The sequence below is a fragment of the Bradyrhizobium sp. SUTN9-2 genome (assembly GCF_003122645.1).
Lineage (GTDB): Bacteria > Pseudomonadota > Alphaproteobacteria > Rhizobiales > Xanthobacteraceae > Bradyrhizobium > Bradyrhizobium yuanmingense.
In genome coordinates, this window is record NZ_LAXE01000001.1 from 5,072,873 (window position 1) to 5,128,448 (window position 55,576).

General features: G+C 65.1%; 58 protein-coding genes and 1 pseudogene. 29 read left to right on the plus strand and 30 right to left on the minus strand.

What is annotated here, in order from left to right; translation table 11 throughout:
- Positions 1–347: pseudogene (locus XF30_RS39475) on the plus strand (ribonuclease D); the annotation flags it as partial.
- A 125-nt stretch (positions 348–472) separates the two neighbouring features.
- Here the strand turns inward: XF30_RS39475 and XF30_RS23535 are convergent.
- The 5 genes from XF30_RS23535 to XF30_RS23550 form a co-directional block, all read right to left on the minus strand.
- Entirely contained in the window at positions 473–1,855 is a 1,383-nt protein-coding gene (locus XF30_RS23535; protein ID WP_109143982.1) for an aspartate aminotransferase family protein, read from the minus strand.
- A gap of 196 nt (positions 1,856–2,051) precedes the next feature.
- Positions 2,052–2,222 carry a hypothetical protein gene (locus tag XF30_RS38635; RefSeq protein ID WP_167361657.1) on the minus strand — a complete coding sequence of 57 codons (171 nt, stop codon included), beginning with the start codon at positions 2,220–2,222 and terminating at the stop codon, positions 2,052–2,054.
- 30 nt (positions 2,223–2,252) lie between these two features.
- Positions 2,253–2,816, minus strand: coding sequence for an isochorismatase family protein (locus XF30_RS23540; RefSeq protein WP_109143983.1), 564 nt, complete (start codon positions 2,814–2,816; stop codon positions 2,253–2,255).
- Positions 2,817–2,841: 25 nt separating this feature from the next.
- Positions 2,842–3,462 (minus strand): GNAT family N-acetyltransferase, encoded by a 621-nt coding sequence (locus XF30_RS23545; protein ID WP_036000546.1) that lies wholly within the window; start codon positions 3,460–3,462, stop codon positions 2,842–2,844.
- Positions 3,449–4,066 carry a hypothetical protein gene (locus XF30_RS23550; RefSeq protein ID WP_192893231.1) on the minus strand — a complete coding sequence of 206 codons (618 nt, stop codon included), beginning with the start codon at positions 4,064–4,066 and terminating at the stop codon, positions 3,449–3,451. Before XF30_RS23550 ends, XF30_RS23545 begins: the two co-directional genes overlap by 14 nt.
- Before the next feature lie 68 nt (positions 4,067–4,134).
- On the opposite strand from XF30_RS23550, the gene XF30_RS23555 reads away from it, so the two are divergent.
- Complete coding sequence (locus XF30_RS23555) at positions 4,135–5,175, plus strand: LysR family transcriptional regulator (protein WP_036000552.1); 1,041 nt, start codon at positions 4,135–4,137, stop codon at positions 5,173–5,175.
- A 17-nt stretch (positions 5,176–5,192) separates the two neighbouring features.
- On the opposite strand, the gene XF30_RS23560 is transcribed toward XF30_RS23555, so the two are convergent.
- Positions 5,193–6,359 (minus strand): autotransporter outer membrane beta-barrel domain-containing protein, encoded by a 1,167-nt coding sequence (locus XF30_RS23560; protein WP_109143985.1) that lies wholly within the window; start codon positions 6,357–6,359, stop codon positions 5,193–5,195.
- Positions 6,360–6,738: 379 nt separating this feature from the next.
- Here XF30_RS23560 and XF30_RS23570 point away from each other — a divergent pair, with 379 nt between their 5' ends.
- Positions 6,739–6,945 (plus strand): cold-shock protein, encoded by a 207-nt coding sequence (locus XF30_RS23570; protein WP_027576280.1) that lies wholly within the window; start codon positions 6,739–6,741, stop codon positions 6,943–6,945.
- Between the two features lie 299 nt (positions 6,946–7,244).
- Here the strand turns inward: XF30_RS23570 and purN are convergent, their stop codons facing one another.
- Both purN and purM read right to left on the minus strand, forming a co-directional pair.
- A complete protein-coding gene (gene purN, locus XF30_RS23575; protein WP_192893437.1) occupies positions 7,245–7,898 on the minus strand; it encodes a phosphoribosylglycinamide formyltransferase in 654 nt (217 codons plus the stop codon).
- Positions 7,899–7,912: 14 nt separating this feature from the next.
- On the minus strand, positions 7,913–8,986 hold the full coding sequence (gene purM, locus XF30_RS23580) for a phosphoribosylformylglycinamidine cyclo-ligase (RefSeq protein ID WP_109143986.1): 1,074 nt from the start codon (positions 8,984–8,986) through the stop codon (positions 7,913–7,915).
- Positions 8,987–9,142: 156 nt separating this feature from the next.
- On the opposite strand from purM, the gene XF30_RS23585 reads away from it, so the two are divergent.
- The 4 genes from XF30_RS23585 to ppx all read left to right on the plus strand — a co-directional run bounded on the left by XF30_RS23585 (position 9,143) and on the right by ppx (position 14,309).
- Complete coding sequence (locus tag XF30_RS23585; RefSeq protein ID WP_025035876.1) at positions 9,143–9,685, plus strand: CDP-alcohol phosphatidyltransferase family protein; 543 nt, start codon at positions 9,143–9,145, stop codon at positions 9,683–9,685.
- Between the two features lie 92 nt (positions 9,686–9,777).
- Entirely contained in the window at positions 9,778–10,455 is a 678-nt protein-coding gene (locus XF30_RS23590) for a P-loop NTPase family protein (protein ID WP_109145831.1), read from the plus strand.
- A gap of 146 nt (positions 10,456–10,601) precedes the next feature.
- Entirely contained in the window at positions 10,602–12,791 is a 2,190-nt protein-coding gene (locus XF30_RS23595; protein ID WP_036000566.1) for an RNA degradosome polyphosphate kinase, read from the plus strand.
- A gap of 15 nt (positions 12,792–12,806) precedes the next feature.
- Positions 12,807–14,309, plus strand: coding sequence for an exopolyphosphatase (ppx, locus tag XF30_RS23600; protein WP_109143987.1), 1,503 nt, complete (start codon positions 12,807–12,809; stop codon positions 14,307–14,309).
- A gap of 4 nt (positions 14,310–14,313) precedes the next feature.
- Here the strand turns inward: ppx and XF30_RS23605 are convergent, their stop codons facing one another.
- The 4 genes from XF30_RS23605 to ndk all read right to left on the minus strand — a co-directional run bounded on the left by XF30_RS23605 (position 14,314) and on the right by ndk (position 19,562).
- Entirely contained in the window at positions 14,314–15,438 is a 1,125-nt protein-coding gene (locus XF30_RS23605) for a PepSY-associated TM helix domain-containing protein (protein WP_109143988.1), read from the minus strand.
- Positions 15,439–15,555: 117 nt separating this feature from the next.
- Positions 15,556–17,892, minus strand: coding sequence for a TonB-dependent receptor (locus XF30_RS23610; RefSeq protein WP_502696137.1), 2,337 nt, complete (start codon positions 17,890–17,892; stop codon positions 15,556–15,558).
- 345 nt (positions 17,893–18,237) lie between these two features.
- A complete protein-coding gene (locus XF30_RS23615) occupies positions 18,238–19,098 on the minus strand; it encodes a TerC family protein (RefSeq protein WP_109143990.1) in 861 nt (286 codons plus the stop codon).
- Positions 19,099–19,139: 41 nt separating this feature from the next.
- Complete coding sequence (gene ndk / locus XF30_RS23620) at positions 19,140–19,562, minus strand: nucleoside-diphosphate kinase (RefSeq protein ID WP_036000620.1); 423 nt, start codon at positions 19,560–19,562, stop codon at positions 19,140–19,142.
- Between the two features lie 305 nt (positions 19,563–19,867).
- On the opposite strand from ndk, the gene XF30_RS23625 reads away from it, so the two are divergent.
- The 3 genes from XF30_RS23625 to XF30_RS23630 all read left to right on the plus strand — a co-directional run bounded on the left by XF30_RS23625 (position 19,868) and on the right by XF30_RS23630 (position 22,430).
- Positions 19,868–20,137, plus strand: coding sequence for a sulfur globule protein precursor (locus XF30_RS23625; RefSeq protein WP_109143991.1), 270 nt, complete (start codon positions 19,868–19,870; stop codon positions 20,135–20,137).
- Positions 20,138–20,350: 213 nt separating this feature from the next.
- Positions 20,351–20,524 (plus strand): hypothetical protein, encoded by a 174-nt coding sequence (locus XF30_RS38640; protein ID WP_167361656.1) that lies wholly within the window; start codon positions 20,351–20,353, stop codon positions 20,522–20,524.
- Between the two features lie 46 nt (positions 20,525–20,570).
- Positions 20,571–22,430: an ABC-F family ATP-binding cassette domain-containing protein gene (locus XF30_RS23630; RefSeq protein ID WP_109143992.1), complete on the plus strand. Its 1,860-nt coding sequence runs from the start codon at positions 20,571–20,573 to the stop codon at positions 22,428–22,430.
- Between the two features lie 135 nt (positions 22,431–22,565).
- Here XF30_RS23630 and XF30_RS23635 read toward each other — a convergent pair whose 3' ends face one another.
- Positions 22,566–23,531 carry a tripartite tricarboxylate transporter substrate-binding protein gene (locus XF30_RS23635; RefSeq protein WP_109143993.1) on the minus strand — a complete coding sequence of 322 codons (966 nt, stop codon included), beginning with the start codon at positions 23,529–23,531 and terminating at the stop codon, positions 22,566–22,568.
- Positions 23,532–23,856: 325 nt separating this feature from the next.
- Between XF30_RS23635 and XF30_RS23640 the strand changes: the two genes are divergently transcribed.
- Entirely contained in the window at positions 23,857–24,834 is a 978-nt protein-coding gene (locus tag XF30_RS23640) for a hypothetical protein (RefSeq protein ID WP_141697615.1), read from the plus strand.
- 116 nt (positions 24,835–24,950) lie between these two features.
- Here the strand turns inward: XF30_RS23640 and XF30_RS23645 are convergent, their stop codons facing one another.
- A complete protein-coding gene (locus XF30_RS23645; RefSeq protein ID WP_109143994.1) occupies positions 24,951–25,421 on the minus strand; it encodes a MarR family winged helix-turn-helix transcriptional regulator in 471 nt (156 codons plus the stop codon).
- A 97-nt stretch (positions 25,422–25,518) separates the two neighbouring features.
- Between XF30_RS23645 and XF30_RS23650 the strand changes: the two genes are divergently transcribed.
- The gene (locus XF30_RS23650; protein ID WP_109143995.1) at positions 25,519–25,887 is read left to right on the plus strand and encodes an antibiotic biosynthesis monooxygenase family protein; all 369 of its coding nucleotides are present in this window, start codon (positions 25,519–25,521) and stop codon (positions 25,885–25,887) included.
- Positions 25,888–25,910: 23 nt separating this feature from the next.
- Positions 25,911–26,384 carry a hypothetical protein gene (locus XF30_RS23655; RefSeq protein WP_109143996.1) on the plus strand — a complete coding sequence of 158 codons (474 nt, stop codon included), beginning with the start codon at positions 25,911–25,913 and terminating at the stop codon, positions 26,382–26,384.
- Between the two features lie 39 nt (positions 26,385–26,423).
- Here XF30_RS23655 and XF30_RS23660 read toward each other — a convergent pair whose 3' ends face one another.
- From XF30_RS23660 to XF30_RS23670, 3 genes are all read right to left on the minus strand, one after another.
- Positions 26,424–26,906: a hypothetical protein gene (locus XF30_RS23660; protein WP_081494469.1), complete on the minus strand. Its 483-nt coding sequence runs from the start codon at positions 26,904–26,906 to the stop codon at positions 26,424–26,426.
- A gap of 158 nt (positions 26,907–27,064) precedes the next feature.
- On the minus strand, positions 27,065–27,517 hold the full coding sequence (locus tag XF30_RS23665) for a DNA polymerase III subunit chi (RefSeq protein ID WP_057028976.1): 453 nt from the start codon (positions 27,515–27,517) through the stop codon (positions 27,065–27,067).
- Between the two features lie 6 nt (positions 27,518–27,523).
- Positions 27,524–29,023, minus strand: a complete 1,500-nt coding sequence (locus XF30_RS23670) for a leucyl aminopeptidase (protein ID WP_057028975.1) — start codon at positions 29,021–29,023, stop codon at positions 27,524–27,526.
- Between the two features lie 338 nt (positions 29,024–29,361).
- On the opposite strand from XF30_RS23670, the gene lptF reads away from it, so the two are divergent.
- From lptF to XF30_RS23715, 9 genes are all read left to right on the plus strand, one after another.
- On the plus strand, positions 29,362–30,528 hold the full coding sequence (lptF, locus tag XF30_RS23675; protein WP_109143997.1) for an LPS export ABC transporter permease LptF: 1,167 nt from the start codon (positions 29,362–29,364) through the stop codon (positions 30,526–30,528).
- Positions 30,525–31,622 (plus strand): LPS export ABC transporter permease LptG, encoded by a 1,098-nt coding sequence (gene lptG, locus XF30_RS23680; RefSeq protein WP_109143998.1) that lies wholly within the window; start codon positions 30,525–30,527, stop codon positions 31,620–31,622. The genes lptF and lptG overlap by 4 nt, the downstream gene beginning before the upstream one ends.
- Positions 31,623–31,672: 50 nt before the next feature.
- Positions 31,673–34,111, plus strand: coding sequence for an LPS-assembly protein LptD (locus XF30_RS23685; protein WP_502696167.1), 2,439 nt, complete (start codon positions 31,673–31,675; stop codon positions 34,109–34,111).
- 61 nt (positions 34,112–34,172) lie between these two features.
- Complete coding sequence (locus tag XF30_RS23690; RefSeq protein ID WP_036000650.1) at positions 34,173–35,108, plus strand: peptidylprolyl isomerase family protein; 936 nt, start codon at positions 34,173–34,175, stop codon at positions 35,106–35,108.
- Positions 35,108–36,175 carry a 4-hydroxythreonine-4-phosphate dehydrogenase PdxA gene (gene pdxA, locus XF30_RS23695; protein WP_082641457.1) on the plus strand — a complete coding sequence of 356 codons (1,068 nt, stop codon included), beginning with the start codon at positions 35,108–35,110 and terminating at the stop codon, positions 36,173–36,175. Before XF30_RS23690 ends, pdxA begins: the two co-directional genes overlap by 1 nt.
- The gene (rsmA, locus tag XF30_RS23700) at positions 36,175–37,029 is read left to right on the plus strand and encodes a 16S rRNA (adenine(1518)-N(6)/adenine(1519)-N(6))-dimethyltransferase RsmA (protein WP_109144000.1); all 855 of its coding nucleotides are present in this window, start codon (positions 36,175–36,177) and stop codon (positions 37,027–37,029) included. Before pdxA ends, rsmA begins: the two co-directional genes overlap by 1 nt.
- A 27-nt stretch (positions 37,030–37,056) precedes the next feature.
- On the plus strand, positions 37,057–38,115 hold the full coding sequence (locus XF30_RS23705) for an alcohol dehydrogenase (RefSeq protein WP_109144001.1): 1,059 nt from the start codon (positions 37,057–37,059) through the stop codon (positions 38,113–38,115).
- A 74-nt stretch (positions 38,116–38,189) separates the two neighbouring features.
- On the plus strand, positions 38,190–38,396 hold the full coding sequence (locus tag XF30_RS23710; protein ID WP_109144002.1) for a hypothetical protein: 207 nt from the start codon (positions 38,190–38,192) through the stop codon (positions 38,394–38,396).
- A gap of 187 nt (positions 38,397–38,583) precedes the next feature.
- Positions 38,584–39,303, plus strand: coding sequence for a Crp/Fnr family transcriptional regulator (locus XF30_RS23715; RefSeq protein WP_109144003.1), 720 nt, complete (start codon positions 38,584–38,586; stop codon positions 39,301–39,303).
- Positions 39,304–39,313: 10 nt separating this feature from the next.
- On the opposite strand, the gene XF30_RS23720 is transcribed toward XF30_RS23715, so the two are convergent.
- Complete coding sequence (locus XF30_RS23720; RefSeq protein ID WP_109144004.1) at positions 39,314–40,051, minus strand: Crp/Fnr family transcriptional regulator; 738 nt, start codon at positions 40,049–40,051, stop codon at positions 39,314–39,316.
- A 155-nt stretch (positions 40,052–40,206) separates the two neighbouring features.
- On the opposite strand from XF30_RS23720, the gene XF30_RS23725 reads away from it, so the two are divergent.
- Together XF30_RS23725 and XF30_RS23730 are read left to right on the plus strand one after the other, a co-directional pair.
- Complete coding sequence (locus XF30_RS23725; RefSeq protein ID WP_109144005.1) at positions 40,207–40,446, plus strand: hypothetical protein; 240 nt, start codon at positions 40,207–40,209, stop codon at positions 40,444–40,446.
- A 17-nt stretch (positions 40,447–40,463) separates the two neighbouring features.
- Positions 40,464–41,165, plus strand: a complete 702-nt coding sequence (locus XF30_RS23730) for a Crp/Fnr family transcriptional regulator (RefSeq protein ID WP_109144006.1) — start codon at positions 40,464–40,466, stop codon at positions 41,163–41,165.
- On the opposite strand, the gene XF30_RS23735 is transcribed toward XF30_RS23730, so the two are convergent.
- The 3 genes from XF30_RS23735 to XF30_RS23745 all read right to left on the minus strand — a co-directional run bounded on the left by XF30_RS23735 (position 41,153) and on the right by XF30_RS23745 (position 42,679).
- Positions 41,153–41,764, minus strand: a complete 612-nt coding sequence (locus XF30_RS23735) for a cupin (protein ID WP_036000681.1) — start codon at positions 41,762–41,764, stop codon at positions 41,153–41,155. The genes XF30_RS23730 and XF30_RS23735 overlap by 13 nt on opposite strands.
- A gap of 115 nt (positions 41,765–41,879) precedes the next feature.
- Positions 41,880–42,365 carry an SRPBCC family protein gene (locus XF30_RS23740; protein WP_036000685.1) on the minus strand — a complete coding sequence of 162 codons (486 nt, stop codon included), beginning with the start codon at positions 42,363–42,365 and terminating at the stop codon, positions 41,880–41,882.
- Positions 42,362–42,679, minus strand: coding sequence for an ArsR/SmtB family transcription factor (locus XF30_RS23745; protein WP_036000689.1), 318 nt, complete (start codon positions 42,677–42,679; stop codon positions 42,362–42,364). Before XF30_RS23745 ends, XF30_RS23740 begins: the two co-directional genes overlap by 4 nt.
- 268 nt (positions 42,680–42,947) lie before the next feature.
- On the opposite strand from XF30_RS23745, the gene XF30_RS23750 reads away from it, so the two are divergent.
- Entirely contained in the window at positions 42,948–44,150 is a 1,203-nt protein-coding gene (locus XF30_RS23750; RefSeq protein WP_192893233.1) for a hypothetical protein, read from the plus strand.
- Here XF30_RS23750 and gmk read toward each other — a convergent pair.
- The 9 genes from gmk to XF30_RS23795 all read right to left on the minus strand — a co-directional run bounded on the left by gmk (position 44,083) and on the right by XF30_RS23795 (position 52,719).
- Positions 44,083–44,742, minus strand: coding sequence for a guanylate kinase (gene gmk, locus XF30_RS23755; RefSeq protein ID WP_036000695.1), 660 nt, complete (start codon positions 44,740–44,742; stop codon positions 44,083–44,085). The genes XF30_RS23750 and gmk overlap by 68 nt on opposite strands.
- A 3-nt stretch (positions 44,743–44,745) precedes the next feature.
- A complete protein-coding gene (locus tag XF30_RS23760) occupies positions 44,746–45,633 on the minus strand; it encodes a YicC/YloC family endoribonuclease (protein ID WP_109144007.1) in 888 nt (295 codons plus the stop codon).
- A 117-nt stretch (positions 45,634–45,750) separates the two neighbouring features.
- The gene (gene mltG, locus XF30_RS23765) at positions 45,751–47,034 is read right to left on the minus strand and encodes an endolytic transglycosylase MltG (protein WP_109144008.1); all 1,284 of its coding nucleotides are present in this window, start codon (positions 47,032–47,034) and stop codon (positions 45,751–45,753) included.
- Between the two features lie 127 nt (positions 47,035–47,161).
- Positions 47,162–48,427 (minus strand): beta-ketoacyl-ACP synthase II, encoded by a 1,266-nt coding sequence (gene fabF, locus XF30_RS23770; RefSeq protein WP_109144009.1) that lies wholly within the window; start codon positions 48,425–48,427, stop codon positions 47,162–47,164.
- A gap of 108 nt (positions 48,428–48,535) precedes the next feature.
- A complete protein-coding gene (locus XF30_RS23775; RefSeq protein WP_008551805.1) occupies positions 48,536–48,775 on the minus strand; it encodes an acyl carrier protein in 240 nt (79 codons plus the stop codon).
- A gap of 312 nt (positions 48,776–49,087) precedes the next feature.
- Positions 49,088–49,825: a 3-oxoacyl-[acyl-carrier-protein] reductase gene (gene fabG, locus XF30_RS23780; RefSeq protein WP_025035827.1), complete on the minus strand. Its 738-nt coding sequence runs from the start codon at positions 49,823–49,825 to the stop codon at positions 49,088–49,090.
- Between the two features lie 12 nt (positions 49,826–49,837).
- Positions 49,838–50,797, minus strand: a complete 960-nt coding sequence (gene fabD / locus XF30_RS23785; RefSeq protein ID WP_109144010.1) for an ACP S-malonyltransferase — start codon at positions 50,795–50,797, stop codon at positions 49,838–49,840.
- Between the two features lie 188 nt (positions 50,798–50,985).
- Positions 50,986–52,011, minus strand: a complete 1,026-nt coding sequence (locus tag XF30_RS23790) for a fatty acid desaturase family protein (RefSeq protein WP_036034039.1) — start codon at positions 52,009–52,011, stop codon at positions 50,986–50,988.
- A gap of 3 nt (positions 52,012–52,014) precedes the next feature.
- Positions 52,015–52,719, minus strand: coding sequence for a TetR/AcrR family transcriptional regulator C-terminal domain-containing protein (locus XF30_RS23795; RefSeq protein WP_036000718.1), 705 nt, complete (start codon positions 52,717–52,719; stop codon positions 52,015–52,017).
- A gap of 349 nt (positions 52,720–53,068) precedes the next feature.
- Here XF30_RS23795 and rpsF point away from each other — a divergent pair, with 349 nt between their 5' ends.
- From rpsF to rplI, 4 genes are all read left to right on the plus strand, one after another.
- Complete coding sequence (gene rpsF / locus XF30_RS23800; RefSeq protein ID WP_025035823.1) at positions 53,069–53,536, plus strand: 30S ribosomal protein S6; 468 nt, start codon at positions 53,069–53,071, stop codon at positions 53,534–53,536.
- A gap of 5 nt (positions 53,537–53,541) precedes the next feature.
- Entirely contained in the window at positions 53,542–53,781 is a 240-nt protein-coding gene (gene rpsR / locus XF30_RS23805; protein ID WP_007592020.1) for a 30S ribosomal protein S18, read from the plus strand.
- A gap of 134 nt (positions 53,782–53,915) precedes the next feature.
- A complete protein-coding gene (locus tag XF30_RS23810; RefSeq protein ID WP_057028958.1) occupies positions 53,916–54,893 on the plus strand; it encodes a DUF2232 domain-containing protein in 978 nt (325 codons plus the stop codon).
- 51 nt (positions 54,894–54,944) lie between these two features.
- The gene (gene rplI / locus XF30_RS23815) at positions 54,945–55,544 is read left to right on the plus strand and encodes a 50S ribosomal protein L9 (protein WP_036000730.1); all 600 of its coding nucleotides are present in this window, start codon (positions 54,945–54,947) and stop codon (positions 55,542–55,544) included.
- Positions 55,545–55,576: the final 32 nt, after the last annotated feature.

The window sequence follows — 55,576 nt, forward strand, 5'->3', positions numbered from 1 at the left end:
AATCCAAATGGGGCGCGGACATCATCGCCGCGGTCGAGCGGGGGCTGGCGCGGGACTTCTCGAAGCTGCCCAAGCTGGAGAAACCGCGCAACAATTCCAACGGCGCCGCCATCGTCGAGCTGTTGAAGGTGCTGTTGCGGATGACCGCCGAGCGCCACGCAGTCGCAAGCAAGGTGATCGCGACCGTCGACGACTTAGAGGAGATCGCGGCGGACGATGAGGCCGACGTGCCCGCCTTGCGCGGTTGGCGCCGCGAGCTGTTCGGCGACGCCGCGCTGAAGCTCAAGCGCGGCGAGCTCGCGCTCGCGATCGAGAAAGGCCGCGTGATCGGGGTGCAGCGGGCGTAGGGCCGCTCCGCTCACTCGATCGTCATTGCGAGGAGCTCTTGCGACGAAGCAATCCAGACTGTCTCCGAGGAGGGATTCTGGATTGCTTCGCTGCGCTCGCAATGACGACGTGAGAGCGACGTGCCTTACGCCGGCGTCAGCTTCGCCACTTCGCTCTTCATGTCGTTCAGCACGCCGGAGATCGCGTCCACCAGTTCGTCGATCTGGGTCTTGGTCGTGATCAGCGGCGGGCAGATCGCGATGGCATCGAGCATGTTGCGCGAGATCACGCCGCGCTCCTGGAGCATGCGGCTGGCGATGCCGCCGACGGCGCCCGGCGTTGCCGCCGCGATCTTGCGCGCCTTGTCGAGCACGAGCTCGAGCGCGGCGATCATGCCGACGCCGCGGACCTCGCCGACCAGCGGGTGGCTGGCGAGTTCACGCAAGCGGCCCTGCATGTAGCCACCGAGCTCGGCCGCGTGTGCGACGAGGCCGCGCTCCTCGATGATCTTGAGGTTCTCCAGCGCAATCGCCGAGCCGACCGGATGGCCGCCCGCGGTGAAGCCGTGGCCGAGCACGCCGATCTTGTTGCTCTCGTCCGCGATCGGCTCGAACATGCGGTCGTTCAGGATGATCGCCGAGAGCGGGAAATAGCTCGATGTGATCTGCTTGGAGACGACGATCGCATCGGGCTTGATGCCGTAGGTCTCGCAGCCGAACATCTTGCCAGTGCGGCCGAAACCGCAGATCACCTCGTCGGCGACCAGGAGAATGTCGTACTTCTTCAGGACCTTCTGGATCTTGTCCCAATAGGTCGCCGGCGGCACCACGACACCGCCCGCCCCCATCACCGGCTCGCCGAAGAACGCCGCGATCGTATCCGGCCCTTCCTTCTGGATCAGGGCGTCGAGCTCCTCGGCCCGGCGCGTGGCGAAGGCTTCCTCGCTCTCGCCGGGGGCGCCGTCCTTGTAGAAGTGCGGCGAGCCCGTATGCAGGATGTTCGGCAGCGGCAGGTCGAACGAGCGATGGTTGTTCGGCAGGCCCGTGAGGCTGGCGGATGCGATGGTGACGCCGTGATAGGCACGCAGGCGGCTGATCACCTTCTTGCGCTGCGGTTGGCCGAGCGCGTTGGAGCGATAGGCGATCAGCTTCAACACGGTGTCGTTCGCTTCCGAGCCGGAATTGGTGAAGAACACCTTGCTCATGGGCACCGGCGCGAGCGCGACCAGTTTCTCGGCGAGGTCGATCGAGGGACCGTGCGATTTGGCGGAGAACGTATGGTAGAACGGCAGCGCCTGCATCTGCTTGTGCGCCGCCTCGACCAGTCGCTTCTCGTTGAAGCCGAGCCCGACGCTCCACAGGCCCGCCATGGCTTCGAAATAGCGCTTGCCCGACGCGTCGAAGACGTAAGGCCCCTCGCCGCGCTCGATCACCAGCGGACCGGCCTGCTGATGCGTGCGCGCATTGGTGTAGGGATGGAGCTGATAGGCCACATCCCGGGCCTCTTGCGAATTGGGCAGCATGGACATTTGCGATGATCCCTAAAAGCGTCACGCCGCCGGCGGGCCGGCGTCATCACTCGATGGCGAGTACTTGTCTCAAGTACTTGGCTATTGCCACGACGCAAAACTTGCAATGCCAATTCGTCGGCGGCAAGCGCTCAGCAGCGATGCACAAAGCCGCACATGACAGGACCGCGGATCGCAGAATCGGGCTGGGCAGCTCTCACGCCGCGCCGTCGTCGTCCACTTCGTCGGTGGCGGAAACGGCTTCCCTCACCTCCATCAGCGCCATCGAGAGCAAGTAGACCGTGGTAGGCAGCCCAAGCCTGCGCGCCTTCTCGGCGGCATGCGACAGATCGCTCGCCAGCTCCTTGAGCTCGTCTCCCCGCGACAATTCTCAACCCCATCGACCGGCCGCGGCCGCCTACACCGCAACGGCGCCGCTGGTTCTGATCAGTTCGGCGCTGGACTGGATTGTAGCAAAATTCGCAATGACATCCACTACCGCATGCCGGTAGGCCGCGGCATCGTCCGTGCCCGGCTGCCGGCAAGCCACCGCGTCGGTGATCACATGGTAGCGATGACTGCGGTGAAACCCCTCGACGGCAGTGGCCAGGATGGTCTCGTCCAGGGAAAAGCCGATCAGGATGCAGCGTGTGGTGCGGATAGCGGACATGTGGCCGCCAAACCGCGACGAGCTGTAGGCGGACGGCAGCGGGTGCTCGAACGTCATCTCGCCCGGTTGTGGCCTGGTCTCCGCGATCCAATCGGTCAGCCTGGATGACGGATTGAACCAGGCCGCCTGCGCGATGCGCTTCAGATGCATCACCGGCCATAGATTGCTGCGCCACAGCGTCAGGAGTTCCAGGCAGCGCGCCGCCGTCGCATCGCCGTCGCGGATAACGTGACGGCGGCCGGGAGTCAGGTACTCGACCTGAAGATCCGCACAGACCAGGATCGGCGGATCATCGTGCATTGAAACCAGCATCGAGTTGCGCGCAGCTGCACCTGTTTCAGCGGTCGGCGAGCGCGAGGTCCCGCAGCGGCGAGGTCACCGCCCGCCCGGCCGAGGCATCGAGCACGCCAGGACGGTCCCAATCGCCCTCGGGACGAATAATCACATAGGGATCGCTATCCAGCGTGATGGCATCCGGGCCCGGCTCGATCTCCAGCAGCATCTCCGTGTAGGAGAAATCCGAGAACGTGATCTTGCGGTTGTGACCGAGCGGCTTGGCGCCGAAATGGGCCCAGAAATCGACCAGCCGGTCCTGCGCCTGGCCGTAGATCTTGCGAAAGCCCTTGCGCTTCACATAATCGACACTGGCCTGCACCAGCTTGAACGAGACGCGCGAGCGCCGATATTGGTGACGCACCGCAAGCCGCTCCACCTTGGCGAAATCGCCGAAGAAGCGCACCCGCAGGCAGCCCGCAGGCTCGTTGCCGACGAAGCCGATGAAATGCGCCGCGACCATGTCGTTGCCGTCGAACTCCTCCTCGAACGGACAATCCTGCTCGGCGAGGTAGACCGCCGAGCGGATGGCGGTCACCAGCATGAGATCGCTTGGGTCGCGCGCGAGGCGGATGGTGATGGCGCGGGAACAGGGCTTGGCGACTGGAATCCTAGTACCGTGCATCTGCAAAGCTCCTTGATTGGATGATCGCTCCCGGCATGCGCATCGGCTGTCGATGCCAGGGCCGCTCGTAGCACCAAAGGTCGGGTTGGAAGCTCGGGACGGGCGCAAAGCCTGTCGCCTTCATGATGTCGCGTCCGGCCACCGTTGACGGCTGCGCATAGCAATCCGCACCGCGAAACCTTATCTGCCGCAGATGAGCCGCGGCCTTACCGAGACCGGCGATGCCGCGGCCCGTCGCCGCGATCGCCCAGATGTAGATGGCAGCGACGTCTTCGTCTGCCGATGCGAGATAACGCGTCTCGGGCGCTGTGAGGCAAATCTCGTCGAGCAGCAGCGCATCATGTCCGCGGTCATTGAGAAACAGGAAGGCCATGCCGCCGACGAGCTTGCCTTTGCGGCTAAATGTCAGGATGCTCTGGGGATCGAAGACGTAATATTTGGCAAGCGCCGCCGTCCCGATCTGCACGCCCGGCACCAGCCGGTGCGCCATCTCCGAAAGCGCTCCAATTTCGGAAAATTGCGCACAGCGGACGTCGACGTCCGGGCTCAGCGGCAAGGCATCGAAATCATGCCTTGCGGCAAACGTGCCCCTTTCCATACTCATGTCGCGCCTCTATCGTTCGAGGCTTTCATGCCCCGCTACGACGAGCTTAGCGGTTGGGGATCAGGAGTATGCAGCAGTTATTGCACCGGGGTGCTGCGATGATGCAGCACCGTGAAGAAGCCCTGGGCGCGTCCTGGGATGATTTGAAGCTGTTTTTAGCGTGCGCAAAATTTAAAAGTTTTCGGAATGCCGCCGAAGAGCTCGGCCTCACCTCCACCACGCTGATGCGCCGCATCGACCGGCTCGAGGAGAGCATTGGGTGCAAGCTGTTCCTGCGCGACCAGAGCGGGCTGACGCTCAGCGACGAAGGCGCTGCGATGATCGCCGACGTCACGCATATGGAGCGTCATGCCTTCAACGTCTTCCGCCGCGCGGCGCGGTCCTCGAACGACACCTCGGGCACCGTTCGCGTCGCGGTGACGGAAGGCCCCGGCAATTTCTGGATCCTGCCGCGGCTGATCGACTTCCAGAAGACGTACCGCAAGATCACGGTCGATCTGCGCTGCGCGATGGAGCAGGCCGACGTCGCGCGGCTCGAATCCGATATCGCGATCCAGCTCGAGCCGCCGACCAATCCCGATCTGATCGTCGCCAAGCTCGGCCGCCTCCACATCTATCCCTTCGTCTCCAAGGAGTATGAAAGCCTCTACGGCGTGCCGGCAACGCTCGCCGAACTGAACAATCACCGCATCATCAAGCAGAGCGCGCCGCAGGTCGACGACGGCGCCTATGCCCGCGTGCTCGGGCTGAAGTCGCTCGAAGGCATCGTCGGGATCAAGACCAATTCGTCGGTGGGCGTGCTCTACGCGGTGGAGCGCGGCGCCGGCATCGGCTTCCTGCCGACGGTATCGATCGCGCTCGGTGCGCCGCTCGTTGCGGTCGATCTCGGCGTCAGCCATCACGCCGATCTCTGGCTCACCTATCACAAGGAGTTCCGCAGCTCCGAGCGGCACAAGATCGTGGTCGACTGGCTGAAGAAGATCTTCGATGCCAGGACCTATCCCTGCTTCCGCGACGAGTTCATCCATCCGAACGCGCTGGTGCCGATGATGACGGCGGCGCGCGAGGGCTTTGGCCTGGCGGGATACGTGGCGACGGCGCCGACTTAACGCAGGCGAGCGTCAGCTCACCATTTGTATTCGAAGCCGAGCGTGCCCTGGTGCGAGGTGAGCTCGTTGCGAAATTTGCCGTCGTAATTGACGTAGAGCCTCGCCACGTTGGTCAGGCTGAGCGAAGCCGAGGCGCCGGCATCCGCGCCGTAACGGCTCTCGCCGATGCCGGGGACGATGACGTTCTGGGCGCCCAGACTGACCTGGATGGATCCGAGGTCCTGGTGGAAATTGTCGACGAACTTGCCGTAGGCCGAGAGGTCCAGGATCTTCTGGTCGATGATGAAATAGCGGCCGACCTCGGCCCCGAGCATGATGCGCGCGCGCGAGAGGGCCGACGAGCCGACGTTGAGCGGATCGAGCCCGCCGGTCTCCTGGAACGCGGCGCTGGTGGCGCGCACATATTCCAGCGCGCCCTTGGGCACGATGCGCATCTCGTCCTTGGTCCAGTAATAGCTGATCTCGGTCAGCGCGCCGTCCACGGCGGCGCGATAGCGCGCGGTCGCAAGGCCAAGGCCGGTATCGCGGCTGGAATGGACCTTGCCGAAGCCGTGCACCACGGCAAAGGCCCAGGTCCACGGGCCCTTGTCGATTGAGCCGCTGAAGCCGAGCTGGGTGAGATCGAGGGTTGCGGATTGCAGCGCCAGCGGCACGTCGATGTCGGTGTGGCTGTGGTCGACGGAGAATCCGATGTTGACGCCGGGTGCGAGCCGCGCGCCAAAGCCGGCAACGCCGCCGAAGGTCTTGCGCTTGTCGCCGACGAAGTCGCCTTGCGCTTCGGTGCGAACCGACAGGCCATAGCCCTCGAACCAGGTGCGGTAGCGCGGATCTTCCGCAGCCACCGAGGCGCCGCCGCCGCCCGGATTGGTGCGGAACGCCCGGCTGACGCCGCTCGAGGCCTGATTGCCGAGCCGCTCCAGAAAGCCTGAGCCGAAATTGAGCATGCTGTTGCCGGCTGACTGATTTTGATTAGTCGAGGTCGGCGACGGAATCGGGGTCGGTGACGGCGTGGGTGTCGGCGTGGGCGTCGGGGTCGGCGTGGGCGTGCTTTGCGCGAAGCCGGGGCTCACGGCCGCCATCGTCACGACCAGGGCAAACGCCATCGCGAGCGCAGCCACGATCCGGCGGACGCAGTCCAACCCGATCGTCTGCCGTGTCCCGGAGAGCGGCGCGGCGCAGCGCATGACGATGAATCCCGAAAGCGAAGTGGCGGCGCGCAAAAATGCAACACGGTCTGCGGCGCTTGCGGCGATTTGGGCCGAACTGCCACGAGGGGTCAACCGGTCGGCTCATGACGGCCGAGCCAATTGCACCGATTGTGGTTCTGCTGCCACAGTTCGCAAATTGCGCTTGAAGGCACCCGGCTTGCCCTTGAAATCCGCGCGCGGCTTGCTAGCCGGCGAATTTCATGTTGCAATAACGTTCACAATCGGAATTGGCCGTTTGCTGTGCGTTTCGCGACATTGCGCCTCAAGACTCGAACAGACTTCCGGGAGCCCGTTTGTGGCGTGGCACGCGAAAAAGCGGCCGCGTCGTTTTTATATCTAGTGGAGGAGACGAGCGATGCCGCAAAAGGGCACCGTCAAATGGTTCAACCCGACAAAGGGCTATGGGTTCATCAAGCCGAATGGCAGCGACAAGGACGTGTTCGTCCACATCTCCGCCGTCGAGCGTGCCGGACTCTCTACCCTCAACGAGAACCAGGTGGTTGAATTCGACCTCGTGGAGAACCGCGGCAAATCATCCGCGGAGAACCTCAAGGTTTCCTGATGTCTCTCGCGGCATGCGAGCGATCATGACGTTGCCCCCGGCTCTGCCGGGGGATTTTGTTTCGAACTGCAGCAAAACAGCGCGTAGCTGGAGAAACGAATATCACCACCAATCGACCAGAGACGACGGCCGACGAACTCCAACGCCCAGCTTCGTCGTGCGACGAGAAGGCACTCACGCCGTTCGATGTTTTCGGCTCGGACCTTCCCGACGAGGCATTCGCGGGTGTGTTCGATCACCCCCGGCAAGTCGGCAGACTGGTCGATCGACTGCTCTACGGCTCTTGAGTCCCGAGCTGTCTAACTCACCACCGGCGATACCAAAAAATTCTCCGACGCTGCGCTTCCCGCCGTCTTGCAGACATCGCCCTCGATGCGGACCTTGCCGGCCGCGAGCAGCCGCAGCGCCTCGGGATAGATGCGGTGCTCGACTTCGAGGATGCGCTCGGACAGCGTCTCCGCGGTATCGTGGTCGCTGACGGGAACCGCGCCCTGCATCACGATCGGGCCGGCATCGGTCTCGGGAATGACGAAGTGCACCGTCGCGCCGGAGAGCTTGACGCCGGCGCGCAGGGCCTGGCCGTGCGGGTCGAGGCCGGGGAACGATGGCAGCAGCGAGGGATGGATGTTGAGCATCCGCCCGTACCAGGCCTTGGTGAACTCGGCCGTGAACAGGCGCATGAAGCCGCCGAGACAAATCAGCTCGATGCCGTGCTTGTCGAGCGCGGCCTGCAGCACCGTCTCGAAGCCGGCGCGGTCCTTGCCGAACGGCTTGCTTTCGATCACCTCGGTGGTCACGCCGCTCGCCCGGGCGCGTTCGAGGCCGGGCGCATCCGCCTTGTTAGAGATGACGAGCGAGATCTCCGCCGGGAAATCCGCGGCGGCGGCTGCCCTGATCAGCGCAGCCATGTTGGAGCCGCGCCCGGAAATCAGGATGGCGACGCGGCGCTTCATCACGGCGCCAGTCATTATAGCGCCATGTCGAGGTGGCCGTTATAGACGACGCGGTGCTCGCCCTCGGCCGGAATCACGGTGCCGAGCTGCGCCACGGTCTCGCCGGCGTCGGTGAAGACTTCGACGACCTTGTCGACCTTGTCGGGCTCGACGATCGCGATCATGCCGATGCCGCAATTGAAGGTGCGCAGCATTTCCAGCTCGGCGATGCCGGCTTGGGCCGCCAGCCATTTGAACACCGGCAGCACCGGCAGGCGTGCCAGGTCGATGCCGACACCGAGATGCTTCGGCAGCACGCGCGGGATGTTGTCGGTGAAGCCGCCGCCGGTGATGTGGGCGAGCCCCTTCACCGCCCCGGTCTCGCGGATCGCGCGCAGGCAGGATTTCACGTACAGCCTGGTCGGCGTCAGCAGCGCGCCGCCGAGTGTCATCACCGGCGCGAACGGCGCCTGCGCCTCGAAGCCGAGGCCCGACTGCTCGACGATCTTGCGGACCAGCGAGAAGCCGTTGGAATGCACGCCGGACGAAGCGAGACCGATCACGGCATCGCCCGAGGCGATGTCCTTGCGCGGCAACAACGTACCGCGCTCGGCGGCGCCGACGGCAAAGCCGCCGAGATCGTAGTCGCCGTCCTTGTAGAGGCCGGGCATTTCGGCAGTCTCCCCGCCGATCAAAGCGCAGCCGGATTCGCGGCATCCCTCCGCAACGCCCGCGACGATGGCGGCCGTGGCCTCCGGATCGAGCTTGCCGCAGGCGAAATAGTCCAGGAAAAACAGCGGCTCGGCGCCCTGGACCACGAGGTCGTTGACGCTCATGGCGACGAGGTCGATGCCGATGCCGCCATGCAGGCCGGTCTCGATCGCGATCTTGACCTTGGTGCCGACACCGTCGGTCGCGGCCACGAGGACCGGATCCTTGAAGCCGGCCGCCTTGAGGTCGAACAGGCCGCCGAAGCCGCCGATCTCGGCATCGGCGCCTGGGCGCGCGGTGGCGCGCACCATCGGCTTGATCAGGTCGACCAGGCGGTTGCCCGCGTCGATATCGACGCCTGAATCGGCGTAAGTGAGGCCGTTTTTGCGGTCGGTCATGCCCGATTTCCAGTGGGTTTGCGGCTGGTTACGTTGAATTCCGGGGACGCGCAATGGCTCGCATGGCGCTCCCCGCTATACTATGTAGACATATCAACCGGTTCAGCCTGCAACGGGCCGGATTTGAGGTCAGAACCGGTGCCGGGAAGCGCTTTCGTGAGTATTCCGAATATCATTACCTTGGGCCGCATCATGCTGGTCCCGATCATCGTCTGGGCCATCGTGTCGAGCCAAATGGAGGTGGCGTTCGCCGTCTTCCTGATCGCCGGCATCAGCGATGCCGTGGACGGCTTTTTGGCCAAGCGCTTCAACATGACGAGCGAGCTCGGCGCCCTGCTCGATCCGCTCGCCGACAAGGCGCTGCTGGTCTCGATCTACATGGCGCTCGGCATCTGGGGCGCGATCCCGCGCTGGATCGTGATCCTGGTGGTCTCGCGCGACATCATGATTGTCGCCGCCGTGATCGTGTCCTGGTTGTTCGACCGGCCGGTCGAGATGAAGCCGTCGAAAGTCTCCAAGCTCAACACGGTGGCACAAGTGGCATTCGCAGCTTTGGTGCTGGCGGCGCTTGCCTTCGGCTTCAAGCCCGCGCCTTATGATATCATCCTGATGGGTCTCGTCACGGTCTTCACGCTCTCCTCCGTGTCGCTCTATCTCGTCGAGTGGCTGCGGCACATGAGCACGATCGAGGCCAAATGAGCGGGGAAGCAGCCCAGCAAAAGGCCAAGTCCCGCACCATCAAGTCGAATCTCTACAAGCGGGCCGGCGCGCCGGCATGGAGCAGAGCAAGCGTGGCAGGCCGCGTTCATCCCCGACAATTGGCGTTTGCGCTTCCGCATGCGGAGAGCCTCAGCCGGGACAACTTCCTCGAAGGCCCCGCCAATGCGGCCGGTCTCGGCCTCATCGACGGCTGGCCGGAATGGCCGAACCGGATCATGTGGCTGACGGGCCCGGAAGGAAGCGGCAAGAGCCATCTCGCCGCGATCTGGGCCGAGGAAGCCGGCGCCCGCTCGACCACCGCCAATGCGCTGACCGCGACGGACGTGCCCGGCGCGCTCGCCACCGGCGCGCTGGTGGTCGAGGATCTCAAGGCTGGGGACTTCGACGAGCGTGCCCTGTTTCACCTGATGAACCTCGCCCGCGAGGACGGCGCCTACGTCCTGTTCACCGGCCGCGAGGCGCCGGCCGCGCTTCCGATCGAGCTTCGCGACCTGCGCTCGCGCCTGCGGGCCGTTCCGGCGGTCACGCTGCTGCCGCCCGACGACCAGCTGTTCCGCGGCCTCATCGTCAAGTTCTGCGCCGACCGCCAGCTCAATGTGGACGAGAGCGTGGTCGGCTACCTCGCGACGCGCCTGGAGCGGTCCTCGGCTGCCGCCCGGCGGGCCGTCGAGCTGCTCGACAGCGAAGCCCTACGGCTCGGCCGTCCCGTCACCCGGGCGCTGGCCGCCGAGCTGCTCCGGGACGCCTGACAGGCTCGCAGGCCTCCCCGAAGTCCGCTTGACGCGGCGCAGGGGCGGAACATCAATGTCATCGAAACGTCATCGCTCTAACACATGCTCCCGCCGATTTTTGCGCTTGAGTCGCAATTGGGGTGAACTGGATGGACCGACTTCTGATGGACTCTGCGCAAGCTGTTGAAACGAAAGAGAAAGCCCCGGAAACCGAGAGCCTTCCGGCGATCGCGTCCAGTCCCGAGCGGTTCATCAATCGCGAGCTGTCCTGGCTGCATTTCAATCGCCGCGTCCTGGAGGAATCAGTCAATCCCAGCCACCCCGTGCTGGAGCGGGTGCGATTCCTGTCGATTTCGGCCAATAACCTCGACGAGTTCTTCATGGTTCGCGTCGCCGGCATCAAGGCCCAAGTCCGCGAGGGCATCGCCGAGCGCAGCCCCGACGGCCTGACGCCGTCCGAACAGCTCGCGCTGATCAACCGCACCGTCTCCCAGCTCGCTTCCGACCAGCAGGCGATCTGGCGCGACCTGCGCGCCACGTTGGCCGAGGTCGGCATCGTGCTGGTCGACGGCAAGGACGTCACAAAGGCGGAACGAACCTGGATCGAGGACTACTTCCTCCACAACGTGTTCCCTCTCCTGACCCCGCTGGCGATCGATCCGGCCCACCCTTTCCCGTTCATTCCGAGCCTCGGCTTCACCATCGCACTGCAGCTCACGCGCGCTGCCGACGGCAAGCAGATGAACGCGCTGATCCGCATGCCCGGCAAGATCGACCGCTTCATCCGCCTGCCGGCGGATGGCACGGTGCGCCTGATCTCGCTGGAGCAGGCCACCGCCCTGTTCATCAACCGCCTGTTCCCCGGCTACAATCTGCACGGCCAAGGCGCCTTCCGGATCATCCGCGACTCCGAGCTCGAAATCGAGGAGGAGGCCGAAGATCTCGTCCGCCTGTTCGAGACCGCACTGAAGCGCCGCCGCCGCGGATCGGTGATCCGGCTCGAGATCGACGCCAAGATGCCGGAGCAGCTGCGCAGCTTCGTGCAGCACGCGCTCTCCGCCGCCGACGACGAGATCTTCCTGGTCGACGGCGTGCAGGCGATGAACGAGCTCTCGCAGCTCACCCGCCTCGACCGGCCCGACCTCGAATTCACCCCTTACGTGCCGCGCCACCCCGAACGCGTGCGCGAGCATGGCGGCGACATCTTCGCCGCGATCCGGCAGAAGGACCTGATCGTCCACCATCCCTACGAGTCGTTCGACGTGGTGGTGCAATTCCTGCAGCAGGCCACGCGCGACCCCGACGTCGTTGCGATCAAGCAGACGCTCTACCGCACCTCCAACAATTCACCGATCGTGCGCGCGCTGGCCGAAGCGGCCGAAGCCGGCAAATCAGTCACCGCGCTGATCGAGCTGAAAGCGCGGTTCGACGAAGAAGCCAACATCCGCTGGGCACGCGATCTCGAACGCGCCGGCGTGCAGGTCGTCTACGGCTTCCTCGAATTGAAGACGCACGCGAAGCTCTCGATGGTGGTGCGCCGCGAGGGCGGCAGCCTGACGACCTACGTCCATACCGGCACCGGCAATTATCACCCGGTCACCGCGCGCATCTACACCGATCTCTCCTACTTCACCTCGGACCCGACGATCGGCCGCGATGCCGCGCGCGTGTTCAATTTCATCACCGGCTATGCCGCGCCGAGCGATCTGGAAAAGATGGCGGTGTCGCCGCTGACCTTGCGCAAGCGCATCATCGAGCACATCCAGGGCGAGACCGCACATGCGCGGCATGGCCGTCCCGGCGCGGTCTGGATGAAGATGAACGCGCTGGTCGATCCTGATATCATCGACGCGCTCTACGAGGCCTCGCAGGCCGGTGTCCAGGTCGAGCTCGTGGTGCGCGGCATCTGCTGCCTTAGGCCCGGCATTCCCGGTCTGTCGGAGAACATCCGCGTCAAGTCGATCATCGGCCGCTTCCTGGAACATGGCCGAATCTACTGCTTCGGCATGGGCCAGGGACTGCCGAGCGCGAAAGCGGCTGTGTATATCTCGTCCGCCGACATGATGCCGCGCAACCTCGACCGCCGCGTCGAGGTGCTGTGTCCGCTGCAAAATCCGACGGTGCATCAGCAGGTTCTCGAACAGATCATGGTCGCGAACCTGAAGGACAATGAGCAGAGCTGGCAGTTGTTGCCGGATGGGTCTTCAACGCGTATGAAGACCGCGAAGGGCGAGGAGCCTTTCAACGTCCACAACTACTTCATGACGAATCCGAGTCTGTCTGGCCGTGGAAAGTCGCTCAAGGAATCCTCGCCGCGTCGTCTCACGCGCCGGAACGAACGTCATCAATCCTGATCGGGGGTTTGCGACGTGAAGCGGCCGCGCAAGCGCGGCTCGAGCGTCGCGGTTATCGACATAGGCTCCAACTCGGTCCGCCTCGTCGTCTACGAGGCGCTGGCGCGCAGCCTGATCCCGATCTTCAACGAGAAGACGCTGTGCGGCCTCGGGCGCGAGGTGCAGAGCACGGGCCTGCTCGCGCCCGACGCCATCGACAAGGCGCTGACCTCGCTGAAACGGTTTCGCGCGCTGTGCCGGGTGATGAAGGTCGGACGCGTGTTCGCGATCGCGACCGCCGCATGCCGCGACGCCTCCAACGGCCCTGATTTCATCGCCAGGGCCGAGCGGATCTGCACGGTGAAGATCGAGATCCTGTCGGGCTCGCGCGAAGCACGACTGTCCGCGCTCGGCGTGATCTCCGGCATCCACCATCCAGACGGCATCGTCGGCGACCTCGGCGGCGGCTCGCTCGAGCTGATCGACGTGCGCAGGAACGCCGTACGCAGCGGCGTGACGCTGCCGCTCGGCGGCCTCGCACTGCAGGACCTCGCCCACAAATCGCTCAAGCGCGCCGACCGCATCGTGCGCGAGGAGATCGACGGGGTCCAGTTACTCACTGCCGGCCGCGGTCGCACCTTCTATGCCGTCGGCGGCACCTGGCGCGCGCTCGCGCGCATCCACATCATCCAGAGCGGCTATCCGCTCCAGGTGATGCACGGCTATTCCATTCCGGCTGCCGAGGCGCTCGACTTCTCGCGCCGCCTGCGGCGCCTCGCCGCCGCCGACATGCTTGCCGACATCGAGATCGTCGCCGATGCGCGGCGCCCTCTCCTCACCTATGCGGCGCTGGTGCTCGAGCACATCATCCGCGTCGCGAAGCCAAAGAACATCGTGTTCTCCACCTTCGGCGTGCGCGAGGGCCTGCTGCACGAGAAGCTGCCCGAGACCGAACGCAACAAGGACGGGCTGATCTGCGCGGCGGAGGAGCTGAACCAGCTGCTGTCGCGTTCGGCCAGGCACGCGCGCGAGCTGATTGCCTGGACCGACCGCTTGGTGCGCGTCGTCAAGCTGCGCGAGACGGAAGTGGACCGCCGCCTCCGCCACACCGCGTGCCTGCTCTCCGACATCGGCTGGCGCGTGCATCCCGATCATCGCGGCGAGCAGACGCTCAGCCTCGTCGTCAACGGCAATTTCGGCGCGATCACCCACACCGAACGCGCCTTCGTCGGCCTGTCGGTGTTCTATCGCTATGCCGGCCTCAGCGAGGAAAACCAGCCGCCGGTCACCATGCAGGAGCTGCTGACGCCGGCCCAGCTCGAACGCGCGCGCCTCCTGGGCGCTGCGTTCCGCGTCGCGCATCTGATCTCGGCCGCACGTCCCGGCGTCCTGCCAGCCACGCATTTCCGCAGCCAGGGCCGCAAATTGATGCTGGTGTTCGAGCACCGGCTCGGCGACCTCGTCGCCGACCGCGTCGGCAGCCGCTTCCGTCAGCTCGCCCGCCTGGTTGGCCGCGCCGGTTCAATCGTCAGGCGCTGACCTCTCAGCCGGGCCTCATCCTCCCGGGCCGTCTCTTGAGCCACATCATCGCGCCGCTGACGAAGAGGACTAGCGGTGCGAAGCCGGCCGCGAACACCAGTAGGCGTCCTGCGAATCCGAACGTCGCGCCATTGTGGAGCCAGAGCTGCTCGGCCAGATAGCGATCCCCCATCGACATGGTGCCCGGCGTGCGGTCGTGCACCACAGCGCCGCTCCACGGATCGAGCCAGATCGCTCCACGCGACCGCACCGCGGGATCAGCTCCATCAGGACGGAATTGCACCCGCCAGGTGTTGCGCGTTGCGGTCGGCGGATTGAGCATGGCGACCGTCGCACCGGGCTTGACCTCTTGCGCGCGTCGCATGATCGCGTCAGGTGAGAGCACCGGCGTCCCTGCCGGAGGCGGCATTTCGACTCGCGGCGAGCGATCAGGCGTCGGCTGCGACACGAGGCCGACGATGGGCCGCACCAGGTCGGGAAAAACGATGCCGACGCCGGTGATCGAGATCAACAAGAGCACGGCCAGCGCCCAAAAGCCTGCCGCACCGTGAAGGTCCAGAACAAATCGAAGCAGCGAGACGTTCTTGCGCACCGAGATCGATCGCCAAAATCGCCCCGGCTTCGGCCACCAAAGGAAGAGACCCGAGACCGCCAAGCCGAGCAGCACGAACCCGGCCACGCCGACCAGTTCCTTGCCCCAGAACTCGTAGAGCAGCAGCGTGAAATGGAGACGGTAAACCTTGAGCGCGAACGCGTTGGCGTAGTCACGCCGCCCGAGCACCTTGCCGTTGGAAGGATCGACCATAGTCGTCCACCGGTTCGGGTAGCTGCCTGGCGTGGTCTCGTGCGAATGGATCACGATCCAGACCGGCCAGGTCCGGTCTGGCGCCAGGATCGTCGCGATCGGCGCGGGATCCGCTGCCGCGGCGGCGTGCATCACCTCCGCTAACGTGACGCTCTGCTCCGGACCGGCGGGCGCATAGAGCGCCGGATTCAGGGCGACATCGATCTCCCGGTAGAAGACGATGAAGCTTCCAGTCAAGCCGATCAGCACCACGACGATGCCGCCGATCAATCCGAACCAACGGTGCACCCACAGCAGCGCGCGCTGCACGCGTCCGGGCATCATCCTGGATCGGGCGGGCGCCGAGCCGCCTCGACGTGGCGCCCTGATTGTTTGGTCCATTCAGAGCACCCGTCGTCTGCGCCTGATCCAGCTCCGCAGCCGGCCCGAGGAGGCCAAAGCTCAGAAGTCGGTCGACATCGACAAGAGCAGGGTTCGGGGCGAGCCTTGCGCTAGCGCAGAGAAGCTCGCGACGCCAGCCCAGTAGTTGGTGTCGAACACATTCTGGACCAGGGCCCGAACCGTCACTGGCCGGTTGTTGATGCGCGTGGTGTAGCGCGCGCCCAGATCGAGCCTCGTCCAGGCCGGAACAACCTGCGTGTTTGCCCCATTCAGATATTGGTGCCCGGTATAGATGGTGTTGGCGACCAATGTCAGCCCCGGTGCGAACGGGGTGTCCCATTCGGCGGACAGATTGGCCTGCACCTCGGGCACTCCGATCGGCGTCTTGCCGAAATTGGCCAGCGTGGTCGTCTTCGTCAGCTCCGCGTCGATCAACGTCACGCCGCCAAGAACGCGAATGCCCCGTTGCACTTCTCCGAACACCGTGAATTCCACGCCGCGATTGCGCTGCTCCTGATCAGCCCGGAAGACGTTGCCGGCACCCGTCTGCCCCGACGGCTTGGTGATCTCGAACAGGCTGATCGTGGTCGCGAGCGTGCCGAAATCGACCTTGACGCCTGCTTCCTTCTGCTTGCTCAGATACGGCGCAAGGACCTCGCCTTGATTCGCCGCCGTCGTCGGTGCGGTATCGCCCTTGCTGAGCCCTTCGATATAGTTGGCGTAGAGCGAAACGTTGCTCCAGGGCTTGACGACCACGCCGACCATCGGTGTGAACGCCGTCTGGTCGTAGGCCGAGCTCACGGCGCCCGTGGTGGTGTTGTAGTTGTTCGACCTGACGCCCTGCTGCCTGACGCCGACCGTCAGCTGAAGCCGCTCCTGGAGAACCGACATGGTGTCGGCCAGCGCAATGCCGGTCAGCTCGGTGTCCGACAGCCGCGGCACGGTCGCGGGAGCCGCAACGAACTGCTGGGGACGGGCGATCGGCGCATAGATGTTGGACAGCACCGGCGTGCCGTTCACCAAGCCGCGCGCAACCTCGTCCATGTAGTAGCTGCCCTGCAAGCTCACGGCATGGCTGATCGCGCCGGTCTCGATCCGGGCCCGCACGCCGGCGTCGGCCACGTTCCTCTCGATGTCGAATTTCGCCCGTCCCGGCGTCGATGTGGTGTTGCCAGCCGCGTTCAGGATCGTCGGCGTCCCGAACAGACGGTCGACCTGGGTCCTGCCGCCGCCGACATTGGCGAACACCGTCACTGCGTCAGTCACGTCGTATTCGGCGCGCGCCAGAAGCGAGTTGTCGTGAACCTTGGCAAATTCCCAGGATTGCGTGACGTTGCGCCGTCCGACCGGCGCGGTCGGAACGGCGACGCCGGTTGCGACCAGGAACGGTCTCGTCGGCGCGTCGAACTTTTCCTCCTGATCGATGAAATCGAGCGAGGCCCTGAACTTCTCGCCGCGATAATCGAACGCTGCGGAGCCGACATGCGCCTCGCGGGACTGATTGTCCAACGGCGTATCGCCGTTGTGATAGCTGCCATTGACGCGAATGCCGAATTCGCGGTTCTCGCCGAACCGCCGGCTGACGTCGAGATGCGTGCCGAGCTGGGTGTTTGACGCGTAGTCAGTCGTGACCCGCGTGAGATCGACATCCCCGGCACGCTTCGGAACGATGTTGATGGTGCCGCCGACACTGCTGTTCGGCGCCATCCCGTAGAGCAGCGCGGTCGGTCCTTTGACGATCTCGATGCGCTCGACGTAATCGGTGAACACGCGGTAGTTCGGTGCAACGCCATAGACGCCGTGGAAGGCGATTTCCCCGACATTGCCTTCCCCGATCGGAAAGCCGCGGATGAAGAAGGAATCGAGAATGCCGCCGGTCTGGCCGGTGAAACGGACCGAGGGATCGTTGCTGACGACGTCGGCGACGGTGACGGCCTGTTGATCTTCGATCTTCTTCGCCGTGTAGCTTGTGATGTTGAAGGGCGTATCCATGAAATCCTTGTTGCCGAGCAAACCGACCTGGCCTCCACGTGCCACCTGCCCGCCTGCGTAAGTCCGCGGCAGTGCACCGGGCCTCGCAGCCGTCGGGGTCGCTTCCGCCTGCAATTTAGCCCGCTCGTTCGCGGGCGCGCCGCGGCCCGCCCTCCTGACTGGATTGGCTCGTGGACGCGCGCGCGGCTTCGGCGCGTCTGCGGTGACGGTCACCGCCGGCAACGTGCTTCCCCCCACGGCCTGGGGCGCAGCGCTCTGCGCGCTGCTGGCGTGCAGGACGCCGTCGCTGCACAAGGCAATGGAGACCACGGAAACCGTGAAGGCTCTCGGGCTGGCGCACGTCAGAAGCGTCTTGATGCGAGCGGCAAGAACGGCAACAGGACGACAAAACACTTTCGACGACATCGCACCTTCCGATTTCATGAACATGAACGTCGGGGCGAGGTGCCGTGGGAACCCTCGTCGAGTCAACGAAAGCACCCATGAATCTCCGTAGTTTATAATAAGACAAGGTCTAAATCGCGTGACGGTTGCGAACGACCACTCTCCACGCAACGCCCGCGCGCACGCGCGCGCGACGCGAGCTTTCGCGAAGCGTGATGCGCGCCGGTCATACGAATGCAATGATGGGAGGATTCGGCCGAACCCGTGGCCGGTGATCGCTCGCGTCCTGCCAACGCGGGAAGCGCCTCAGTGATGTGGACGCCTCTCATCGCTGGAGGGGCGGCCGCACCGATCAGCGCTTCAACGTCACTCCGTGGAGGCCTTGGCGTGCCGTTCGGAGGATTCGAGGGCAGCCGCGGTGAGACTGCGCCGGCGCCAGATGGTGCCGACCACCAGCACGACGACGACTCCGATCACAGCACAGAAATACTCACCGCCGGCCCCGCCATGGCCGAATTGCGGGGGAACGCGAAGGGCGCCGAGCACGCCGTCCAGCGAGGCGCCGAACGGCCCCTCGAACAGCGCATGCAGCCGCGGCGTGACCCCGGGATCGGTCGCCATCACCTCGCCCGCGATCCAGCCGAGCAGCGCCGCACCGGCCCAGACCAGCACCGGGAGCTTTGTGAGCAGTGCCATGATCAGCGCGGCGCCGGCGACGATCAGCGGCACGCTGATGGTAAGGCCGAGGATCAGCAGCGGCACGCTGCCATTGGCCGCGGCAGCGACAGCAATGACGTTATCGAGACTCATGACGATGTCGGCCACCACGACGATCTGGATGGCGTGCCACAGATGCGCGGCAGCGTCGACGTCGTTCTCGTCCTCGTTCTCCGGCACCAGGAGCTTTGCCGCGATCACGATCAGCGCAAGGCCGCCGACCAGCTTGAGGTACGGCAGCTCCATCAGGGTGGCGACGATGCCGGTGAAGATGATCCGGAGCATCACCGCTGCGCCGGCGCCGAAGATCATGCCCCAGAGCCGATGCCGCGGCGACAGACCGCGGCACGCGAGCGCAATCACCAGCGCGTTGTCGCCGGAGAGCAGGATGTTGATCCAGATGATCTTGCCGACCGCGATCCAGAAAGTCGGTGCGGCCATCTCGTTGCGGAACTGGGTAAAGAAGCTCCCGATCGTAGCGGGATCGAAGATCTGCCAGAGCCAGTCCACAATGAGTCCCTTCGCGCGTCGCCTCTAACCTGCGGACCAGATCAGCCGACGATCTCGTTACCCGAGAAGAACTGCGCGATCTCGATCGCGGCGGTCTCCGGCGCATCCGAACCGTGCACCGAGTTCTCGCCGATCGACTTGGCGTAGAGCTTACGCACGGTGCCCTCGGCAGCCTTGGACGGATCGGTCGCGCCCATCACCTCGCGGTACTTGGCGATCGCGCCCTCGCCTTCCAGGACCTGAACCACGACCGGGCCGGAGGTCATGAATTCGACGAGCTCGCCGAAGAAGGGGCGCGCCTTGTGGACGGCATAGAAGGTCTCGGCCTGCTCCTTGGTCATGCGGATGCGCTTCTGCGCGACGATGCGCAGGCCCGCCTTCTCGATCACGGCGTTGACTGCGCCGGTCAGATTACGCTCGGTCGCGTCGGGCTTGATGATCGAGAAAGTGCGTTCGATGGCCATGATCTTGTCCTTGGGGAGAAAGCGGGGGTTCGGGGTTGCGGGGCTTATATCGGCGCCTTTGCCGGACGGCAAGCGACCGCGGAACAGCCTCATAGGCGGTTTCCGCGAGGGGATGGCTCCAGATCCGCTGGATGACAACAATTTCACCCAGATGAACCCAATCTGAAACCGCCGTCAGGATCCGGTTCAGCTTCCCCGGCGTAAGGTTGGGCCCATCGAAACCGAAGCCTGACCTCAGGCGGACCGTTTCGGCGGCCTTTCCATCGGCGCGATAGCCCCGCGCTGGCAGTCTTCAGGAGATAACCATGTTGAGGAAACTTTCGCTTGCCGCCGTCGCCGCGGTCGCGCTGGGAGCTGCGCTGGCGCCGACCTCGGCCTCCGCTCATTGGCAAGGCGGCGGGCATGGCGGTGGCCGGCACCACGGGCACGCGCACCATCACCACGGCCATGGCTGGGGCGGACCGCGCTTCTACGCCGGCGGTCCCGTCTCCTACGGTTATGGCGGCTGCTATGTGCGCCGGCTGGTCCCGACCCCCTGGGGACCCCGCTGGCGGCTGATCAACCGCTGCTACTGAATCCGTCAGCACCTTCCGAAGGCTACCTAAGCCCCCCAGGTACCTTCCAAGAGAAGCCCCGGCGCCCCCCTCGCCGGGGCTTTGCCTTGAGCGTACAAAGCGCCGCTCATACAATTTTTACGAGAATACCCGGCTTTCCCCAAAGCCAGCGAAACCATTTCGCCGGCAATGACTTGGTACCGTGTCTTTACTTCGAGAACACGGAACCTTGCGATGGCTGGGCTTTTTGCCAATGACAGCGAACAGATCGACCGGCGCACCAGCCGCTCGATTTGCGATGCCGTGGGCGAACGGCTGCAGCAGAGCCTCCGGCCCGAGCCGCGCCTTCCGACCCATCTCGAGCAGCTCCTGAACGAGCTGCAGCGGCGCGAACGCGAGACGCACTAACGCAAAAACGAGTTGCGTTCGCCGCGCCTTGCGGTGACAAGGCCGCATGCTCGCCATCACCGACCTCTCCATCCGCCTCGCCGGACGCCTTCTGATCGACCAGAGTTCCGTGCAGATCACGCCCGGATCGCGCGTCGGCCTGGTCGGACGCAACGGCACCGGCAAGTCGACGCTGTTCAAGGTGATCCGCGGCGAGCTCGCGGCCGAGCACGGCTCGGTGACCCTGCCGCCGCGCTGGCGCATCGGCAGCCTCGCGCAGGAAGCGCCGAACGGCCCCGAAAGCCTGATCTCGGTCGTGCTCAAGGCCGACCTCGAGCGCGACGCGCTGCTCAATGAAGCCGAGCACGCGACCGATCCGCACCGCATCGCCGAGATCCAGACCCGCCTCGTCGACATCGACGCGCACTCGGCGCCGAGCCGCGCGGCTGCGATTCTCTCCGGCCTCGGCTTCTCCGCCGCTGATCAGCTCCGCCCCTGCGCCGAGTTCTCCGGTGGCTGGCGCATGCGCGTCGCGCTCGCCGCAACGCTGTTCGCGGCGCCCGACCTTCTGCTGCTCGACGAGCCCACCAATTATCTCGACCTCGAAGGCACGCTGTGGCTGGAGGATCACCTTGCGCATTATCCGCGCACGGTGATCGTGATCAGCCACGACCGCGACCTCCTGGAAAGCTCGGTCGACCAGATCCTGCACCTCGAGCGCGGCAAGCTCACGCTCTACAAGGGCAGCTACTCCTCGTTTGAAGAGCAGCGCGCCGCGCGCGAGCTGCTCGACGCCAAGGCGGTCAAGCGCCAGGAGGCCGAGCGCGCCCGCCTGCAGTCCTTCGTCGATCGCTTCAAGGCCAAGGCCTCGAAAGCCCGGCAGGCACAGTCGCGCGTCAAGATGCTGGAGCGGCTGAAGCCGATCACGGCGCTGGTCACCGAGGACGTGCGCGAGATCAGCTTCCCGGCACCGGAGAAGATCTTGTCGCCGCCGATCATCGCCGTCGACAACGCCTCGGTCGGCTACGACCCGGCGAGCCCGGTGCTGGGCCGCGTCACCTTGCGCATCGACAACGACGACCGCATCGCGCTGCTCGGCGCCAACGGCAACGGCAAGTCGACGCTTGTAAAACTGCTCGCGGGACGGCTCGCGCCGTTCTCGGGCAAGGTGACGCGCGCCGACAAGCTGTCGATCGCCTATTTCGCGCAGCACCAGCTCGACGAGCTCAACGAGGACGCCTCCGCCTACGACCACGTCCGCAAGCTGATGGGCGATGCGCCCGAAGCCAAGGTGCGCGCCCGCGCCGGCGCGATCGGCTTCTCCGGCAAGGCGGCCGACACCAAGGCCGGCAAATTGTCAGGCGGCGAGAAGGCGCGCCTGCTGCTGGGGCTTGCGACTTTCTTCGGCCCCAACATGATCATCCTGGACGAGCCGACCAACCATCTCGACATCGACAGCCGCGGCGCGCTCGCGGAAGCGATCAACGAGTTTCCCGGCGCGGTGATCATGGTCTCGCACGACCGCTACCTGATCGAGGCCTGCGCCGATCGGCTCTGGATCGTGGCCGATCGCACCGTGACCAATTACGACGGCGACCTCGACGAGTATCGCCGCCTGGTGCTGTCCACGCGCAACGCGGAAGCCCCGGGCGAGCGCAGTGCGCCGCCTGAGAAGCCGCAGCGGCCGAAAGCGGACAATCGCGGAGGCTTGAAGAAGCGCATCGCGGAAGCCGAGGCCGAGATCGCCCGCGTGAGCGAGATCATCGCCAAGATCGACACGGCGCTGGCCCTGCCCGACATTTTCACGCGCGATCCCAAGCAGGCGGCGCAGCTGTCCAAGGCGCGTGCCAATGCCGCCGACGCGCTAGCACGCGCCGAGGACCAATGGCTCGAGGCGAGCGCGCAGTTCGACGAGGCGGCGGGCTAACGTCTCCACCGCACTCCAACCAAACGTGCAAAACAACCCCATGCACAGTACCGGCATGATGGCACCGGCGAACTAGCCTTTGAAGGAGTTGCTTTTTGCCCGCTCGGCCTTCAAGCCCAGCGGGACGCCCCAGCCTCAATCCGCGTATTGCCCGGCGGCCTTGATGATCGGCGCCCAGCGGTCGATCTCGCTGGTCAGCATCGCGCCCAACGCCTCCGGTGTCGCCTTGTCCTGCGGGACCGGCTCGGTGTTGATGTCGTTGAACCGGGCGATCAGCGCGGGATCCTTGAGCGCGGTCTGCAGCGCCGCCGTCAGCTTCTGAACGACCGCCGGCGGCGTGCCCTTGGGCGCATAGATGCCGTGCCCAATACCGAGCTCGAAACCCTTCAGGCCGGCCTCGTCGGCCGTCGGCAGATCGGGCAGGCTCTTCAGCCGCTCCTTGGTGGTGATCGCGTAGGCCTTGACCTGCTTGGCCGTGATCGGCCCGGTCGTGTTCGTCGCCTGGTCGCAGGTGAGATCGATCTGCTTGCCGAGCAGGTCGTTCATGATCGGGCCGTTGCCCTTGTAGGGCACCGTGGTGAGCTGCTTCTGGATCGCGGTCATGAACAGCATGCCGCACAGATGGGAGGCCGCACCCAGGCCGGCGTTGGCGTAGGTCAGCTTGTCGCCCTGCTGCTGGGCGTAGGCGACGAGCTCCTTGAGCGTGTTGGCCGGGAAATCGGGCCGCGCAATGATGGTCATCGGCGCGTTGGTCACGAGCCCGATCGGCGCAAAGGCCGTCTTGGTGTCGTAGCTGAGGTTGCGGTAGAGCGTCGCCGCGGTCGAGATGCCGACGTGATGGATCAGCAGCGTGTAGCCGTCCGGCTGGGCGCGCGCAGCGCGGGTCGTGCCGATGGTGCCGCCGGCACCGGTCGCGTTCTCGACGATGACCTGCTGTCCCAGCGATTTCGCCATGCCGGCCGCGGTCAGGCGCGCGATGGTGTCGGTCGGCCCGCCCGCGGCGAATGGAACCAGCATGGTGATGGGCCGGGTCGGATAGTCCTGGGCGAACGCCGCGCCAGACGACACGAGCAGAGCCGATACGAGGGCTATGAACCGCATTAGTTTCCTCCGGATTGTTGTTTGCGCCATCAAAGCGCATTCCGGGGCGCGCGGCCATCACGAAAGCGACGTCAGCAGGAGTGTTGCGATCACGATTATGGTCGGGCCACCAACGCAGACGGATATCTGAGCGACTGCGACCGGGCCCGTGGCAAGCAGCCGGCAATTGATCAGGCGGTGCGCTAATGCGCGACGAGATCCTGAGCTGTCACGCTTTTGGCTGTTCGCTGCGCATGAACTCTCCGGAAAACCGCTTCGCCCTTTTTCCGCATCATGCTTTAAGTTGTCAGTTGTGGGATCACGACAATCTGGGCCACCACTCGACATGCGATTTCAGCGGCATTTGCATCTATTGGCTGCGGCTCTACTTGCGGCGTTCGCTGCGACCATTGCGTTCGTCATCCCATCTTTCATGCAGATCGAAGAGACGATCAATATCGTCGTGATCACGCAAGGCCTGAACCTGACCATGACGACGTTCATGGTCGCAACGGCGCACGCAGTGCTGCTCGGTCTTCCCCTCTATCTTCTCATCAGCCGCAAGCGATCGCACGTCGGGATTGCGGCCTGCGCTCTCGGAGGTTTCGCCGTCGGGGCAATGCCATTCGGAGTCCTAGCATTGATTTCCATGATCGGTGGCGGCACGCCGACAACGATCAATTGGTTCAACGGCGCACCACCCCCGTTTGGTTGGATCGAGTACGTCAGCACCTTAGGACTCCTGGGTTCGTTGGGCCTTGTTGGCGGCCTCACCTTTTGGGCCGCCATACGAATATCCGGGTCTGATGAACGATCATGGCGTGTCGTTTCTGCAGCCGTCCTTCTGACATGCGGCGTCTTCGTCCTGCCGGTCGTCGTAAGAGACAAAAGCTGCCACAATCTCTTCCGGGACAGCCGCACGCCCGTCCGACTACAAGTCCATGCAAATCTAAGGGTGCCGCCCGAAGAATGGAAAAAACTCGAGCAAACCTTCGCCGACTTCGGTCAAGCGCAAGCGCTATCAATTCGGCGCGACGTACACAGCCAGGATGGAAACGTCATATGGCGGAGCGTAAGCCTGTGCAACGATGCCGGAATCAGCATCAGCGTGGACGACGAGCCGTGGCTCGCTCGTATCCATCCTACTCGTGCGGATGAAGGCATGACCCTCAGCATCTATTCTCTAAGGTCGGGTTGGGACTGGAAGCCGCTCACCCGCCATCTGCTCGGCGAGCTCGAGAAAATTTGGCCCGAGAAAACTACATTCAGGGGACTGAGCGGTCAGATCCTGTTGTTCGAAGATGCAATGAAGGGACGGCCGTAGCCGTTACCTTACGTCTGCTTCCTCTTCGGACTTGGCTGCCCTCGGCATCGGCTGCTGGTCCGGATTGCCTTCGATGGAGGACATGCGACCTGCACGCGGCCTCGCCATCGCCCACCTCACGTCTGCGCCTCGGCTTCGCTCTCGAGCTTCGTCCGCAGTGCCGCGACGATGCGATGAACCGTTTGCAGATCCTTGACCGCAAGCCCTTCGGAAAGGCTGTTGACCCACGGCATCTGCAAAGCCATGGCGGCGTCGAAAGCGCGCCGCCCCTTGTCGGTGAGGACGACGAGCTGTGCGCGGCGGTGATGCGGATTGGCCTCGAAGGCAACGAGGCCTTCCGCATGGAGGTCGTTGACGATCCGCTGCACGTTCTGGCGATTGCCGCCGAGATCCCGGGCGAGCCAGGCTACCGGCTGCGGTCGCTCTGCCTGCACGATGGCGCCGAGAATCTGCCAGCGGGCGCTGGTGAGCCCGAGCGGGGCCACCAAACGGTCCCCTGCGGTCAGGAGCAGGCTGTTCAGCCGGAACAAGTCAAGCATGAGGTTCGTCAGGGCATCGCCGGCCGGCGTCCGTTGGGATTTCCGCATCCGTCACCATAGACAGTTATTGACATCATGATGTCAAATTACTAGATTGCATATAGTACCATATTGACATCATAAAACCATCTCGACGGAGTTCGTCATGGCACGCTTACGCCCACTGGACCCTGACTTTCCCATCGAGCGTCAGCTCGGCATCGACACCGGCCCTTTGGTGCTGGTGAATCTGTTCACGCTCGACAAGGCCGACGAACAAAGCTTTCTCCAGGTCTGGCAGGACGATGCCGCCTTCATGAAGCGGCAGCCGGGCTTCATCTCCACCCAGCTTCACCGAGCGATTGGCGAAAGCCCCACCTATCTGAACTACGCGGTTTGGCAGACGAATGCCGACTTCCGGGCTGCGTTCACGCACCCCGAGTTTAGGTCGAAGATCTCGGCTTACCCCGCATCCGCGGTCGCCTCCCCCCACCTGTTCCAGAAAATCGCGGTGCCCGGCATCTGCGTGGCGTAGCTCGCTTCGAAAACGGCAGACCGATGACCAAGATCATCCACCCAGTCGCGGGAGCGGTCGCACTGATCACCATTGCGACCTTCTGGCTTTCCACGGCTCTCACCGAGCTGTTTGCGTCACACGAGACCATAGCCATGGTGAAGACCGCCATACCGTGGGGCTTCCTGCTGCTCATTCCGATGCTTGCGGCGACGGGAGGCTCGGGATTCGTCCTGGCAAGGCAGCGGCGCGCCGGCCTGATCGGTGCGAAGATCAAACGCATGCCGTTCATTGCCGGCAACGGCATCCTGATTCTGATTCCCGCCGCGTTGTTTCTTGCCTCCAAGGCGAAGGCCGCGGAGTTCGACACCACGTTCTACGCCGTGCAGGCTCTCGAGCTGGCCGCCGGAGCAGCGAACATCGTTCTGCTCGGTCTCAACATGCGTGACGGCCTCAAGATGAAGGGCCGTTTCCGCGTTCGCGAGCCTGATCGCTTGAGCACCAAGCCGATCCTCTGAGCGCGAAGATTCTTTCACTGCTGCGGAAGTGATCCCCGCCTATGCCTGCTTCTTCTTCCCCTTGGCCGCCCTCGGCACCGGCTGCGGGTCCGGATTGCCTTCGATCGAGGACAGACGTCCGGCGGTGAACGTGTAGATGCCGGCGCGCGGACCAGTGGTCCAAGTGACGACGGCGACGCGGCGGCCGCCAGCGTCGTTGGACAGGTTGACGGTCGAGGGCGCGCCGATGCCGCGCACCACGTCGCATTCGGTGTGGCCGAGCGCGACCGTGCCGCCGATCGGCGCGGGCGTCGTCGAGGCATTGGCATCGGCCGGTCCGGGCGGCGGCGCCATGCCGGGACAGGCGCCGTCGGCGCTGACGAGATCCTCAGCCCGCACCGGCTTGTCGGGGGTCAGCGGCGGCGATTCGATCGAGATGTTCTTGATGAAGAGGCGGCCGGGTTTCTGGAACCATTCGGCATCCTTCGACAGCAAATCGGCCCCGCCCGCGCAGCCCGCGACCAGCGGTGCTACGGCAGCCAACGCAATCAAGAGCGAGCCGGGAAGCTTTTGATGTCGCACGATAAACGAATTCCCCACGTGAAGGACCAGCCCTAAGCGATTGTCCCAACATCCCTTTGCGGCATGAAGGTGGCCGAAGCCAGCATCGCCCGAAAAGTGCAAATTATCATTAATTGCGGCTAACTGCGCTTCTGCCACCGGCCGCGGTCGTCGGCCTGCCAATAGGTGACATCAAATCCCCGCGCCTTGCAATCCGTCCAGGCGGTGCGGGCGAGCGCAAGCGCGTCGGGATCGTCGCCGTTGAACAGCAGCACCATGCGCTCATAGCCCTGCGCGTCCTCCGGCAGCGCGGCGTTGTCGACCAGGAAGCGGACATTGGCCCCATTGGGATTGCCGCCCTCGATCGCCAGCACGATCGGCTGGTCGGCAACATCGTTCACCCGCCATGTCGCGTGCGGCAGGAATGAATCGTCGCGATAGGTCCACAAGTGCGAGTCGAGCGCATCGGCGCGCTCCTCCGAGGTCGACTGCACCACGACGCGCCAGCCGCGCTCGAGCGATTTCTCGAGAAGCGGCGGCAACACATTCTCCACCGTCATGTTTTGCAGATGGTAAAACAGCACTTCAGTCATGTCGGGTCATTTGCGCTCGTAATGGTCGGCGACCAGGCGGTCCAGCAGGCGAACGCCGTAGCCGCTGCCCCAGCTCTGGTTGATGTCGGTCTTCGGCGCGCCCATGGCGGTGCCGGCGATGTCGAGATGGGCCCAGGGCACGCCGTCGACGAAGCGCTGCAAGAACTGCGCGGCGGTGATCGAGCCGCCATGGCGGCCGCCGGTGTTCTTCATGTCGGCGAACTGGGAATCGATCAGCTTGTCGTATTCCGGGCCGAGCGGCATGCGCCAGACCTTCTCCCCGCTCTCGATGCCTGCCGTGAGCAGCCGGTCGGCCAGTTCGTCGTTGTTGGAGAACATGCCGGCATGCTCGGTGCCGAGCGCCACCATGATGGCGCCGGTCAGCGTCGCAAGGTCCACCATGAATTTCGGCTTCACCTTCTTGGCGACGTACCAAAGCACGTCGGCGAGCACGAGGCGGCCCTCGGCGTCGGTGTTGATGATCTCGATGGTCTGGCCGGACATCGAGGTGACGATGTCGCCCGGCCGCTGCGCGTTGCCGTCGGGCATGTTCTCGACGAGGCCGATGGCGCCGACCGCGTTGACCTTCGCCTTGCGCGCGGCGAGCGCATGCATCAGGCCGACGACGCAGGCCGCGCCGCCCATGTCGCCCTTCATGTCCTCCATGCTGCCGGCCGGCTTGATCGAGATGCCGCCGGTGTCGAAGCAGACGCCCTTGCCGACGAAGGCGACGGGGGCCTCGCCCTTCTTGGCGCCGTCCCAGCGCATGATCACGGTGCGGCTCGGCCGCGCCGAACCCTGGCCGACACCGAGCAGCGCGCCCATGCCGAGCTTCTGCATCGCCTTGACGTCGAGCACCTCGACCTTGACGCCGAGCTTGCGGAGCTGACCCGCTCTGCGGGCGAACTCCTCCGGGAAAAGCACGTTCGGCGGCTCGTTGACGAAGTCGCGTGCGATGATCACACCGTCGACGACATGGCCGGCCGCGGCGAACGCTTTCTTCGCCGCACCGGCATCGCCGACCGCAAGCGAGACGTCGGCGCGCGCGCCGCCCTCCTCGCCGTCCTTCTTCTTGGTTTTGTAGCGATCGAACTTGTAAGCGCGTAAGCGCAGGCCCGAGGCGATCGCAACCGCCTGCTCGCTGGTCAGGGCGCCACCCGGCAGCTCCGCCAGGATGGTCATGGCGCTGGTGCCGGCGGGCAGCTTGCTGGCCGCCACACCGCCGAATTTGAGGAAATCGTTGGCCTTGAGGCCGGTCGCCTTGCCGGCGCCGATCACGATCAGCCGGGTCGCCTTCACCCCCTCCGGCGCCAGAATGTCCAGCGCAGCACCACTCTTGCCCTTGAAGGCGGCCGCAGCCGCCGCGCGCTTCACAATCTCGGCAGCGCCGCCGAGGGCCTTGACCGTCGCCGGACCGAGCTTCAGGCCGTCGTCGCAGAACACGACCAGGATGCCACGAGGGGCGGCAGACAGCGGGACAAAGCCGACCTTGATGGCATCGGACATGGATAACTCCTCCAAAAGATGGGGCTTTTCGTCGTTCGGGCGTTCCAGCCACAACCGGAGCTGAACGGCGATTCACTGAGGCGTCCCCCACTATGGGCCACCCGCCCCGCAGATGCCAAGCTCCGCCGTGGCCCCCACGCCACAACAGCGAAATATTAACCATATGATGAGGGTGCCACGGGGCAGCCATTTTGTTGACGGATCAAAGGGATGGTAGTGAGAGGATGAACTGGCGGAAGAGCTGTTGGCCGACCTTGGGGATCCCCTGATCGGGGATTGGTTGGGCAGCCGGAATTCCGATCGGAATTGGGGCTTGGTGGGAATTCGTGCGGTAGCGCATGGGGTCGATCGATAGGTATATCTTCCGCACGACGCTGGCGTCGTTTGCGTTGGTCCTGGTCAGCCTCACCGGCGTGATCTGGATTACGCAGGCGTTGCGCGGCATCGACCTGATGACGAGCCAGGGTCAGACCATCCTCACCTTCCTCGGCATCACCAGCCTCGTGATCCCGGCCCTGGTCCTGATCATCTCGCCGATCGCGCTGATGATCGCGATCTCGCACACACTGAACAAGCTCGCGACCGATTCCGAGATCATCGTGATGAATGCCGCCGGCTTCTCGCCGATCCGGCTGTTCGTTCCGTTCTTGTATGCCACCTGCGTGGTGGCGCTGCTGGTCGCCTTCATCGCGGCCTATCTCGCCCCAGACGGGATGCGGCGCATCAAGCAGTGGGATGCCGAGATCACCGCGGACGTGCTCACCAACATCCTGCAGCCCGGCCGCTTCGCCCGGCTCGACGAGAACCTCACGATCCGGATTCGCGAACGCCAACCGGGCGGCATCCTCGCCGGCATCTTCATCGACGACCGCCGCGATCCGAACGAGCGCGTCTCGATCGTCGCCGAGCACGGCGAGGTCGTAAAGAACGAGACCGGCTCGTTCCTGGTGCTGGAAACCGGCAATCTCCAGCGCTTCGAGGCGGGCAAGCGCGATCCGGCGCTCGTGGCCTTCGGCCGCTACGGCTTCGACATGTCGAAATTCGCCAAGGGCCGCGACGTCACCCTCGGCATCCGCGAGCGCTATCTCTGGGAGCTGTTCTCGCCATCCGACAACGATCCCGTCTACAAGCAGATTCCAGGGCAGTTCCGCGCGGCCTTGCATGACAGCCTGCTCGCGCCGATGTATCCGTTCGCCTTTGCGGTGCTGACCTTTGCCTTTCTCGGAGCGCCGCGCACCACTCGCCAGAGCCGCAACTTCTCCATCGCCTCCTCGATCGTGGCGGTGTTCGGCCTGCGCATGGCCGGTTTCGCCTGCTCGGTGATGGCGGTGAAGTCGCCGGGCGCGGTGCTGGCTCAATATGCGATGGTTTTCGGCGCCATCGGCGTCGGGCTGTGGATGATCATCCGCGGTGTCGTGGTCGAGCCGCCTCCCGGCCTGATGGAGGCCATCAACCGGTCGAATGCACGGATCGCACGGCTGTTCGGACGTCCGGCCACCGCATGAGCATGCTCAACAACACACTGGGGCGCTATTTCGCCGGCCGCTTCGTGGTCGCGGCGCTCGGCGTCTTCGGCGGCATTTTCCTGCTGCTGGTGCTGGTCGACTACATCGAGATGGTGCGCAAGACCTCGGGCCTTGCATCCGCCTCCGCGCTCATGGTGGCCGAGACCTCGCTGTTCCGAGTGCCGCAGCTCCTGGAGAAGCTGACGCCGTTCTGCATGCTGATCGGCGCCATGACCTGCTATCTCGCCCTCTCCCGCCGGCTCGAGCTCGTGGTGGCGCGCGCCGCGGGCATCTCCGCCTGGCAGTTCATCGCGCCCGCGCTCGGCAGTGCGCTCCTGATCGGCGTGATCGCCACCGTCGCCTACAATCCGATGTCGGCCAATTTGCGCGAGCTGTCCAAGCGCATGGAGGCCGAGCTGTTCGGCTCCGCACCCGGCGGCGGCATCCAGGACGCCTCCGGCTTCTGGCTCAACCAGATGACCAGCGACGGGCAGACCATCATCAATGCGGCGCGCAGCGAGCAGCAGGGCATCCGGCTGACCGGGCTGACGCTGTTCCGGTTCGACCAGGACCAGCACTTCAAGGAGCGGGTCGAGGCGCGCGAGGCGACGCTGGATGCCGGCCGCTGGCTGTTCAAGGGCGTCCGCCGCTTCTCGCTGGACGGACCGCCGATCGACCAGGCCACCCTGGAGATTCCGACCACGCTGACCGAGGCGCAGGTCCGCAACAGCTTTTCCACCCCCGAGACTGTGTCCTTTTGGCAACTACCGAGCTACATCCGCTCCTCCGAAAGCTCGGGCTTCGCGACAGCGGGATACCGACTCCAGTATCAGAAGCTTCTGGCACAGCCGTTTTTGCTCGCAGCCATGGTGATGCTCGCGGCCTCCGTGTCGTTGCGCTTCTTCCGGATGGGCGGCGTGCAGAAGATGGTTTTGAGTGGCGTGGGCGCAGGCTTTCTGCTCTACGTTCTGTCGAAAGTAACTGAGGACTTGAGCAAGGCTGAGTTGATGCATCCGATCGCTGCGGCGTGGTTGCCCGTTGTGGTGGGCGGCCTCACCGGCTTTTTGGCCTTGCTCTATCAGGAGGACGGATAGTGACTGCCGTCCGCCGAGGGCTCGTGTCTCGTTTGACGCGGCGCACATGGGTGCGCGCGAACGGGCGCGACTTGTCCGTCCGCAGGCTCCTGATTGCCGTCGTCGCGGCTGCCTCGCTCGGCGGCTTGATCGACGCTGCCGCCGTGGCGCCGGCGAAGGCCCAGAGCTTCACCTACAATCCGCTGCCGCCGCGTGCGAAGCCGCCAAAGGCCCCCAACGACAACCAGATGCTGGTTCAGGCCACCGAGGTGAACTACGACTACAACAACTCGCGCGTCTCCGCGGTCGGTAACGTGCAGCTGTTCTACAACGGCACCAGCGTCGAGGCCGACCGGGTCATCTACGACCAGAAGACCAAGCGGCTGCATGCCGAGGGCAACATCCGCATGACGGATGCCGACGGCAAGATCACCTATGCCGAGATCCTGGATCTCTCCGACGATTACCGCGACGGTTTCGTCGATTCGCTGCGCGTGGACACGGCGGACCAGACCCGCATGGCCGCGAGCCGCGCCGACCGCTCCAGCGGCAATTACGCGGTGTTCGAGAATGGCGTCTACACGGCCTGCGCGCCGTGTAAGGACGATCCGAAGAAGCCGCCGCTGTGGCAGGTCAAGGGTGCCCGCATCATCCACGACCAGCAGGAGAAGATGCTGTACTTCGAGACGGCACAGATCGAGTTCTTCGGCGTGCCGCTCGCCTACATGCCCTATTTCTCGACGCCCGACCCGACCGTGAAGCGTAAATCCGGCTTCCTGATGCCGGGCTATATTTCGGGCACGGACAGAACGGGCTATGGCGTCGAGGTCCCCTATTACTGGGCGATCGCGCCCGACATGGACGCAACCATCACCCCGCGCTTCTTGTCGCGGCAAGGCGCGCTGCTGCAGGGCGAATTCCGCCAGCGCCTGATCGACGGCGCCTACCAGATCCGTGCCTACGGCATCTACCAGCTCGATCCCGGAGCATTCGCCGGGCTGCCCGGCGACCGCGAGTTCCGCGGCGCCATCGACACCAAGGGTCAGTTCGCCCTCAACGACAAATGGGTCTGGGGCTGGGACGGCGTGCTGATGTCCGACTACTACTTCTTCTCGGACTACCGGCTCTATCAGTACCGCGATCCGCTCGGCTCGTTCCTGTTGCTGCCGACGGAAGCGCTGTCGCAGCTCTATCTGACCGGCGTCGGCAACCGCAGCTTCTTCGATGCGCGCACGATGTACTGGCTGAGCTATTCGGGCAACCAGAGCCAGGTGCCGATCGTCTACCCGGTGATCGACTATTCCAACGTGCTCAACTATCCCGTCTTCGGCGGCGAGGTCAGCTACAAGACCAATTTCGTGAACCTGTCGCGCGACGATGCGGTGTTCGACCCGATCACGACGCTCGCCAACACCAACAGCCTGTGCACCACGGCATCGGCCGATCCGCTGGCGCGGATGCCCTCGCAGTGCCTGCTGCGCGGCTTCCCCGGCACCTACACCCGCCTCACCGCGGAAGCGCAGTGGCGCAAGTCCTTCACCGACCCGTTCGGCCAGATCTGGACGCCGTTCGCGAGCCTGCGTGCCGACGCGATCAGGTCCTCGGTCTCCAACCAGCCCGGCGTGTCGAACTACCTGCCCGTCGGCGACACCGAGGCGTTCCGCCTGATGCCGACCCTGGGCCTGGAGTACCGCTATCCCTTCATCAACGTTCAGCCCTGGGGCTCGACCACCCTCGAGCCGATCGCGCAGATCATCATCCGGCCGAACGAGACCTATGCCGGCAGGCTGCCGAACGAGGACGCCCAGAGCCTGGTGTTCGACGCCTCGAACCTGTTCAGCGTCGACAAGTTCTCCGGCTACGACCGCGTCGAGGGCGGCGGCCGCGCCAATGTCGGCGTGCAGTCCACCACGCAGTTCGACAGGGGCGGCGCCGTCAAGGTGCTGTTCGGCCAGTCCTACCACCTCTTCGGCCTGAACTCCTTCACGGTGCAGGATGCCATCAATACCGGCCTGAACTCCGGCCTCGACAAGCCGCGGTCGGATTACGTTGCGAGCGCCAACTACTCGCCGAACAGCACCTACACGTTCAGCGTCCGCTCCCGCATGGACGAGCAGACCTGGAACGTGCAGCGCTTCGAGGCGGAAGGCCGCGCCAACTTCAATCGCTGGTCGGTCAGCGTGTTGTACGGCAATTACGCAGAGCAGCCGGAGCTGGGCTATCTGACCCGCCGCGAGGGCATCCTGACCACGGGCTCGCTGAAGGTTGCGACCAACTGGGTGGTGTCGGGCTCGGCGCGCTGGGACCTCGAGGCCAACAAGATCAACCAATATGTGCTCGGTGCCGGCTATGTCGACGATTGCTTCGTGCTGGCGGCGAATTACGTAACTTCGTATAGCTATTCGGCGGGCACCGCACCGCCCACGCTGAGCCACGCGTTCATGTTCCAAATCGGCCTGCGCACGCTGGCGAACTCAACGACGTCCAGCAGTTCCGCCGGCCTCCAGTAAATGGTTTGAAGTGCCGGCCGCGTTTGCCCTATCTCGACGCGGCCGACATGCGAGCGACATCATGACGACGCCATTGCCTGTCTTCCGCCTCCTTCTCGCCATCGGTGCCGGGCTGATCTTGGCCGCCCTGCCCTCGCCGTCGCGCGCGCAGAACATCGCCGTGATGGTCAACGGCGATCCCATCACCGATTTCGACATCGAGCAGCGCATCAAGCTCGACCAGCTGTCGACACAGAAGACCCCCAGCCGGCAGGAGGTCATCAACGTGCTGATCGACGACAAGGTCAAGATCAAGGAAGGCAAGAAATACGGCGTCGATCCCAGCGTCTCCGACATCAACCAGTCCTATGACGGCATGGCGCAGCGCATGCGCATCACGCCGGATCAGCTCACCAAGTCGCTCGAATCCAAGGGCGTCCGCCCGGAGACGCTGAAGAGCCGCATGAGGGCCGAGATGGTCTGGGGCAGCCTCGTGCGCGGCCGCTTCAAGGAGAAGCTGCTGGTCGGCGAGCGCGACGTCGCGCAGGCCGTGCAGGCGCAGACCGGCGAAAAGCTTCAGATCGAGGGCACCGAGTACAAGATGCAGCCGATCGTGCTGATCGTGCCGCGCGGCTCGTCGGCGGCGTTCCTGGAAACCCGGAAGAAAGAAGCCGAGTCCTATCGCGCCCGCGTCGGGAGCTGCGAGGAGGCCAATTCGCTGTTCCGCTCGACACCGAACGCGACCATCCGCGACACCGTCACCAAGACCACCGCGGAGCTGCCGGAGCCGCTGCGCAAGGTGCTCGATGACACCCCGATCGGCCGCCTGACCGCGCCCGAGATGACCAAGAACGGCATCGAGATGGTGGTGCTGTGCTCGCGCAAGCCGACCATGATCGACACGCCGAAGAAGCGTGAGGTCCGCGAGAAGATGTATCAGGAGAAGTACGAGAAGACGCAGAAGGCCTATCTCGACGAGCTGCGCAAGGCGGCGATGATCGAATATCGCAACCGCTGATGGCCAAGCCCTTCTCAGAGCCCTCAACCGAGTCCGCAGCCAAGCCTCTTGCAACCAAGCCCCATGCAGCCAAGCCCCTTGCCCTCACCCTGGGAGAGCCCGCCGGCATCGGCCCCGACATCACGATCGCGGCCTGGCTCAGGCGGGGCGAGCTGAACCTGCCCGCCTTCTATCTGCTCGGCGACGAGGCCCTGATCGCGCGCCGCGCCAAGGCGCTCGGCGCCGATATCAGGATCGCCGCGGTGGGCCCCAGTGAAGCGGGTTCCGCGTTCACGGACGCCCTGCCCGTGGTCGCGACCGGCGAGCGCGCCACCGCCGAGCCCGGCAAGCCCGATTCATCCAGCGCGCCGGCCGCGCTCGCCTCGATCCGGCAGGCGGTCCTCGACGTGCGCGCGGGCCGTGCCGGCGCCGTCGTCACCAACCCGATCGCCAAGAGCGTGCTCTACCGCGCCGGCTTCCGTCATCCCGGCCATACCGAATTCCTCGCCGAGCTCGCCGCGGAGAACGGCCGCGTGCCGCAGCCGGTGATGATGCTGTGGTCGCCCCAGCTCGCCGTCGTGCCCGTGACCATCCACGTCTCGCTGCGCGATGCGCTGGGCGAGCTCACCAGCGAGCTGATCGTCTCGACCGTCCGCATCGTCGCCACCGAGCTGAAGTCCCGCTTCGGCATCGCAAGGCCGCGCATCGCGGTCTCCGGTCTCAATCCCCATGCCGGCGAGGACGGCTCGCTCGGCCACGAGGAGCAGACCGTCATCGTCCCGGCGCTGAAAGCGCTGCGCAACGACGGCATCGAGGCCAGAGGGCCGCTGCCCGCCGACACCATGTTCCACGAGGCGGCGCGACGGACCTATGATTGCGCGGTCTGCATGTATCACGACCAGGCGCTGATCCCGATCAAGACCGTCGCCTTTGACGACGCCGTCAACGTCACGCTCGGACTGCCCTTCATCCGCACATCGCCCGATCACGGCACCGCCTTCGACATCGCCGGCACGGGCAAGGCCAATCCGGCGAGCCTGATCGCCGCGCTCAAGCTTGCGAGCCGCATGGCCGCCTCGCAAAGCTGATGAGCGCGATCGACGACCTCCCGCCGCTGCGCGAGGTCATTCGCCAGCACGCGCTGTCGGCGCGCAAATCGCTCGGCCAGAACTTCCTGCTGGACCTCAATCTCACCGCGCGCATCGCGCGTGCGGCCGCACCGCTCGAGGATTCCACCATCGTCGAGATCGGCCCCGGCCCGGGCGGGCTGACGCGGGCGCTGCTCGCGCTCGGCGCCCGCCGCGTCATCGCCATCGAGCACGACGAGCGCGCGATCCCCGCCTTGCAGGATATTTCCGCGCGCTACCCGGGCAGACTCGAGATCGTGCATGGCGATGCCATGACCTTCGATCCACGCCCGCTGCTCGCGGGCGAACGCGCCAAGATCGTCGCCAACCTGCCCTACAACATCGCGACCCAGCTTCTCATCAACTGGCTCGTTACCGAGCCCTGGCCGCCCTGGTACGAGATGATGGTGCTGATGTTCCAGCGCGAGGTCGGCGAGCGCATCGTCGCGCGCGAGGACGAGGAGGCCTATGGCCGGCTCGGCGTGCTCGCCAATTGGCGCTGCGAGACCAAGATCCTGTTCGACATTGCGCCGTCCGCCTTCGTGCCGCCGCCGAAGGTGACCTCCTCCGTCGTGCGTCTCAAGCCGCGCGCAGAGCCGCTTGCCTGCGATCGCAGGATGCTCGAACAGGTCGCCGCCGCCGCCTTCGGCCAGCGCCGGAAAATGCTGCGGCAAAGCCTGAAATCACTGAATGTCGATCCGGCGCGGCTTGCACGAGCCGCCGGCGTCGACGCGACGCGGCGCGCCGAGACCATTCCCATCTCCGGCTTTGTTGCCATGGCGCGTGAATTGGCGGATATACGCAGCGAAAACTGAGTAACCAAGAATTCCGGAGGAAAGAAAATGGCGTTGATGCGTCGGCAGTCCCTGGTCAAGTTCGATGCGCCGCTGTGCGAGACCATCGTCGAGACGCCCAAGCCGCAGGGCCGTGAGGTCTTGGTCCGCATCGAGCGCTGCGGTCTCTGCCATTCCGATCTCCACATCCAGGACGGCTATGCCGATCTCGGCGGCGGCAAGAAGCTCGACACCACGCGCGGCATGACGCTGCCCTTCACGCTCGGCCACGAGATCGCGGGCGTCGTCGACGAGGTCGGCCCCGATGTTCCGGCCAGCCTCGTCGGCGCCAAGAAGGCGGTGTTTCCGTGGATCGGCTGCGGCCAGTGCCGCGACTGCGCCAATGGCGACGAGAATCTTTGTGTGAAGCAACGCTTCCTTGGCGTCTCCATCGACGGCGGCTTCGCCACCCACGTGCTGGTCCCCGACGCCAAGTACCTGCTCGACTACGATCCCCTGCCCGTCAACCAGGCTGCGACCTTGATGTGTTCCGGCGTCACCGCCTATGGCGCGCTCAAGCGCCTGGTCGACCGTCCGCGCCAGCGCAATTTGCTGCTGATCGGTCTCGGCGGCGTCGGCATGATGGGCCTGTCGTTCGCGCAGGCGATGTTCAAGCAGCCGATCACGGTCGCCGACCTTTCGCCGGCCGCGCGCGAGACCGCACTCAAGAACGGTGCAGCCGTCGCCTACGATCCGGCCGAGCCCGACGTGATCAAACGCATCCTGAAAGAGACCGAGGGCGGCTTCGACGAGGTCGTCGATTTCGCCGGCAACGAGAAGTCGATGGCCTTTGCCGTCGCGGTTGCCGCGCGCGGCGGCAAGATCGTGGTCTCCGGCCTGATGGGCGGCCAGTTCACGCTGCCGATGGTGCAATGGGTCTACAAGCGCATGACCATCGAAGGTTTCATGGTCGGCACGCTCGCGGAGGCTCATGAGCTGATGGCGCTCGCCCGCGCCGGCAAGATCAAGCCGACGCCGATGCGCGAGGAGCCGATGGGCGACGTGCAGAAGTGGATCGACGAATTGCGTGCCGGCAAGGTCGTCGGCCGCATCGTCCTGAAGAACTGACCGCGGCGCGGCGGGTCCGATGCAAGTCTCGCCCGCCGCACGGAACGCCTGCGGCCGCGCCGCGTTGGCTGCGCATGTCGATCCGTTGCACCGTCGAAAGCGCATTCTTCATCGCCTGGAGCTGCCTGGAGAAGAGCGGCGAGCTCGGGCCACCGGACGCGAGCGCGAACTTCCTGCTCGACGCCATCGAGGCGCAGCTTCGAACCGGTGAGCGCCGGCAATTGATGCTCGCCAACCGGGCGATCGACGCTTACCGCGCCGCTGCGCACAGGGCCGGCTGACGGGGGATCGCGAAGTCCGCTGCGGCTGACGATCCTCTCTGCCGCCCAGCCCGCTGAAGCCGCGACGCCGTGCTCTGGTTTTCAACGTTCGAACGTCCGTTGTGTGCACTTTGGAACCGTCGGTTCCGCCGCGGAAACGTAGGTTTGCCGCTGGCGCCGATTCCCGGCCCGCCCAAGAGAACACAATGTGACCGGTCGGCCCCAGAACGATCTGCTCCGGCAGCTCAATCATCAGGATTTCGAACTGCTCGCTCCTCACCTCCAGCCGATCGAACTCGAGGCGAGCCAGATCCTGCATCACGCCGGCGACGACGTCGCCGCGGTCCATTTTCCATGCGGTCCCGCGCTGGTGTCGTTCGCCGTGCCGGTCGAGGACGACCGCGAGGTCGAAAGCCTGCTGGTGGGGCGCGAGGGTGCGGTCGGCATCGCCGCCGGCCCCAGCTCATCGCTCGCCTATTCGCGCATGGTCGTGAAGTTTGGCGGCACCCTGATGCGGCTGCCGTTGCGCGCGCTCGAGCAGGCGCAGCAGAGATCGGCGACGCTCCAGGAGGCCTTCGCGCGCTATGCCGACTGCCAGTTCGCGCAGCTCTTGCAGACTGCGGCTTGCAACGCTGCGCATTCGATCGAGCAGCGGGCCGCCAAGTGGATCATGTCCGCGCAGGAACATATCGGCGGAGCCGAGATTCCTCTCACCCACGAGCAGCTCGCCGGCATGCTGGGCGTCTCCCGCAGCTATGCCAGCCGCGTCATCCAGATGTTCAAGGCGCGGCGCATCCTCGCGACCCGCCGCGGCGCCATCCTGATCCTCGACGCAGCAGCGCTCGAAGCGAGAGCCTGCTGCTGCAACGATTGGGTGAAGAAGCATTTCCACGAGGTGCGCGGTGGAGCGACAACCGCGGAGGGTTGATGCCTCCGTCTCACTCACGCGGCGGCGACTGCCGCTTCAGATGCAGATAGGCCGGACTGAAATCGCCGAGCCGCTGCAGCTCGCGCCATTTCAGCACGACCAGCTCGCCGTCACGAAGATCCATCGCGCCGCTGCGCCTGAGATCGGCGAGCGTCCGGTTCACCGTCGCGATCGCCATGCCGAGGGTCTCGCCGAGTTGTGCGAGGCTGATCGGCAACCGGCAGCGATTGCCGCGCACCAGCTGCGCCGCGCGGGCACGGTAGAACAGCTCGCAAAACAGATGCGCCATGCGCATCTGCATCGGCCGGGCGCTGTTGTTGGTGATGGCCTCGCGAAAGATCGCGGCATCGCGCAGCGTCTCGCGCCAGACGGCGAGGCTGAAGGTCGGCCGCCGCCGGAACGCGATGAACAATTCGCGGTGCGGAATGAACGCGACCGACGCCGGCCCGAGCGCGCTGAGCCCGTGATCCATCTGGTCGATGAAGAGCCCCTGCGCATCCGGAAGATCGCCGGTGAGATGGAACGCCAGATATTGCCGCCGCCCGCTGCCGAGCAGGTGATAGCGGGCAACCATGCCGGAGACGACCAAAGCGGAATGCTCGGGTTCGTCGCCCTGACGGATGAAATCCTCATTGGGCGCGAAATCGCGCAGCATGAAGGTCAGCGCGCGAATCTCGCCCATATCCTCCTCTGCGAGCGCGGTGTGCTCGCCGAGGTTCCGTATCAGCACGTCGTGAGCTTTTTCCATGGCGCCGCCAAAAATCGCGCCGGTTCTATCAAATGATACGTCCGGCTTGCATTCAGCGGACTAGAACGCAGATCGGAAGCACAGGTTGCTAACCGGCTTGCGACGCATCGATCGCAGCCACGCCATTCCCCCCATTCGGACCAGCCGGCCTTAACATGAAAAGCACCACTCTCCTGGAGCGCATCCGGCGCCTGTTTGCATCCGATGCCGGCGAGCATCTGGACAGCATCAGAGACGCCTTGCTGAAGGGAACGCTGAGGGAGCCGGTCCGGCCGATGTCGGATCAGGAGCTCGCCCGCGCCATCCGCGAGTTCCGATCCGCACCAGTCTCCGACTGGACGCTTGCAAAGCTGTCGCGTCGCCTGGCCGAAGCGCCGGTGGCGCGGGACGGCTGAAGCGGCACGCGAGGCTCATGCCGCATTCGAAGTTCATCGCGCGTCTCCAAGCGATCGAAGGCCTGTCCGAGGACGAGCGCCGGCAGATCGCGGGCTTGCCGTCCACGCTGCGCCAGGTCGCGGATGGCGAGATCGTGCTGCGCCAGGGCGAGGCCGCGACCCGCTGCGTCTTCATCGTCAGCGGCTTTCTCTACCAGTCGCGCATCGTCGGCGATCGCAGCCAGACCCTCGCCTTCCATGTTCCCGGCGACATGCCATGCCTGCACACGCTGCTGGTCTCGCCGATGGACGCGGATCTCGTGGGGCTCGGCCCGACCATCGTCGGCACCGTCGCCCACAGCCAGCTCCGCCAGCTGCTCGACAGCTCGATCCACCTGACCCGCGTCTTCTGGCGCGAGACGCTGATCGACGCGGCCATCTCGCGGCAATGGATCGCCCGCCTCGGCGCGCAGGCGGCGCTGCCCAAGGTCGCGCACCTCATCTGCGAGCTCGCCGCAAGGCTGGAGATCGTCGGCCTCGTCAAGCGCAACTGCTTCCAGATGCCAATGACGCAACGCCACGTCGCGGACGCCTGTGGCCTGTCCATCGTCCACGTCAACCGCACCATCCAGGAGCTGAGGCACCGCGGATTGATCGCGTGGGAAGGCAGCGAGATCGAGCTGCTCCAGCCCGACGAGCTGCGCAGACTTGCGGATTTCTCGCCGGATTATCTAAGCTGAGCGGACCGCCACGCGGCGAGCAGTGGTCCGCCGCTCCCCAGCACGGGATCCGTCTTCGGCTTGCGGACCTTGGCGATGCGCTTGACCGCGTCGGGACGCTGGCGTGTGTCGGTGCACTCGTCATAGGTGCCGTCCTGCGGGTAGGCGCCGACGACCATAAAGTCCCGGCTGGATTCGATCAGCCGGTGGCCGGTGCCCGCGGGCAGGACCAGCACGTCCCCGGCTTTCAGTTTCAGGATGCGGCCCTTGATCCCGCCGCACTCGATCCTCGCCGTGCCGCGCGCCACGCCCATCACTTCATGGATCTGCGAATGATAGTGGACGAAGTCGTACACGGTGTCGCGCCACGACCGGCCCCAGCCATTGGTGTCGAACAGCGTATCGATGACGACCTCGGGCGGAAAGCGCCGACCGTTCAGCTTCACCGCGCCGCGATAGAGCAGCGCCGGGAAGCGCGGATGGTTCGGCACGATGCCGTCATCGCGAAAGTGCATGGCCGTGGGCTTGCGGGCCCGTACCAGCCCCCGCAGCGTCGCTGCATCGGGCTGCTCCTCTACCAGCTTCTTGGCGAAGTTCTTGATCTGATCCTTGACCGGCATGACGTCTCCTCAGCCGCGAAATAACGGCTGCGGAGGTGAGAAGTTTCCGGGCCCGATCGGAGCAAGGCCCGACAGGGCCTCTCCTCGTCATGACGCGGCGTCGGAAGGAAGCGCGTCAACGCTTGGCGGCAATCAGTTCGGCAAACTGCCGCAGATAGAGCGGCCAACCCTGATCGCTGTCAACGCCGCTGCGGACGCCTTCCCAGCCCTCGCCATGCCGATCGAGGTGACGGTGCTCCAGCTCCAAGCGGGTCCGGCTTGGTGTCTCCGCAATGAACCGGACCTCCCATTCACTCGTCTTGGCGGGATCGGTCTCGATTTGCCAGCGCGGGCTGATGTCCCAGCTCAAGAGGACTCGATTGGGTGGTTCGAACGCCAACACGCGCGCCCAGCGGCATTCGCTGCCGTCGATCCCCCGATCATAAATGCTTCCGCCCACCCGAGGTTCGAATACGGTCTCTGCGATGGGAACGGCGAGCAGATTGTGCTCGCGCGGCTTGAAGCTGCCGAAGTCTTCGGTGAAGACCTTGAACGCGCGCTCGATCGGCGCCTCGACGACGATGGAATGTTTGACGGGCGCAATCGATACACGTGTGTTCATCTGGATCCCTCCGATGGTTTTTCGACGGCTAGCTTGTAAGCGGCCAACGTGTCGCTCCAGAACCGGTCGAGCCAGGCTCGCATCTGGCCGAGTCCCGCCGGATCGACGTAATAGACGTTGCTGGCGCCCTTCGGCTCTGCACGAACCAAGCGGGATTCGCGCAGCACCTTGAGATGCTGTGAGACGGCCGACTGGGACACGGGCAGCTGTCGCGTGATCTCGGCGACCGTGCGTGGCCGTGCACCGACAAGCTCGAAGATCCGCCTGCGGGTGGGATCGCCGAGTGCGGCCAGTTGTGCGCTGTCCTTAGCCATAGACACTCCCCGCCCCATGCCACGCTTGTTCGACCTGTCATAAGTTACTGCTAATGATTAGTACTGACTTATGATCGTGTCAACCGGCTCAGGTCGTGGCGTGGAACTCTGATCGTGACGTTCGGAGAGTCTCATCCGGGGGCGGAACGAACGTCGCGCAGGCCCGATTCAAGCCACATCCTCTCCGGATTTGCGGCTCATTGCCACCCAAGTCTTTGACGAGAAGGGGCTCGTTGAGAGTTGCGTCATGCGTAACCGGGAGACCAGGATGGGCAACCGCGCCGCAAAGTTCATTTCGACCCTCGTCGCCAGCATCCTCGCGGGCGCGCCATTGGCCGCGGTATCGCAGAACGCGCCGACGCCATCGAGCACGGCCGCCGCGGCGCCCGACTGCCTGGCTTCGCCGAAGGATGCCACGCCGCAGGGCCAGCACTGGTACTACCGCCTCGATCGCACGACGAAGCGCAAGTGCTGGTATCTGCGCGCCGCAGGCGGCAAAGCCGCACAGACCGCGCAGGCGACGACCGATACATCCGAGCCGGATGCAGCACCGCCGCAGGCCGTGCAGAACGCGCGCGCGGAATATATCGCGCCGCAGACGAGTGCCGCAGCGGGCACGCCGAACATGGCCGCGCCCGCGCCGGCTGCAGCGAATGCACCCGCGGTCGCGCCGCAGCCGCCGAGCAGCGTCGCCGAAACCAACGCGCAGCAGCCGGCCGTGACCGCGCGCTGGCCCGAGGCCTCCACAGCGTCCACCGCGCCAGCGCATCAGCCGGCGGAAACCACGGTTGCAGCAGCCGCGCAGCCAAACGCGAAGCCGTCAAAATCCCCTGCTCCGCTCCCGCCCGCGGCCGATGGCACGACTGACAAGTCCGGCGGTTCGCTGCAAATGCTGATGCTCGTGATCGGCGGTGCGCTGGCGCTCGCCGGCATCCTCGCCAGCGTCATCTATCGCTTCGCCGGCGGACGGGTCCGCGCCAGGGCCGCCGACCGCCGCGGGCATTGGGACGATTGGGCGCCGCAGGACCATGACGGAAACCACGCGCCCTGGCGGGATTCACCGCCGGCCGCCGCCCAGCCGCCGCGCCCGATCGACTTCGATGCGGCTCGTCCGCAACCGACAAGACAAGCGACGAAACTCGCCGCGATCGGCCGCGAGATCGAGCTGATCGACGCGCGCAGGCAACGTGCCGCCGCTCCGGCCGCGGAACCGGTCGAGTCCAGAAGCGACAAGGTCGAGATCAAGTTGTTCGATCGGGCTGCTGCACCCAAGCTTGCCGCCAACGAAATTGAGGCGGATCGCGATGACGCGCCGGCAGGTCGGGATACCGATGCCGTCGATGTCGACGCGATCACGACGATGCTGGAGCAGCTGGCGAAGGAAGGGCCGCGCCTGTCGCGGCCTAACCTTGAAGCTGACCTTGCAAACTTCGCACGAAGCCTACGAGGCCAATCCGCCGCTCGCGCTTGAGACGCTCGGCCTTGAGGATCGACTGCACCTCGGCGAACGCCTCGTCGACCGCGTGGTTGATCACGATGTAGTCGTACTCGGCCCAGTGACTCATCTCGTCGCTGGCACGGCTCATCCGCTTACGGATCACCTCGTCGGAATCCTGCGCGCGCGAGTGCAGGCGCTTCTCGAGGTCGGCCGCCGAGGGCGGCAGGATGAAGACGCTGACGACATCGGCGCGCGCCTTCTGCTTCAATTGCTGGGTGCCCTGCCAGTCGATGTCGAACAGCACATCCTGGCCGGCCGACAACGCCGCATCCACGGGGCCGCGCGGCGTGCCGTAGCTGTTGTCGAACACCGTCGCCCATTCCAGCAGTTCGTCGGCCTTCACCATGGCATCGAACGTCGCCTTGTCGACAAACGTATAGTCCTTGCCGTTGACCTCGCCCGGCCGCATCGCGCGCGTGGTCGCAGATACCGACATTTTCAAGCCCGGCATCCGGTCGATCAGCATGCGCGACAGCGTCGTCTTGCCCGCGCCTGATGGCGAGGACAGCACGAACATCAATCCGCGCCGCTCGACACCGTCAGTTCCGTGACCGCCCGTCGTCATCGATCACTCCAGATTCTGCACCTGCTCGCGGAACTGCTCGACCACGTTCTTCATGGCGAGGCCCGTGTTGGTCAACTCGATGTCGTTCGACTTCGAGCAGCAGGTGTTGACCTCGCGGTGAAACTCCTGCGCCAGGAAATCCAGCTTGCGCCCGATCGGGCCGCCCTTGCCGATCAGCTCGCGCGCCTGCGCGATGTGGGAGGCGATGCGGTCGAGCTCCTCGCGGATGTCGGCCTTGGTCGCGATCAGGATCGCCTCCTGCATCAGGCGGTCGGAGTCGAAACGGTCGGAGGTGTCGAGCAGCGCTGCGATCTGCTCAGCGAGCTTCGCCTTGATCGCCTCCGGCTTGCGGCCGGGCGCGGCCTCCGCTCTCTTCGCCAGCTGCTCGATCTCGTCGACGCGCTGGGTCAGGATCTGCCCAAGCGAAGTGCCCTCGCGCTTGCGCATCGCAACGAGCTCGTCGAGCGCCTTGTCGAAGGCCTCGGCGGCAGCAGTGCGCGCTGCCTTGTCCTCCTCCTCGTCGCCCTCGGGCTCGGCTACCTCGACGACGCCCTTGATGGCGAGCAGGCCGTCGATGCTCGGCGCCACCGCGTCGACCTTCCCCGAGATCAGCGCGGCGGCCTTCAGCACCGCGTTGAGCACGTCCTCGTTGATGCGGACGGTGGCGGCGGCATTGGTGCGCTTGACGGTGAGATTGGCATAGACGGTGCCGCGCGAGAGCAGCTCGCCCGCGCGCTTCTTGGCATGGGCCTCGAGCTCATCAAACCCCTGCGGCAGCCGCACGCGCAAGTCGAAGCCCTTGGCATTGACCGACTTCAACTCCCATTCGAACGTATACGGCCCGCTTGCGCCGTGGCATCTCGCAAAGCCGGTCATGGACGACAGCGCCATCAGTTCAAATTCTCCAGGAACACGGGATTCGCGAGGCTATCAAGCCACGCGAATCTTAAGACTATTTTGCCGGAAAGTGGAATCGGCAATGTCCGCAAGCCGGTCTGCGCGCAAGGCTCAGCGCTGAACCACCGGCGGCGAGCCCTGCACCGCGCCCTGCCGGGCCGGTGGGGGATTGGCTGGAGCAGCCGGGCGTGCTGCCGGCGGCCTCTTCTGCTGATTGGGCCGTGCCGGCGTGGCCGCGGTCGGCGGGTCGGCAGCGCCAGGCGCGGCAACGGCCGGCGGCTGCGCGTCATCGGGCGGCTCGACCGTGTCGTTCTGGATCTGCTTCTCCATCGCGCGGAGCTTGGCGACGTTCTTCTGGTGCGCGTCGTAGGTCTCGGTGAAGGCGTGCCCGCCGGTGCCGTCGGCGACGAAATAGAGGTCGCGGGTGCGGGCCGGGTTGGCGGCGGCCTCGAGCGAGGCGCGGCCCGGATTGGAGATCGGGCCCGGCGGCAGGCCGTCGATCACATAGGTGTTGTAGGGCGAGGGCTGCGTGATCTCGCTGCGTTTGATCGGCCGGCCCAGCGTTCCCTTGCCGCCGACGAGGCCGTAGATGATGGTCGGATCGGACTGCAGCTTGATCCGCTGCTTCAGCCGGTTGACGAACACCGCGGCGACACGGCTGCGCTCGTCCGCCTTGCCGGTTTCCTTCTCGATGATGGACGCCAGCGTGACCAGCTGCTCCGGCGTCTTGACTGGAACGTCCTGATTGCGGCGTTCCCAGATCTCCGACAGCACACGCTTGTGCGCCTGCTGCATGCGCTGGACCACCTGCTCGCGCGGGGTGCCGCGCGGGAATTTGTAGGTCTCCGGGAGCAGCGTGCCTTCGCGCGGCAGCTCGCGCACGCTGCCGGTGAAGATGTCGTTGTCGGAGAGCCGCGCCACGATCTGCTCGGAGGTCAGGCCTTCGGGAATCGTCACGGCGTGCTGCACCACCTTGCCCTCGACGATGGTGCCGATGACGTCGCGCAGCGAGGCGTTCTTCTGGAAGGAATACTCACCCGGCTTGAGGTCCGAGCTCGCCTTCAACGCGGCGACGCTGGCGATGAACACCCAGGGATTGACGTCGGTCACGCCTTCCCGGTTCAGCGTCTCGGCGATGTCGCGCTTGCCCGCACGCTGCGGGATGTTGACGATCTTGTCCTCCTTCAGCGGTCCGGGCGCCTCGAGCACCTGGCGGCCGTAATAATAGACGCCGCCGGCGCCGAGCATGGCGATCAGCAGAAGGGTGATGATGGCGTTGCCGACGACGACGAACGGATTGCGCGCGCGGTCCGACCGCTTGGGCGGCGGCGGAAGTTGCTCGGGCTCGAGCGCGGCCCGCGGACTCCGGGGTGAAATGGGCGGCCTTTCACTCATCGAAACAACCTGAATCCTGCCGGTTCAATAGCGGCCCGACAATCGCTTGCCCTGCCAAAAACGCACGCGCCCACGTCCATGACTATCGCCGAATACGGCAAAACGGTGGATTCGTCTCAAACACAAACTAACTGACTAGGCGCCGGACGATCACCGACGCATTGGTACCGCCAAAACCAAAAGAGTTCGACAACGCGACGTTGACCTCACGCTGCTTCGACTTGTGCGGCACGAGATCGATCGCGGTCTCGACCGACGGATTGTCGAGATTGATCGTCGGCGGCACGACATTATCGCGAATCGCCAGAATCGCGAAAATCGCTTCGATCGCACCGGCCGCGCCGAGCAGATGGCCGGTCGACGACTTGGTCGAGGACATCGCGACCTTGGAGGCGGCGTTGCCGAGCAGACGCTCGACCGCGCCGAGCTCGATCTCGTCGCCGAGCGGCGTCGAGGTCCCGTGCGCATTGATGTAATCGAGATCGGACGGCGTCAGCCCGGCACGCTTGAGCGCGGCCGACATGCTGCGGAAGCCGCCATCGCCGTCGGGCGACGGCGAGGTGATGTGATAGGCATCACCCGACAGACCATAGCCGATCACCTCGGCATAGATCTTCGCGCCGCGCCGCCTGGCGTGCTCCAGCTCCTCCAGCACGAGGACGCCGGCGCCCTCGCCCATCACGAAGCCGTCGCGGTCTTTATCGTAGGGACGCGAGGCCTTTTCGGGAGTCTCGTTGAAACCGGTCGACAGCGCGCGCGCGGCGTTGAAGCCGGCGATGCCGATGCGGCTGATCGGCGACTCGGCGCCGCCCGCGACCATCACGTCGGCATCGCCCAGCGCGATCAGGCGGGCGGCATCGCCAACCGCATGCGCGCCGGTCGAGCATGCCGTGACCACCGAATGGTTCGGCCCCTTCAGCCCGTGCGCGATCGAGACGTAGCCGGAGGCGAGATTGATCAAGCGGCCGGGAATGAAGAACGGCGACACCCGGCGCGGCCCGCGCTCCTTCAGCAGGATCGCGGTATCGGCGATGCCGTTGAGGCCGCCGATGCCGGAGCCGATCATGGTGCCGGTCGCGCATTTGTCCTCTTCGGTCTCGGGATGCCAGTTGGCGTCGTCGAGCGCCTGACCGGCCGCGGCCATGCCGAAGATGATGAAGTCGTCGACCTTGCGCTGGTCCTTCGGCTCCATCCACTTGTCCGGATTGAAGCTGTCGTTCGAGCCGTCGCCGCGCACGACCGTGCAGGCGATCTTGGTCTGCAGATCGGAGACATCGAAGCTCTCGATCCTGCGCGCACCGCTTTCGCCGTTGAGGATGCGCTTCCAGGTCGGCTCGACGCCACAGCCGAGTGGCGAGACCATGCCGAGACCCGTGACGACAACCCGCCTCATATCCGAAAACTCCGCATCGAAAGATTCACGGCCAATAACAAGAAACCGGCTGACCGCTGCGAAGCGGCCCGTCCGGTTTCAATGTTGTCCCCGCGAAATTGAAGAGCCTTAGCTCTTCGCGTTCTTCTCGAGAAACTTCGTAGCGTCGCCGACGGTGAGAATCGTTTCCGCAGCGTCGTCCGGAATCTCGCAACCGAATTCCTCTTCGAACGCCATCACCAGCTCGACGGTATCCAGACTGTCGGCGCCGAGGTCGTCGATGAAGCTCGCGTTGTCGACAACCTTCTCGGGTTCAACACCAAGGTGTTCGACCACGATCTTCTTAACCCGCTCGCCAATGTCACTCATTGCTTAACCTCGTGTTGTTCCCTGTAGACCCGACCCCCCGGGACGATACGAGCCGTCGTGGTCGTTTGACTGCCTTCGCTTACGAACTTTGATTTGGCCCATCCTAACCGATGGAGGCCCCGGCGAACGACGGCCAAAGGCTCCGCATCGCCAATATACAGGGTTTCAAAAACCTGCAATGGCGTTCTTTGCCCATCCGTTGGAGGTCCGGTTATCATACTTCAATTGCCTTGACTACAAGCCTCATTTCGCTCCGGAAACGGCCGTTTGCCGCATGCCGCACCGCCGTGACAGGCGACGCGGCACGAGACGTCAGATCATGGCCATGCCGCCGTTGACGTGGATGGTCTGCCCGGTGACGTAGGCTGCTTCGTTCGAGCTCAGATAGACAGCGGCCGCTGCGATGTCCTCGGGCGTCCCCAGGCGGGCGGCCGGAACCTTGGTGAGAATCGTTTCGCGCTGCTTGTCGTTGAGCGCATCGGTCATCGGCGTCTTGATGAAGCCCGGCGCGATGCAGTTCGCGGTCACGCCACGCTTGGCGTATTCGGCCCCTAACGTCTTGATCATGCCGATCAGGCCGGCTTTCGACGCCGTATAATTGCCCTGCCCGGGATTGCCGGTGACGCCGACCACCGAGGTGATGGCGACGATGCGGCCGAAGCGCTTGCGCATCATCAGCTTGGTCGCGGCGCGCGCCAGGCGGAAGGTCGCGGTCAGATTGACGTTGATGACCTCGTCCCAATCCTCGTCGCGAAGCTGCACGAAGAGATTGTCGCGCGTGATGCCGGCATTGGCGATGAGAATGTCGACCTGGCCCATCGCCGCTTCCGCAGCGGGCACCAGCGCCTCGACCTCATCGGCCTTGGAGAGATTGCAGGGCAGCACGTGGGCGCGCTCGCCGAGCTTGCCGGCAAGCTCGTCCAGCACCTCCTTGCGCGTCCCTGAAATGGCGACGGTGGCGCCCTGCGCGTGCAGCGCCTGCGCGATCGCGCCGCCAATGCCGCCGGTCGCGCCGGTGACGAGCGCCTTTCGGCCAGTCAGATCGAACATTGATGGACTCCTTTAAGCCTGCTTCGCAGCGGCCAATGCATCCTTGGCGGCGGCAATATCGTTCGGGCCGCCGACCGCAATGCCGACGGCACCGTCCGCGATACGCTTGACGAGACCGGTCAGCACCTTGCCGGCGCCGATCTCGAAGAAGCGGGTGACGCCCTGCCCGGCCATGTAAGCCACCGACTCGCGCCAGCGCACCGTGCCGGTGACCTGCTCGACCAGGCGGCGGCGGATCTCGTCGGGATCGGTGATGGCGCTCGCCAGCACGTTCGACACCAGCGGGGCGGCCGGCGCCTTGATCGTGACCTTCGACAGCGCCTCCGCCATGGCATCCGCAGCCGGCTGCATCAACTTGCAATGGAACGGGGCGGACACCGGCAGCAGCATCGCGCGCTTGGCGCCCTTGGCCTTGGCGATCTCGACGGCGCGATCGACCGCAGCCTTGTCGCCGGAGACGACGACCTGGCCGCCGCCATTGTCGTTGGCGGCCTGGCAGACCTGCCCCTGCGCCGCCTCGCCCGCGACCTCCATGGCGGCCTCGTAGTCGAGACCGAGCAGCGCGGCCATCGCGCCGGCGCCGACCGGGACCGCCTTTTGCATTGCGAGACCGCGGGTGCGAAGCAGACGCGCGGTATCCGAAACCGTCAGGCTGCCGGCCGCCGCCAGCGCCGAATATTCACCGAGCGAGTGGCCGGCGACGAAGGCCGCGTCTCGTCCCACGGAAAAACCAGCCTCGGCCTCAAGCACGCGCAAGGTCGCGATAGACACGGCCATCAGCGCCGGCTGGGCGTTCTCGGTGAGTTGGAGAGTTTCGGCCGGACCTTCCCAGATGATGGCCGTCAGCTTCTCCCCGAGCGCGGCATCGACCTCGTCGAATACGGCGCGCGCCACCGGAAAGGCGTCGGCCAGGGCCTTGCCCATGCCGACAGCCTGGGAACCCTGCCCAGGAAATGTGAATGCAGCCGTCATCGGCGCTCCCTGCTGTCAGGCATGATCCCTGTTCTGAACCGGCAGCCGATTTACGCCCGGCCTTAGGCCGTGGTTCCTTGGGCCATGGTTCCGGATCATGCTCCAAAGGGGGCCGTAGACACCGTCCGGGGCCGCACTGTCAAGCCGAGACGGGAACTTGGAGCAGCATTCAACGGGGAATAAGCCCCTCAAAACCCGCCGGCGGTCTGGTTGGCATCGACGTCCGCTCCTGCCCGCGCTCGGCGCGCACTGTTCACCAGTTGCCCCGGCCGATCCTCGCGGTTCGGCTTTGCCGTGGCCAGCCGCAGCACCGAAGCGTAGTTCGGCTGCACTTCCATGCGATCGGCGTACCGGCTCGCACTCAGCAGCCGGTGCACCTTCGGCAGATTGTAGCAGGGCACGTAGAACAACAGATGATGCTCGAGGTGATAGTTCACGTAATACGGCGCGATGAACAGGCGCTCGAGAAAATTGGCATGCGTCGTGCGCGTGTTGCGCAAGGGGTCGCTACTATCGGGGACGACGGCGTGCTCGGCGATATTGCGGATGCGGGTGATGACCATCATCCACGTCAAGAGCGGCACCAGCCAGAGCAGCGGATAGGCCCACCACACGCCGGCCGCGGCGAGCGCGGCAAACATGATCCCGTTGACCACACATTGCGGGCCGAGCATCTCCCAGAAATGCGCTGCACGTTGCCGCCATGACCAGTCCTTTGGCCCGAGCGCGTTGAGCAACTGCGCCTTGCGCTGCTGGTAGCCGGTCTGCCCGGTGATGTCGCGGATGAACTTGCGGCGATAGCTCAACTTGGTGATCGGAAACGGCGCCGACAGCACGAGGTCGGGGTCGTCCTCCTGCTGGGTGCGCGCATGGTGCTGAAGGTGATAGCGCCTGTAGCTGCGCGTCTCCGCAAACAGCGGATAGGCGCAGAACCACTGGCTCAGCGTCAGATTGGTTTTCTCGTCGGCGGACAGGCAACCATGTGCGCCGTCATGCATCAGGATCGCAAGGCCGAGCTGGCGCGAGCCGATGATGGCGACGGCGAAGATATAGGTGAGCGGATTGGGCCACCACGCGACCAGCGCGATGGCTGCAATGATCAGCGTCCAGGCGTGCGCGATCAGCGCAGCGCCTTTCCACGTCGCGCGCTGGCGCACCTCGGCCAATTGATCGTCGGTCAGGAAATCGCGGGCACGCATGCGAAGCGCGGTCATGGCCTAACCCTTTCCATTGGAATTGTCGGATGCCTCGCGCGCCTCGACAAGACGCAGGCGGGCGGTGTCTTCAGTGGATTTCGCCTGCTCGCCCAGCACGCGCAGCATCTCGGCGCAGAGCGCCTCGGGCGAGCGGCCCATCGCGTAGCCCTCGAGAATGACGCCGATGGCGACGGCCCAGAACCGCCGCGAGCTTTCGTCGGGCGCGCGCAGCGAGCGCCAGCCGTGCCGCGCGACCTGCCCCGCATAAGCGCGCGTACCCTCGCTGTGCAGGCGCTCGATGGTGCGCTCCACCAGCGGCGCGAGATCCTGGCGACGCCGCGTCAGCGTCAGCGCCTCGGCGAAGAAGGCGACCGAATCGCTCGCCGTCACGGTCTCGGCCAACGCGTGGGTGTATTCCCCGGGCGTGCGCGCCTTCAGCGCCGCCTGCTCGGTGGCCCGTGCCAGATACAACAGATCGCGGCAGGCGCACTCGACAAACAGCGCCTCCTTGGTGCGGAAGTAATAGGTGATCTGGCTCGGGAACGCGTCCGCGGCGGCCGCGATGTCGGTAATCGACGTGCCTGACAGCCCCCGCTCCCGAAACAGCGGGCTCGCAGCATCCAGGAGCAGTGACCGCATCTTGCGGCCGGCCGAGCGCGTCGCGCGCGCGGCGTGCTTGGGGTCGCCTGCCGCTTCGAGCGGCGCATCGGCCGACGCTTCTGCCATGGGATCCTCTCCGCTGAATTATTTGTATGTTATACAAACAAACAGATCAAGCCGAATCTTGGTATTGGAGGATGGGGTTCTTGTTCCCGTTGGAGGGGCGGACCGCTCGGCTTGAAAATGCCCCTCCACCTTGCAAAGCCAGCCAAAATCCGTATAAGGCGCCCATCCGCAGACCCCGGCCGGGAGCTGAACGGACGGTCTCAGCAAATCATTCGTGATTTTGGTGTGGCAGGGCCAGTCGGCCCGTCGTCCCGTGTTTCCGCCTTCTGAGCTTGATCCCAGAGTCCTTTCCGAAGGCCTCTTAAGGGTTTGACGCCGGGCGATGCGCCAACATGAGGAAAGGACGACCATGCCTCTTTACGAGCATGTTTTTCTCGCGCGTCAGGACGCGAGCCCGCAGCAGGTCGAAGAGCTGACTGCGCAGATGACCGGTATCGTCGAAGGTCTCGGCGGCAAGATCACCAAGACCGAGAATTGGGGCGTGCGCTCCCTCACCTACCGCATGAACAAGAACCGCAAGGCGCACTTCGTGCTGCTCAACATCGACGCGCCGTCCGCGGCGATCGCCGAGATCGAGCGCCAGGAGCGCATCAGCGAAGACGTGATCCGCTATCTCAGCGTCCGCGTCGAGGAGCTGGAGGAAGGCCCGTCCGCGATGATGCGCAAGGCCGACCGCGACCGCGAGCGTGACGATCGCGGCGGTGGCTTCCGCGGCGAGCGTGAAGGCGGCTTCCGTGGCGACCGCGAGGGCGGTTTCCGCGGCGATCGCGGTCCGCGCCGTCCGCGCGACGAAGCTGAAACCACGGATGGGGAGTAAGAATCATGGCTGAAGCTGGTGCACGCCGCCCGTTTTTCCGTCGTCGCAAGAGCTGCCCGTTCACGGGCGCCAATGCTCCGAAGATCGACTACAAGGACTCCAAGCTCTTGATGCGTTACGTCTCCGAGCGCGGCAAGATCGTGCCGAGCCGCATCACCGCGGTGTCCGCGAAGAAGCAGCGTGAGCTCGCCCGCGCCATCAAGCGCGCGCGCTTCCTGGGCCTCCTGCCCTACGTCATTCGCTGATACGACCAATTCGACCGGCGGCGGCTAGCGCCGCCGGTCGCGACTTTTCGAACTCATAAGGCTTCCGGGTCGTCCGGTCGCCGATGGTTGGGGCAAGCGACGCCTCTAACCGCTCGAAGGGAGCGGGACAGCTGATGATGGCCTTTGGACTGATAGCCCTGATCGCCGGCGCTGCGTCGGCCCTGATGTTCGCCTCGATCATCTCGGGGGCGCTGATCGCGCTCGTCCTGTTCTATCTCGCTCCGCTCCCCCTGATGGTCGCCGCGATCGGCTGGGGCCCGCTTTGCGCGAGCATTGGTGGCATCGCCGCTGCGATCGGCCTCGGCGCCCTGTTCGGCCTGCCCTACTGCATCGCCTTCGCCGTCACCGTCGCGTTGCCGGCGTGGTGGCTCGGCCATCTCGTCCTGCTCGGACGTCAGGTGGGAAGCGCCGCGTCTGCCACCGGCACAGCGCCCTCCGCGGAGCCGGAGGTCGAGTGGTACCCGGTCGGCCGCATCCTGCTCTGGATTGCAGGCTTCGCGACGCTGACCACAATGGCCGCTTTGCTCACTCTCGGGACCGACGCGGAGACCATCACCGGCACGTTGCGCCGTGGCCTGACGCGCCTCCTGCGCGCCACCGACCCGCAAACTTCAGGCGAAGCCAGCCAGTTCGTCGACGCGCTGGTGCGCATCGCACCCGCCGCCGCCACGATTGCCGCGACGATGACGCTCACTCTCAACCTCTGGCTCAGCGCCAAGGTGACCGCGACGTCGGGCCGGCTGCGCCGTCCCTGGCCGGACCTCAAGACCACCGAGCTGCCGCAGATGACGCTGGTGGTGCTGTGCATCTCCCTCGCCTTCTGCTTCACCGGGGGGCTGCTTGGCATCGTGGCGCAGATCGCCACCGCCGCGCTGATGATGAGTTATGCGCTGGCCGGTTTCGCCGTATTGCATACGCTGACGCTCGCGCTGAACGGCCGCACGTTCTGGCTCGGCTCGACCTACGCCGCCGTGGTCGTGTTCGGATGGCCCGTGGTCGCGATGGTGATCCTTGGGCTTGCGGATGCCTTGTTTGGCTTGCGCGAACGCTTCCTGCGCAGCCGGCAGCCGCCGCCACTGCCTACACCTTGAGTTCAACCCCGAAACTGAAACCTTCGAGAGCACTTCAAAAGGAGAACGAATATGGAAGTCATTTTGCTGGAACGCGTCAACAAGCTCGGCCAGATGGGCGAAGTCGTGAAGGTTCGCGACGGCTACGCTCGCAATTTCCTGCTCAAGCGCGGCAAGGCGCTGCGCGCCACCGCCGACAACCGGGCCAAGTATGACGGCATGAAGGCCGAGCTCGAAGCGCGCAACCTCGCCTCGAAGGCCGAGGCGTCCAAGGTCGCCGAGAAGATCGAGGGCAAGAACATCATCGTGATCCGCCAGGCCTCGGAAGCCGGCCAGCTGTTCGGCTCGGTCAACGTGCGTGACATCGTGCTCGCGTTCGAAGCCGACGGCGTTTCGCTCGCCCGTCCGCAGATCCAGCTCGACGCGCCGATCAAGACCATCGGCAAGCACTCGATCACCGTTGCCGTTCATCCCGAAGTCGAGGTCGAGATCACCGTCACGGTTGCCCGCAGCCAGGACGAGGCCGAGCGCATCAACCGCGGCGAGGACATCTCGACCCGCAATGAGGATCGCGATGCGGCCGCCGAGGCGATCGCCGCCGCCGGCGAGTTCTTCGATCCGGAAGCCCAGCACGACGAGGTCGCGCCGGCGCCGGCTGCGGAAGAGAAGTAAGCAGCTCAACTCGTCATTCCGGGACGGTCCGC

Coding starts and splice junctions, on each gene's coding strand:
- XF30_RS23560 (WP_109143985.1), bottom strand. CDS start 6,359: ATGCGCTGCGCCGCGCCGCTCTCCGGGACACGGCAGACGATCGGGTTG.
- XF30_RS23745 (WP_036000689.1), bottom strand. CDS start 42,679: ATGGCTAAGGACAGCGCACAACTGGCCGCACTCGGCGATCCCACCCGC.
- XF30_RS23570 (WP_027576280.1), top strand. CDS start 6,739: ATGCCGCAAAAGGGCACCGTCAAATGGTTCAACCCGACAAAGGGCTAT.
- XF30_RS23545 (WP_036000546.1), bottom strand. CDS start 3,462: ATGCACGGTACTAGGATTCCAGTCGCCAAGCCCTGTTCCCGCGCCATC.
- XF30_RS23750 (WP_192893233.1), top strand. CDS start 42,948: ATGGGCAACCGCGCCGCAAAGTTCATTTCGACCCTCGTCGCCAGCATC.
- XF30_RS23610 (WP_502696137.1), bottom strand. CDS start 17,892: ATGTCGTCGAAAGTGTTTTGTCGTCCTGTTGCCGTTCTTGCCGCTCGC.
- XF30_RS23540 (WP_109143983.1), bottom strand. CDS start 2,816: ATGCTGGTTTCAATGCACGATGATCCGCCGATCCTGGTCTGTGCGGAT.
- XF30_RS23635 (WP_109143993.1), bottom strand. CDS start 23,531: ATGCGGTTCATAGCCCTCGTATCGGCTCTGCTCGTGTCGTCTGGCGCG.
- XF30_RS23605 (WP_109143988.1), bottom strand. CDS start 15,438: ATGATGCCCGGACGCGTGCAGCGCGCGCTGCTGTGGGTGCACCGTTGG.
- XF30_RS23775 (WP_008551805.1), bottom strand. CDS start 48,775: ATGAGTGACATTGGCGAGCGGGTTAAGAAGATCGTGGTCGAACACCTT.
- lptF (WP_109143997.1), top strand. CDS start 29,362: ATGGGGTCGATCGATAGGTATATCTTCCGCACGACGCTGGCGTCGTTT.
- ndk (WP_036000620.1), bottom strand. CDS start 19,562: ATGGCCATCGAACGCACTTTCTCGATCATCAAGCCCGACGCGACCGAG.
- XF30_RS23735 (WP_036000681.1), bottom strand. CDS start 41,764: ATGCCGGTCAAGGATCAGATCAAGAACTTCGCCAAGAAGCTGGTAGAG.
- XF30_RS23810 (WP_057028958.1), top strand. CDS start 53,916: ATGATGGCCTTTGGACTGATAGCCCTGATCGCCGGCGCTGCGTCGGCC.
- XF30_RS23640 (WP_141697615.1), top strand. CDS start 23,857: ATGCGATTTCAGCGGCATTTGCATCTATTGGCTGCGGCTCTACTTGCG.
- fabG (WP_025035827.1), bottom strand. CDS start 49,825: ATGTTCGATCTGACTGGCCGAAAGGCGCTCGTCACCGGCGCGACCGGC.
- XF30_RS23740 (WP_036000685.1), bottom strand. CDS start 42,365: ATGAACACACGTGTATCGATTGCGCCCGTCAAACATTCCATCGTCGTC.
- lptG (WP_109143998.1), top strand. CDS start 30,525: ATGAGCATGCTCAACAACACACTGGGGCGCTATTTCGCCGGCCGCTTC.
- XF30_RS23650 (WP_109143995.1), top strand. CDS start 25,519: ATGGCACGCTTACGCCCACTGGACCCTGACTTTCCCATCGAGCGTCAG.
- XF30_RS23670 (WP_057028975.1), bottom strand. CDS start 29,023: ATGTCCGATGCCATCAAGGTCGGCTTTGTCCCGCTGTCTGCCGCCCCT.
- XF30_RS23725 (WP_109144005.1), top strand. CDS start 40,207: ATGAAAAGCACCACTCTCCTGGAGCGCATCCGGCGCCTGTTTGCATCC.
- XF30_RS23625 (WP_109143991.1), top strand. CDS start 19,868: ATGTTGAGGAAACTTTCGCTTGCCGCCGTCGCCGCGGTCGCGCTGGGA.
- XF30_RS23655 (WP_109143996.1), top strand. CDS start 25,911: ATGACCAAGATCATCCACCCAGTCGCGGGAGCGGTCGCACTGATCACC.
- XF30_RS23645 (WP_109143994.1), bottom strand. CDS start 25,421: ATGCGGAAATCCCAACGGACGCCGGCCGGCGATGCCCTGACGAACCTC.
- rplI (WP_036000730.1), top strand. CDS start 54,945: ATGGAAGTCATTTTGCTGGAACGCGTCAACAAGCTCGGCCAGATGGGC.
- XF30_RS23630 (WP_109143992.1), top strand. CDS start 20,571: ATGCTCGCCATCACCGACCTCTCCATCCGCCTCGCCGGACGCCTTCTG.
- pdxA (WP_082641457.1), top strand. CDS start 35,108: ATGGCCAAGCCCTTCTCAGAGCCCTCAACCGAGTCCGCAGCCAAGCCT.
- XF30_RS23790 (WP_036034039.1), bottom strand. CDS start 52,011: ATGACCGCGCTTCGCATGCGTGCCCGCGATTTCCTGACCGACGATCAA.
- XF30_RS23550 (WP_192893231.1), bottom strand. CDS start 4,066: ATGAGTATGGAAAGGGGCACGTTTGCCGCAAGGCATGATTTCGATGCC.
- gmk (WP_036000695.1), bottom strand. CDS start 44,742: ATGACGACGGGCGGTCACGGAACTGACGGTGTCGAGCGGCGCGGATTG.
- XF30_RS23535 (WP_109143982.1), bottom strand. CDS start 1,855: ATGTCCATGCTGCCCAATTCGCAAGAGGCCCGGGATGTGGCCTATCAG.
- rpsF (WP_025035823.1), top strand. CDS start 53,069: ATGCCTCTTTACGAGCATGTTTTTCTCGCGCGTCAGGACGCGAGCCCG.
- XF30_RS23795 (WP_036000718.1), bottom strand. CDS start 52,719: ATGGCAGAAGCGTCGGCCGATGCGCCGCTCGAAGCGGCAGGCGACCCC.
- XF30_RS23595 (WP_036000566.1), top strand. CDS start 10,602: ATGGACTCTGCGCAAGCTGTTGAAACGAAAGAGAAAGCCCCGGAAACC.
- XF30_RS23730 (WP_109144006.1), top strand. CDS start 40,464: ATGCCGCATTCGAAGTTCATCGCGCGTCTCCAAGCGATCGAAGGCCTG.
- XF30_RS38640 (WP_167361656.1), top strand. CDS start 20,351: ATGGCTGGGCTTTTTGCCAATGACAGCGAACAGATCGACCGGCGCACC.
- mltG (WP_109144008.1), bottom strand. CDS start 47,034: ATGAGTGAAAGGCCGCCCATTTCACCCCGGAGTCCGCGGGCCGCGCTC.
- purM (WP_109143986.1), bottom strand. CDS start 8,986: ATGACCGACCGCAAAAACGGCCTCACTTACGCCGATTCAGGCGTCGAT.
- rpsR (WP_007592020.1), top strand. CDS start 53,542: ATGGCTGAAGCTGGTGCACGCCGCCCGTTTTTCCGTCGTCGCAAGAGC.
- purN (WP_192893437.1), bottom strand. CDS start 7,898: ATGAAGCGCCGCGTCGCCATCCTGATTTCCGGGCGCGGCTCCAACATG.
- XF30_RS23555 (WP_036000552.1), top strand. CDS start 4,135: ATGCAGCAGTTATTGCACCGGGGTGCTGCGATGATGCAGCACCGTGAA.
- XF30_RS23690 (WP_036000650.1), top strand. CDS start 34,173: ATGACGACGCCATTGCCTGTCTTCCGCCTCCTTCTCGCCATCGGTGCC.
- fabD (WP_109144010.1), bottom strand. CDS start 50,797: ATGACGGCTGCATTCACATTTCCTGGGCAGGGTTCCCAGGCTGTCGGC.
- XF30_RS23760 (WP_109144007.1), bottom strand. CDS start 45,633: ATGGCGCTGTCGTCCATGACCGGCTTTGCGAGATGCCACGGCGCAAGC.
- rsmA (WP_109144000.1), top strand. CDS start 36,175: ATGAGCGCGATCGACGACCTCCCGCCGCTGCGCGAGGTCATTCGCCAG.
- fabF (WP_109144009.1), bottom strand. CDS start 48,427: ATGAGGCGGGTTGTCGTCACGGGTCTCGGCATGGTCTCGCCACTCGGC.
- XF30_RS23665 (WP_057028976.1), bottom strand. CDS start 27,517: ATGACTGAAGTGCTGTTTTACCATCTGCAAAACATGACGGTGGAGAAT.
- XF30_RS23710 (WP_109144002.1), top strand. CDS start 38,190: ATGTCGATCCGTTGCACCGTCGAAAGCGCATTCTTCATCGCCTGGAGC.
- XF30_RS23705 (WP_109144001.1), top strand. CDS start 37,057: ATGGCGTTGATGCGTCGGCAGTCCCTGGTCAAGTTCGATGCGCCGCTG.
- XF30_RS23720 (WP_109144004.1), bottom strand. CDS start 40,051: ATGGAAAAAGCTCACGACGTGCTGATACGGAACCTCGGCGAGCACACC.